Genomic DNA, 55,082 nt, shown 5'->3' with positions numbered 1-55,082 from the left:
CCTCTTCGATCATTCCCTTCCGGGCACCCCCTGCGGACCCCCCTGCGGCCCCCTCGAAGGACCCACGTAGGGTGTGGTTATCATATGAGCGCTGCCTAGCTCGAAAGATGGACCGGACCTGTGACTGTCAACGACGACTCGTTCACCAACTGGAAGAACCGCGAGGAGATCGCGGAGTCCATGATCCCGCTCATCGGGAAGCTGCACCGCGAGCAGGACGTGACCGTCCTGCTGCACAGCCGCTCCCTGGTGAACAAGTCGGTGGTCAGCATCCTCAAGACGCACCGCTTCGCCCGGCAGATCGCCGGCCAGGAGCTGTCCGTCACCGAGACGATGCCCTTCCTGAAGGCCCTCACCGCCCTGGACCTCGGCCCCTCCCAGATCGACCTGGGCATGCTCGCCACCCTCTACCAGGCCGACGAACGCGGCCTGAGCGTCGAGGAGTTCACCGCCGAGGCGGTCGCCGGTGCCACCGGCGCCAACAAGATCGACCGGCGTGAGCCGCGCGATGTCGTGCTGTACGGCTTCGGCCGCATCGGCCGTCTCGTGGCCCGTCTGCTGATCGAGAAGGCCGGCTCCGGCAACGGTCTGCGCCTGCGGGCCATCGTGGTGCGCGGCGGCGGCGCCCAGGACATCGTCAAGCGCGCCTCGCTGCTGCGGCGCGACTCGATCCACGGCCAGTTCCAGGGCACCATCACGGTGGACGAGGAGAACAGCACGATCATCGCCAACGGCAATGCCGTCAAGGTGATCTACGCCGACGACCCGTCGCAGGTGGACTACACCGAGTACGGCATCCGCGACGCCATCCTCATCGACAACACCGGCAAGTGGCGTGACCGCGCGGGCCTTTCCGAGCACCTGCGCCCCGGCATCGAGAAGGTCGTACTGACCGCGCCGGGCAAGGGCGACGTCCCGAACATCGTGCACGGCGTCAACCACGACACCATCAAGCCGGACGAGCAGATCCTGTCCTGCGCCTCCTGCACCACCAACGCGATCGTCCCGCCGCTGAAGGCCATGGACGACGAGTACGGCGTGCTGCGCGGCCATGTGGAGACGGTCCACTCGTTCACCAACGACCAGAACCTGCTGGACAATTATCACAAGGCCGAGCGCCGCGGCCGGTCCGCGCCGCTGAACATGGTGATCACCGAGACCGGTGCCGCCTCGGCCGTGGCGAAGGCGCTGCCCGACCTCAAGGCGCCGATCTCCGGCAGCTCGATCCGCGTCCCGGTGCCGGACGTCTCGATCGCGATCCTCAACCTCCAGCTGGCCCGTGAGACCACCCGCGAGGAGGTCCACGACTACCTGCGCGACGTCTCGCTGACCTCGCCGCTCAAGCGCCAGATCGACTTCACCACGGCGCCCGACGCGGTCTCCAGCGACTTCATCGGCTCGCGCCACGCCTCGATCGTGGACGCCGGCGCGCTGAAGGTCGACGGCGACAACGCGATCCTCTACCTCTGGTACGACAACGAGTTCGGCTACTCGTGCCAGGTCGTCCGGGTCGTGCAGTACGTGTCGGGCGTGGAGTACCCGACGTACCCGGCGACGGCGGTCTGACGCCCCAGCCCCTGGCGCCCTCGCGGCCGCCGACCGGAGCCTTCCGGTCGGCGGCCGTTCGCGTTCCCGGGCGTCCCACACGAGCCTTAATCACCCAGCAGTTTGCCTAAAGGCTTTAGGAAGTCGCATAATCCTTATCGGCAAGAGGGAGGAAGCTGATGGTGCGTGCGGGACTGACCACCGAGCGGCTGGTCCGCGCGGGCGCGGAGCTGGCCGACGAGGTGGGCTTTGAACAGGTGACGGTGTCGGCGCTGGCCCGGCGGTTCGACGTCAAGGTCGCGAGCCTGTACTCGCATCTGAAGAACTCCCAGGACCTCAAGACGCGGATCGCGCTGCTCGCCCTCGCGGAACTGGCCGACCGCGCCGCCGAGGCGCTCGCCGGACGCTCCGGCAAGGACGCGCTCGGCGCCTTCGCGGACGTCTACCGCGACTACGCCCTCGCCCACCCCGGCCGCTACACGGCGGCCCGGTACCCGCTGGACCCCGAGACCGCCGCCGCGAGCGCGGGCCCCCGGCACGCCCAGCTGACCCGGGCGATCCTGCGCGGCTACGACCTGCCCGAACCCGACCAGACCCACGCGGTACGCCTCCTGGGCAGCGTCTTCCACGGCTACGTCAGCCTGGAGACGGCCGGCGGATTCGCGCACAGCGCCCCCGACTCCCAGGAGTCCTGGACGCGGATCGTGGACGCCCTGGACTCCCTGCTGCGCAACTGGCCCACCCGCTGAGCCGACGTCCGCGTACGAACGCCGAGCCGACGTCTCCATACGAAACACAGGCCGCCATCATGCACACCACCGCTCTCACCGCCGACCTCCTGCGCGGCGCCCTCGACCTCGAACGCACCGAGCGGGGACTGCTGCCGCACCGGCTGCCCGCCCGGGCCCGCGCCCAGTGCGCCGACCCGCAGCTCGCCCTGGCCGAGTCCCAGCCCGCCGGTGTACGGCTGGTGTTCCGCACCCGGGCCACCACCGTCGAGCTGGACACCCTGCCGACCAAGCGGGTCTACACCGGCGTTCCGCCGCGCCCCGACGGGGTGTACGACCTGCTGGTGGACGGACGCCCGGCGGGCAGCGCGACCGCGGCCGGGGGCGACGTGCTCACCATCGACATGGCCACGGGGAGCACGCGGTACACGCCGGGTCCGGTCGCCACCGTACGGTTCACCGGGCTGCCGGACACGGCCAAGGACGTGGAGATCTGGCTGCCGCACAACGAGCGGACCGAGCTGGTCGCGCTGCGCACCGACGCCCCGGTGACGGCCGTACCGGACCGGGGCCGCACGGTGTGGCTGCACCACGGCAGTTCGATCAGCCACGGTTCCGACGCCGCGAGCCCCACCACCACATGGCCGGCGCTGGCCGCCGCGCTCGGCGGGGTCGAGCTGATCAATCTGGGCCTCGGCGGCAGCGCGCTGCTCGACCCGTTCACCGCCCGCGCGCTGCGGGACACCCCGGCCGATCTGATCAGCCTCAAGCTCGGCATCAACGTCGTGAACGGCGACCTGATGCGGCTGCGCGCCTTCGGGCCCGCGGTGCACGGCTTCCTGGACACCATCCGCGAGGGGCATCCGGACACCCCGCTGCTCGTCGTCTCCCCGGTGCTGTGCCCGATGCACGAGGACACGCCAGGGCCCACTTCCTGGGACCTCACCGCGCTGGCCGAGGGCCGGCTCGCCTTCCGGGCCTCCGGCGACCCCGCGGAGACGGCGGCGGGCAAGCTCACGCTGGGCGTCGTCCGGGCGGAGCTGGCGCGGATCGTGCGCGAGCGGTCGGCCGAGGACGACCGGCTGTTCCACCTCGACGGCCGCGAGCTGTACGGCGAGGCCGACTTCGCGGAGCTTCCGCTGCCGGACGGTCTGCACCCGGACGCCGCCGCGCATCGCAGGATCGGCGAGCGGTTCGCGACGGTGGCCTTCGGCGGGGGCGGCGCGTTCTCGTCCCGGCGCTGACGGGGGCTGCGCCGCTGAGCTGCGGTGCGTGAGCGCCTGCGGCTACGCCGTGGCCGATCGCGCAGTTCCCCGCGCCCCCAGGGAACTGCCGGACCGTCGGCTCGGAAGTTCCGTCGGCCACGATCCGTCGATACGCGCGGGCACGTCGTGGCCAGTCGCGCAGTTCCCCGCGCCCCTGGGGAACTGCCCGGCCGTCAGCTGCGAAGTCCCGTCGGCCACGATTCGTCGACACCTGCGGGCACGCCGTGGCCGATCGCGCAGTTCCCCGCGCCCCCAGGGAACTGCCCGGCCGTCGGCTGGGAAGTTCCGTCGGCACCTGTAGGCCGGCGCGAGGGCAGAGACGGCGGGCATGGGGGCGGTGGGAGGATGGCGGCATGGTGATGAATCAGCCGTGGACCGGCCTTCACGGGGATCTGGCGGCAGTGAAGGCGTCGGTGTACGACCCGGGCGGTTTCGTCTGCTCGCTGCCCGTGCCCGAGCCGGAGAGCGCCGAGTACGCGGCTTGCGCGTTCACGCTCGACGACCGCTCGGTCCGGTTCCGGGTGGCCAAGACCACCCCGACGAAGGTGGGCCAGTTCGTCACCGTGTGGCAGCGGTCCGAAGAGGGGCCGATCCGGCCCTTCGACGCCGACGACGGAGTGGACCTCTTCGTCATCAGCAGCCGCGACGACGACGGCTTTGGACAGTTCGTGTTCCCGCGCGAGGTGCTGTGCCGGCGCGGCATCGTCTCCCGCGACGGCTCCGGCGGGAAGCGCGGATTCCGCGTCTACCCGCCCTGGGTGACCACGGCCGGCCGGCAGGCCCGCAGCACCCAGGCATGGCAGGTGAACCACTTCCTCGACCTCGGCCAGGACGACCTCGCCGACCTGGCTCTCGCCCGCGCCCTCTACCACCCCTAGGTGCCTTCCGGGCCGTCGGCCGCGACGTTCCGTGCGGGTCACACGAGATGGGCGAAGACCACCAGGTTGTCGGTGTAGTCCTTGGCCGTGTGGTCGTAGTCGCCCGCGCAGGTGATGAGCCGGGCCTCGGGGCGGGACGCGTCGGCGTAGACGCGGTCGCTCGGGAAGTCGTCCTTCGCGAAGGTCTCGGCGCTGTCGACCACGAAGTCCGCGGTCCGTCCGTCGGCGCGCTCCACGGAGAACCGGTCGCCGGTGTCCAGTTGGTCGAGGTTGACGAAGACGGCCGCGGAGACCTTGGTGTCCACATGTCCGGCGATGATGGCGGTGCCCTTCTCACCGGGCGCCGCCCCCTTGGCGTACCAGCCGACGAGATTGGTGTTCGCCGCGGGCGGCGGCTGGAGCTGTCCCGCGGGGTCGAGGGTCAGCTGGGTGAAGGGGGCGTCGACGCCGATCTTCGGGATGACCAGCCGGGTCGGCTCCGACCGGGGCAGCCCTGGGCCCGCCGGGGACCGCCCGGTGGAGCTGGCCCCGGAGGCCGGGGTCGCCCGCGGCGCCGGGAACGATCCGTGATGCCCCCCGAACATGCTGACGGCGAGGAAGAGGATCGCCACCCCCCAGAGCACCAGCCGCCCGCCACGGGCGGCACCTGACGCGTCCGGCTCCGGTTCGGGAGGCTGCGCGGAGGACGGATCCGCTGCCATCGGACATCACCTCACTGGGACACGGCGGTACGGGACGGGTGTCGGCGGCGGGGGTTGCGCCCCCGCGAGGGGCACGCGCCGCCGGCGCTGTCAGCGCGCCGGCGGCGTCCGTGGCCCCGGTCAGGACGCCGGCTGCGCGGCCTTCTTGCGGCGCAGTGCGTACAGGCCGGCCGCGCCCACGCCGAGGACCGCGAGGCCGCCCGTGGTGACACCGGGATCGGCGAGCGCGCCGCCACCGGTGTGCATGCCGCCGCGCGGCTTGCCGCCGCCGCTGTCCGAACCGCCGCCCCAGTCGCTGCCGCTGTCGTCGCCGCCCTTGCCGCGACCGCCGCCACCGCTGTCGTCGTCACCGCCCTTGCCCCGGCCGCCGCTGCCGCCGCCGTCGTCGCTGCCGCCCTTGCCCCCGCCGTCCTCCTTGTAGGACTCGGGGTCGAACCGGATGTCGCCGCTGCTGTCGGTGCGCAGCACGGTGGCGAGCGCTCCGCCACCCGTGTGCATTCCGCCGCGGGGCCGGTCGTGTCCGCGGTCGTTGTCGCCTCCGCTGCCGTTGTCTTGGTCCCGGTCGGAGCCCTTGTCGCGGTCACCGCCGGAGTCACTGCTGTGCGAGGAGTCCCCACGGCCCGAGTCGTGCCCGGCCGGGACCGCGAACGCGGCGCCGGGCGTGGCGAAGGCCAGGGCGGCCGCGGCGGCTGCCGTGGCCAGGAGGGTACGGGCAGAACGCATCGTGTAGTCCTTCCGCCGTGACCGGGCAGCGGACGCCTCATCAGCTGGATGGACCCGGTCTCGACATGAACCACCGTCAGTGAGGCCCCCGGCTCCCACCATCCGAGCCGCCCAGCCGTGTCAACGGCCCACCCGTCTGCCCCAGTGCGCCCGCCCGCGCGCCCCTCGTCCGGTCCAATCCGGGCCCCCGCCGGACCTTGCCGCATTCCGTCGCATTCCGTTGCATCCCGCCACGTCCCGCCGGGAGAAGTTCGTCACCCGCCCTTGTTATGACAGTGGTCATAGCGCAGTCTTGTGCCGGACGGTACGACGGCACACGGCCGAAGTCGGCCGAGGCGGTGGGAGGCGGCAGTGGCGGACGGGATGGCGCGGGCCCTGTGGGAGCGCTACGAACCGGTGCACGACCTCGTGTACTTCGCACCGCAGGCGCACCGCGCCGCGGAGGCGCTCGGGCTGCGCGGCTACTGGATGGGCTACTTCGCGCTGCGGGCCGCCCCGCTCGGCCCGGTCTCCCCCGCCGTCGTGACGAGCAGCTTCTACGTCTTCAACCCCGCCAAGGTGGCCAGGGCGCTGCCGGACGCCTGGGGGTACGCGGCTCCCGCGCGGGTCCTCGCGGCCCGTGAGGAGGCCATGGACGCGGCGATGACCGGGCTGTACGGGCCGGAGGTCACCGGCTCGGCCGAGTTCACCGAGGCCGCCGACCTCGCCTGGGAGGCCGCGGCGGCCGCGGACACCACGGGCCGGGTGCTGGCCGCCGCCAACCAGGCGCTGGAGCGTCCGTCGCGGCCCACGGCCCGGCTGTGGCAGGCGGTGACGACCCTGCGCGAGCACCGGGGCGACGGGCATGTCGCGGTGCTGGTGGGCCAGGGGCTCGGGCCGGTCGAGGCCATGGTGCTCAAGGCGGCCGCCGGCGAGTCGGACGAGGGATTTTTGCGGGAGACCCGCAAGTGGGAGCCGGGCGACTGGACGGCGGCCGGGCAGCGGCTGCGCGAGCGCGGGCTGCTCGCCGAGGACGGCTCGCTCACCGCCTCCGGGGTGGCGGCCCGTGCGGAGGTGGAGGCGCGGACCGACGCGGCGGCCGAGAGCCCCTGGCGCGCCCTCGGCCCGGACCGCACCGCCCGGCTGGCCGCGCTGCTGGATCCGCTGGCCCGCGCGGTGGAGGACTCGGATCTACTGCCGCCCGGCAACCCGGTGGGCCTGCCGCCGCGTTCGACCCCGGTCGGCGACTGACGGTACGGCGGGCGCCTCGTGTGGCCACTTCGCGCACTCACGCCGCCCGGAAGGCGCCGACCCGCGCACAAGGCTCCGCCGAATGGCCGAAAAGCGTCGTATTAACGGTCGAAGTAGCCTCTCCTGACCTGGTGTTGTCGGCCGTACTCTGAAGCCGTGGTCACGCGAGACGAGGATCCTGGACAGGCGGCGGCCCGGCTCACCGGGCGCCGCCCGGTCGATGCGGCGCGGGGGATGTCCGGGTCTCCCGTGGAGGTGCTGCTGGACGACGGCACCCCGGTGATGGTCAAGCACGCCGACGCCCCCGGGGCGGTCCGCGCGGAGGTGGCCGGGCTGGGCTGGCTGGCCGCGGCGGGCGCCGTACGGGTGCCGGCGGTGCTCGGGCACGACGAGCGCTGGATGGTCACCGAGCGGGTGGCGACCGGGAATCCCGATGCGAAGGCGGCACTCCGTTTCGGTCAGGCCCTGGCGGCCCTGCACGCGTCCGGCGCGCCCCGCTTCGGCGCCGCGCCGCCCGGCGGCCCGCGGGACGCGTACATCGGCCTCGCGCCCATGCGCAACGCCGAGGGCACCGAGTGGTCCGGCTGGTACGCCGAGCACCGGGTGCTGCCGTATGTGCGCGGCGCGGTCGAGCGCGGGACGCTGCGAGCGGGCGAGGCGGCGGTGTTCGAGCGGCTCTGCGCGCGACTGCCGGAGCTGGCGGGGCCCGCCGAGCCGCCCGCGCGGCTGCACGGCGACTTGTGGAACGGCAATGTGCTGTGGGGCGCCGACGGCGAGGTGCGGCTCATCGACCCGGCCGCGCACGGCGGACACCGGGAGACCGATCTGGCGATGCTTCAACTCTTCGGCTGCCCCCATCTCGACCGTGTCCTCGCGGGGTACCGGGAGTCGGCGCCGCTCGCCGACGGCTGGCGCGAGCGCGTCGGCGTCCACCAGCTCTTCCCGCTGCTCGTGCACGCGGTGCTGTTCGGACGCGGATACGCGGAGCAGGCACTGTCCGTGGCGCGCGGGGCACTCGCTGTGTGAGCGGGGCGTCCGGCGCCGCGGCGGAACGCACCCGTCCGCGCCATGGTCACGCAGCGTAAGGAAACCAATCACCCGTTCGAATCGTATAAGGACGTGAAAGCCGAACCAGGGAGAGACCATGCAACCGTTCACGCTCAACTACGCGCGCCCGGCTGTGCAGTTGGATGTAACCGTTCCGTACGCGTACGACTCCGGACTGCAGTTGAACGTCCTCCCGGACGGGCGGATCGCCGCGACGGACCACGCGACTCTGCGCGCGCTGGGGACCACGACCTCGACCGCCGGTTCCAAGACGCACTTCGACGACTGAGCCACGGACCCACAGACGATGACCGTGCTCATCCTGACCAGTGAAGAAGACGTGACGGCGGACATGGTGGTCCTCCGCCTCCGCGAGGCCCAGGTGCCCGTCGTCCGGCTCGACCCCGCCGATCTGACCGACGGGGTCGCGCTGTCGGGCGAGTACGCGCACGGCGCCTGCCACGGGCAACTGTCCGTCGGCGGGCGCCTGGTGGACCTGGACGGCCTGCGCTCCATCTGGGTGCGCAGGCCGGGGACGGCGGCCGCGCGCGCCGCCCAGCCGTCCGCCTGGCTGACCGAGGAGTCCGCGCAGGCGCTGTACGGCATGCTCCGCGGTACCGGCGCACGCTGGATGAACCATCCGGACGCCGCCCGCCGCGCCCGGTACAAGCCCTGGCAGCTGCGCCACGCCCAGCGCAGCGGACTGACCGTGCCGGCCACGCTGATCACCACGTTCCCGCAGGCGGCGCGGGAGTTCGCGCAGCGGCATCCGGACCTGGTGGTCAAGCCGGTCTCCGGGGCGCATCCGCAGGAGCCGCCGCGGGCGGTGCCGACCAGCAGGGTCGCGCCGGACGCGGACTTCACGGCGGTGGCCTTCGGGCCGACGCTGCTCCAGCAACGCGTGGTGAAGCAGGCCGACATCCGGCTCACCGCCGTCGGCGACACCCTGCTGGCGGCCCGCAAGCCGGTGGATCCGGACGCCCATCCCGACGACGTGGACGTCCGGTTCGCCCCGTCCGTGTCGCCGTGGCTGCCGGTGGCGGTGCCCACGTGGGTGGCCGAGGGGGTGCTGCGCTATCTCCGGGGAGCTGAACTGGCGTACGGTGCCTTCGACTTCGCGGAGGACGCGGACGGCCTCTGGTGGTTCCTGGAGTGCAACCAGTCCGGCCAGTTCGGGTTCGTGGAGATGGACACCGGGCAGCCGATCGCCGCCACCATCGCCGAATGGCTCGCGGGGGAAGGGCTTTCGGAAGGCGGCTGTACGAACGCGGCCACGGGCGCGGGCTGTTGAGGACGCGGAGACAGGTTCGGAGAGAGGAACGTCATATGCGCATCGGACTGCTGGGAACGGGGCCCTGGGCCCGGGCGGTCTACGCCCCCGCCCTGGCCGGGCACCCCGGCCTGGAGTTCGCCGGGGTGTGGGGCCGGCGCCCCGAGGCCGCCGCCGAACTCGCACAGCGGTACGACGGCACGCCGTACGCCGATGTGGACGCGCTGCTGGCCGATGTGGACGCGGTCGCTGTCGCCCTGCCGCCGTCCGTGCAGGCCCCGTTGGCGGTGCGGGCGGCGCGGGCCGGGCGGCAGCTGCTCCTCGACAAGCCGCTCGCGCTGTCGGTCGCCGACGCGCGTGCGGTGGCCGAGGAGGCGGAGCGGGCCGGGGTGGCGTCGGTGGTGTTCTTCACCGCGCGTTTCCAGAAGGAGCCGCAGGCGTGGATCGAGGAACAGGCCGCGCTCACGGGCTGGTACACGGCGCGGGCGCAGTGGCTGGGGGCGGTGTTCACGACGGACAGCCCCTTCGCGGCCTCTCCGTGGCGTCAGGAGAAGGGCGCGCTGTGGGACCTGGGCCCGCACGCGCTGTCCGTGCTGATGCCGATCCTCGGTGATGTCACCCGGGTGGTGGCGGCGGGCCGCGGCCGGGGAGACACCGTGCACCTGGTCCTGGACCATGCCGCCGGGGCCTCCAGCACGGTCACCCTCAGCCAGTCGGTTCCGCCGGCGGCCGCGGGAACCGAGTACGAACTGCGCGGCGCGTCCGGCGTCACCGTCATGCCCGCCGCCTCCGAGGACGCCGTCGCCGCCCTCACCCGGGCCGCCGACGCCCTCCTGGCCTCCGCCGAGACCGGCCGTCCGCACTCTTGCGACGCGTCCTTCGGCCTCCGGGTCACGGAGATCCTGGCGGCGGCGGAGGCCCGGCTGTCGGCGGACCCGGGGTGACCCCGGGCGCCCCGGCGCGCGCTCCGCTCTCGGTCACCCCGCCCCTCGACGCCGCGAAGATCCAGCGGTTGGCGGCCAGCGCGTCGTTCGGTTCCGGGAGCGGGCCGCGGCCATGGCGGCGGGTGAAGTCGTAGGGGGTGCGGATCGTCACCGTCCAGCCCAGGGAGGCGAGTTCGGCGGCCGAGTCGGGGCGGGGCTCGCCGTCGAAGAGGGCGAGCAGATCGATGCCGATGCGCCGCCGGGTGGTGGTGTAGACGGGGCTGGAGCGCACCTGCGGTGACTCGACGAGATCCTTGATCTCGTACGCCAGGGTGCTGTCCGCCGCGCTGAGCCGGTCGATCGTGGCCACGAGGCGCCGTTCGGCCGCCGCCGGCAGATACAGCAGCAGCCCCTCGGCCAGCCACGCCGTGGGCGCGGCCGGGTCGAAGCCCGCGGAGAGCAGGACATCGGCCCAGTCGTCGCGCAGGTCGGCCGCGAGCGCCCGGCGCTCGGCCGCGGGGGCGGCCCGGAGCCGGTCGAGGACCGTCTGTTTGAAGGCCAGCACCTCCGCCGTGTCCACCTCGTACACCGTGCACCCCGGCGGCCAGTCCAGCCGGTACGCCCGGCAGTCCAGACCCGCGCCGAGGAGCACCACCTGGCGGGCGCCCAGATGTGCCGAGCGCAGCAGATGGTCGTCCAGGACGCGGGTGCGCAGGGCGAAGTACCGGCCGAGCCTGCCCCACAGCGGATCGGCGTCCCCGTCGGGCACCTGCCCCGGGCGTACCGGCCAGCTCGCGGAGGCCGCCGCCGCGCGCACGAAGTGCTCGGCGAACGGGTCCCGGGCCAGCGCGTCGGGGCGATGCGTCTCGATCGCGCGGGCCGCGGCCACCAGCAGGGCGGTGCGGCCCACGCCCCGGGCCACCCCGGCGGTCAGGCCCTGGGCCGTATGCACGACGCCTCCTCGGGCCCGAGGGCCGGCGCGGTCCAGGCCGCCGGGTCGCAGGCGGTGATCGTGCGGGCGCCGTAGACGACGCGCATGAACCGCAGGACGTCGTCGTACGGCAGATGCAGGGACGTGGTGCAGTCCGTCAGGACGGTCACATGGAAGCCCTTCTGGAACGCGGTGCGGGCGGTGGTGTCCACGCACACGTCGGCGTACACCCCGGCGAGGACCAGGTGGCCGACGCCGCGCGCACCGAGGTGCTCCTCGAAGCCCTCGCCGAGGAAGGCGTCGAAGCGGGCGCGCTTGGTGAAGACGCGCTCGCCGGGGGCCGGGGCGACCCTGTGGAACTCGGCGCCCCAGGAGCCCTCCAGGCACTTCGGCCGCTTGCCGAGGGCGTGGTCCCGCGACCGCCAGGCGGCGCCCTGGTGTTCGGGGTCGCCGGTGAACCGTACGAAGACCACCTCCACGTCGCGCGCGCGGGCGGCGGCCACCGCCCGGACGGTGCCGGCGACGGCCGCGTCCAGGACGGTGGGGTCGCCGCCGAAGCGGGCCAGGGCGGTCGGGCCGGTGCAGAAGTCGTTCTGCATGTCCACGACGACCAGGGCCGTGCGCTCGCCCGTCGGGCCGGTCATGAGCCGCCGGCCAGGGCGGTGTCCGCGGGTGTTCCGGCTCCGGGTGTGCCGAGGGCGTCGAGCAGGGCGTCGGCCACGGCGGTGGTGGAGTGCCGCCCGCCGAGGTCGGGGGTTGATATGCCCCGTTCCTCCAGGATCCGCAGTGCCTTCTCGACGGCCTCCACCGCACCGGCGCAGCCGGCGTGCCCCTCGGCGACGCGCGCGGCCGCGCGGATGGTCGCCACCGGGTTGACGAGGCCCCGGCCCGCGATGTCGTCGGCGGAGCCGTGCACCGTCTGGTACTCGGTGAGTCCGGCGAGCGCGGGGTCCAGGAAGACGTTCTCGGTGCAACGATTCTCCTGCCGGTCGGAGCCGAACCGGTCGAGGAGCATGACATGCATGATGTCGGCCCATTCGTTCCCGGCGATCAGCAGCGTCCGGTCGGGCAGGCCGTGGGTGATGAGGTTGCGGTTGACCGTGTCCGGCTGGAACAGGCCGATCTCCACGCCGAGTTCCGCCGCGAGTTCGCTCACCCAGGCGTCCAGCGCGCCGTCCAGGAGATGGAACTTGTACGCCATGACGATGCGGCCGATCCGCCCGTCCGGCCACTCCTTGCGGGCCCGGCGCAGGGCGTAGCGGACCACGCTCGCGGTGATGTCCCGGCCGAAGGTCATCGTGCGGGTGACCTCGCCGGGCGTGTGCGCGTTCTCCCCGGTGTAGAACCCCTGCGCCTGGTCGCGCACCAGCAGCAGGGAGTGGCCGTCGGCGCCGAGGAGGTCCACCTTGACGGCGCGCAGCCGCTCGCGGACGAGGTAAAGGGACTGGGCGTTGACGGCGGTCCGGAAGATCGCCGTCGTGCCCCGCTCGGCGCGAGTACGGCAGAACCGTTCGTAGTGGTCCGCGTCCGCGGCGGTCAGCTCGCGGATCCGGGCGATGTCGCCCTCGCCGCGCAGCGAGTGGTAGGAGTGGTAGAGCCGCGGGGAGCGCTCGATCGTCACGGTGCCCGGGTGCCCGGCGGTCAGCGCGCCGAGCACCCTCTCGAAGACATCCGCGAGTTCGGGTCCGGTGCCCCGGCCCACGGCCAGTCCGATGACAGGGGCGTTCGGGTCGTGGGTCACTGGACGGTGTCCGTGGTGAGGTGGTCGCCGGGGATGCCGGACTTCTCGGGGCGGTAGTAGTCGCGGATGCCGTCGGCCCAGGTGACCACGGGGACGCGGTCGCCGTGGACCGGCTCGAAGGCGTCGAACAGGGCCTCGATGTTGGGGCGTTGGAAGCCGATGGCGGTCATCAGGGCGACGAAGTGGGGGCGTTCGACATAGCCGTCCCCGTCCGGGTCGCCCATCGTGGCGAGGGCCTCGGCGAACTCGTTGACGGTGACGTCGAATCGCTGGGGGTCGAGCACGATGGCGTTGAACTCCTCGGGGCTGACCTGTCCGTCGCCGTCGGCGTCCAGCTCGGTGCGCAGGGTGTCCCAGTAGCCCTGGAAGGCCTTGAGCATCCGGTGCTTCGCGCCGTCCGCGGCCTCGGGCACGGCCTCGACCACCCGCCTGCCCATCAGCTCGAAGTCCCCGGGGTCCAGGACGCCGTTGCCGTTGGCGTCGAACAGTGAGAAGACGAGTTCGACCCGGTTGTTCGCCTCGGTGGTGGCCATGGTGTTTTCCCCTCCGGTCATACGGTGCTCAAGAACGACCGCCGTCCCCGTGGGCCCGGCGGCGGCTCCACTATCGGCTCGCCGACGGCCCCCGGTGAGAAAAAGACGCCCAAGTGCCCCCGAAGGAAGGAATTTCCCCGCCGGGGGCATGAACTCCCCGATCTTGGAAAGCGCCGCGCCCACAGCCGCCTCGACCCACCTCATTCCCCGACCCGCCCGGCCCCGCCGTCCTCCTCGAACGGCTCGTCGCTCCACCGGAACCACGCCCGGTCCCCCTCGATGTGCAGCAGGAACTCGGCGACCGGTCCCTCCGGGGAGGTGAGGGTGATCCGGCGCCGTATCTCCTCGTACACGAGATCGGCCCCTTCCCAGTCCTCCTCGTCCATCAGCACGAGTTCCCTGGCGAAAAGATCGCGTACGGCGGCGAACCCGGAGGCGGGGGTGAACGCGCCGTGCAGCCAGGGGAATCCGGCCTCGTCGAGCACGATCTCGCCGACCGGCTCCTCGCCCGACCGCACCCGCCACACCTGGCCCTCGAACCCCATGCCCCCTCCTCCGTCTCGCCGCCGATCACCGCGCGGTCAGCATGTCACCCGGCACTGACAGCGCCGTCGGCCCAGAAGTTCACCCGCTCCCGTATGACCGGATAGCCCGCCCCGGTGAAGTGCGCGGCCATCGGGAAGTTGGACTGGTCGGTGGCGGCGCCGATGAACTCGGCGCCCTCCGCGGCCAGGAAGTGGGTGCACTCGGCGAGGAGGTCGTAGGCGTAGCCGTGACCGCGGTGCTCGGGCACGACGCCGATGAAGCCGACGCAGGGGCCCGAGGGGTTGCGGACGGGGATGTGGATGCCGACCGGGTCGCCGGCGCGGGTGCGGGCGATCTGCCACCAGGAGCGCGGAGAGGGCATCCAGTGGAAGATGTCCAGCTCCTCCTGGGCGGCCTGTTCGACGCCGCCCTGCGCGATGGCCCGGCGGGCGTGCGCGTCGAGGGTGACGGAGTGGATGCGGCGCAGCAGGTCGAGGAAGACGGCGTCGTCCGGTTCCGGGGTGAAGACCAGGCGGCCGGGGCGCTCGGGCAGGCCGCAGTCCGGGGTCCAGCGGTAGATGAAGCGCTCCACCAGAGGCGCGTAACCGGCCAGCCGCGCGGCCGCGGCGCGGATCTCGGCGGCGGCCCGCAGCCCGGGGTCGTCGCGCCAGCCGCCGGGCAGGTCGAGTTCGAGCTCGTCGGGGCGCCAGGGCGCGGTCCGCAGCAGTTCGGCGCCGGCCGCCTCCTCGCCCTCGGCCACGTCCAGCCAGTTGATCAGCAGCGGTTCGGTGTCCTCGGCCCGCCCCCACCAGGCGGCGCGGGCCACGGTGCGGCCGTCGCGCAGGGCGATGCGCTGCCACTCGGGACGGAAGGTGGTCCGCCGGTGCTTCTCGGCGAGGGCCAGCGGGTCGGGCATGGTATGGAACAGGTGCGCACTGTTCGCGTCGAGCGTGCGCATGACCAGATCGGTCAAGGATTCCTCCGGGATACGTGCCGCGAAGGACCTCGCGGCGGGGACGCGCTCCCGGTCAGACCTTGCACACCCGTGCGACGGGGAGGGGGGAGCGCATGATGACTGTGGTCATGACACTCGCCTCCTTCGTCCGTCTCGGGTGTGCGGTCGACACGCTAACCGGACCGCCCGGCCGGCGTCCATCGGATTTCCGTACCGCCTCCGGTGAGCGTCACCGGCGCACGGGACGCGACCGACGGGCCCTCTTCCCGGGGGCGGCGTAGCGTGGGCTTGTGCGATCGGTGCGCGAATGGTCGTCGCGTGGGAGCCAGGAGGATCGCGGCTGGTTGCGGGGCGCGCCGCCGCCGTGGTGGATCCGGCTGCTGCCGGTACTGCTGCTGGTGGCGGTGACCGTCGCCTCGACCGTCACCCCGCACGCCGCCGACCTGGGTTTCCTGCTCGGCGCGATCCCGCCGCTGGCCGTCCTGTCGTACGGCCCGCTGGTCACCGCCCTGCTCGGCGTCCTGGTGGTCGTGGCCCTGAATGTGCCCGAGACCCATCTGAACCGGCCCGGCAACACCGATCTGCTGACCATCGTCTTCGTCGCCCTGCTCAGCGTGTTCGTGTCGTTCGTGCGCAGCCGCCGCGACGCCCAGCTCCAGGTGGAGCGCACGATCGGCGAGGCCGTGCAGCAGGCGGTGATGCCGCCGCTGCCCGAGCGGGTCGGGGGCATCGGCTGCACCGGCTTCTACCGGGCCGCGGAGAACGGCACGCTGGTGGGCGGGGACTTCTTCGACGTGCGCGAAGGTCCGTACGGTGTGCGGGCGGTGATGGGCGATGTGCGCGGGCACGGGCTGACGGCGGTCTCGACCGTGGTCTCCCTGCTGGGCGCGTTCCGGGAGGCGGTCCTGGACCAGCAGGACCTGGAGTCGGTGGCCGCCCGGATGGACCGGCGGCTGGCGACGGACGCGGCGGGCACACCGGACGGGGAGCTGTTCGCGACGGCGGTGCTGCTGGAGTTCCCGGCCGGTGCGCGCACGATGCGGGTGGTGGCCTGCGGTCATCCGGCGCCGGTCCTGCTGCGCGAGGGCGACGCGCGGGAGGTCACGGTGACGCCGGGCACCCCGCTGGGGATCGGCCTGGTGGGGGCCGATCCGCCGAAGGAGGTCACGGTGCCGCTGGAGCCGGGCGACAGGCTGCTGCTGGCCTCCGACGGCGTCTGGGAGGCACGGGACCGCTCGGGGGTCTTCTACCCCCTGCCGGACCGGCTGGCCGCCCTCGCGGACACCCGTGACGGCGAACTGCCCACCGCCGTGTGGGCCGATCTCGCGCGGCTGCGCTACGAGGTCCGCGACGACGCCACGATGCTGGTCCTGGCCCCGGCCCCGGGCGACCGGCCCGCCTGACCGTCGCGAGCGGCCCGCGTCCCACGCGGGAACGGACCGGGTCCGAGGACTTCGGCGGCCCACGCCCCGCAGGGCCCTGACCGCCCCGCGCCCCCGCAGGACCCCGGTCAGCCCACGTCCCACAGGAACCGGTGGGTGTGGATGCCGAAGTACGGGAAGGACCGGATCTCGCGGACGCCCTCGATCGGGCGGACCACGTCGTTGACGAGGTCCAGCAGGGCCTTCGGGCCGGACGCGACCACCTCGGCGAAGAGGTCGAAGCCGCCGGAGGTGAGCACCGAGTACACGACCTCGGGCCGCTCGGCCAGGGCGTCGGCGACGGCGCGCGGATCGCCGTCCACGCCGATCCCGAGCAGGGCCATGGCCTGGCCGCCCATCGCCATCGGGTCGGTGACGCCGACCACTTGCACGGCCCGGGAGTCCAGCAGCCGCTGCAGCCGCTGCCGGGCCGCCGAGGCGGACAGGCCCACCTTGGGCCCGAGGTCGGCATAGGCGATACGGCCGTCGGTCTGGAGCTCGCGCAGGATGGCCCGGTCGATGTCGTCCATGGCGGTCATCATGCCCTTCCCCTCATCCGGCCAGTTCGGCGAGGGCGGCGGCGAACACCTCGGTGTGCCGGTCGACGTCCCGCTCGGTGGTGTCGGGGCACATCAGGGCCATGTTGTGGAACGGGGTGAGCAGGATGCCCCGGTTGGCGAGATACAGGTGCAGGAAGTCCTCCAGCGCGGCGTCGGCGGCCGCCGCGGACTCGGTGCCGGTGCGCGGCGCGGGCGCGGTGAAGCGGTACTCGGTCCGCGCCCCGAGCCGGCTCACCGACCAGGGCAGGGCGTGCGCCTCGACACCGGCGCGCACGCCCGCCTCGAAGCGTTCGCACAGCTTGCCCATCCGGTCGAACGCCGCGTCGGTGAGGACGTGTTCGAGGGTGGCGCGGGTGGCCGCGACCGACAGGGCGTTGCCGGCGAGGGTGCCGCCGACGCCGCCCATGTCGACGAGGTCGAGGTCGCCGCGGGCCAGCAGCCGGTCGGCCAGCTCCGCGGAGAGGCCGTAGGCACCGGCCGGGATGCCGCCGCCGATCGCCTTGCCGATGGTGAGCATGTCCGGTGCCAGGTCCCAGGCGCCGGTGCAGCCGCCGGGCCCCGCGGAGAAGGTGTGCGTCTCATCGTTGATCAGCAGCGTGCCGTAGCGCCTGGTCAGCTCGCGGACTCCGGCGAGGTAGCCGGGCTCGGGCAGCACGATGCCGATGTTGGTGAGGGCGGGTTCCATGAGGACCGCGGCCACGTCGCCGTGGGCGAGTTCGCGCTCCAGCGCTGCGAGGTCGTTGAACTCGGCGACCCTGCTGGTGAGGGTCACCTCGCAGGGCGCGCCGACGTTCCCGGGGCGCGCGCTGCCCTCGCCGTCCGGTCCGGCGACGATCAGCGACTCGTCCACACTGCCGTGGTAGCAGTAGCTGTTGAAGAGGATCTTGGGCCGTCCGGTGACGGCACGGGCGAGCCGGATCGCCCAGCGGTTGGCGTCGGTCGCGGTGAGCGAGAAGCTCCAGCGGGCCAGGCCGAAGCGCCGGGTCAGCTCGGCGCCGACCCACTCGGCGTCCTCGGTGGGCAGCATGGCGGTGGCCCCGCCCAGTTCGGCGAAGCGCCGCTGGACCGCCTCGGTGACCGCCGCGGGCGAATGGCCCGCCATCGCGCCGGTGTCGCCGAGGCAGAAGTCGATGTACTCGTGCCCGTCCACATCGCTGACCCGGGCGCCGCGCGCCCCGGCCAGATATCGGGGGAACGCTCCGGCCGTCTTGTTCATCCAGGTCATCGGCACCCGCCCGAAGAGATGGTCGGCCCCGGCGTACGCGGCGCGCGAGCGCGGGTTACGACGCTCGGCCTCGGCGCTCTCGCGGGCCAGGAGGGTGCGCAGACGGGTGCGGTCCATGGAAAACCTCGCTGGAGTCGGACGACGGAACGAGGTGAGGTTACGACTGTAATCGCGCTCTTCTCAAGAGTTCGCGCGCGAATCGATCGTAGAAGCACGTGAATCACGTGCCTCACCGCATCGCCACCCTCGAAGGGGTGACGCCTCCCCCCTGGGCCGGCTGACGAACCGGCACGCGGAGTTCGAACGCGTCGACAGAAACGCCAGGCCGCGCCACCCCTTCCGCCGCATAGAAATATCTACGAGCATGCATATGCCGGGTTGCTGTGCGGACGCACCGAGTGCCCGAGAACGCGGAGCAGTGCATGACGAACACGATGTGGATGCGGGGCGTGGAGTGGCTGGCGGCAGCGGCGGCCGACCCGCGCGCGTGCAAGTGGGAGTGGGACCACGGGGAGGGGATCGCACTGCTGGAGGCAGGGCGCTTCTGGGACGTGCTCAGCGTCCCCGAGCGGCTGGGGCTGCTCACCCTCGACCTGCTGTGGCGGCCCGCGCTGCCGGTGCCGGGCCCGACCCTGGTGGACCTCACGGCCGGCCGGGTCGGCTTCTTCCTGCCGCCGGACCCGGACGGGGGCTGGGTCGGCGCGGGGCTGCGCTGTGCGACCAGGGGCTCCTGGGTCGCCGTACCCCCGCCCTACCGGCCCGCCCGCTCCCTGGAGTGGCTGGTACCGCCCGACGGCACCGGCACCCTGCACTCCCCCGGCACCCTGGAGGACGCGCTGCGGCAGGCCAACGGCACCCTGACGGTCCTCGCCGCGCCACCGAGCGGCCAGCGGGAGCCCTGACCGGACCGGGGAGGTGCGGTACGGCGCCTCAGGACCGCTCGGGCTCCGGCTCGGGCCGGTCGGTGCGCAGGGCGAGGCCCGCGAGGTCGGCCAGACCGGCGAGCGAGGTCCAGCGCACCTCGGGCGCGGTGGGCACCGCCCGCCCCCGCGCCCGCCATTCGGCGACCAGCCGGTCGTAGATGGGCTCCCGGGTCCCCGGCAGCCGGACCCCTTCGACTCGCTCCATCCGATCCCCCACGGCATCCGGTCCACCAAGCGGCTCCTGCCGGGGCAACGCCCCTCGGCCGCCGGTGGTACGCCGGGCTCACCGGGTCGGGTGACGGCATCGCTCGAACGGGGTCCTCCGTCCGTCGGACGAACAGGAGAACCCACCGGTCCGGTCCGGGCGAAGCCCCGCCGCGCGGAAGAAGCACGGGAGACGCGGAAGAAGCACGGGAGACGAGAAGCGCGGGGGGAAAGAAGCGGGGGAAAAGAAGCGCGAGGGAAAAGAAGGGCGGGGCCCCGACCGGCCCCCCGTCCCGGTCGTGCCCCGCTGGAAGTGAACTTACGTGCGACGCCCGGTCCGTACCAGCGCACCGGTGCCCGGCGCCACGCGCGTAGCACTCACCGGTGCACAGCCCCGTCCGCTTGGTCCCGGTTCGCCGGGTCGAGGGCGGGGACGGGGAGTTCACCGGTGACGAGGTGGGCGAGGACGACCTCGTACAGATCGGTGCCCCCGGCCAGCAACCGGCGCTCCAGGACGGGTTCGGCGGCCCGCACATGCTCCCGTACGGTCTGGGCGTGCACCCCCCGCGCCACCGCGGCGGGCCCGGCGTTGGCGTCGGCGGCCAGCCAGGCGCGCAGGGTGCCGCGCAGATCACGGCCGTCGGCGTCCAGGCGCCCGAGCAGGCCCTCGGCCCAGGAGCGCAGCGCGTCCCCGCCGAGCAGGTCCGCGAACCCCGCCGGTGCGGCGGGGGCGTTGCCCTCGGTGTCGTACGGGCCGTGCGCCGCCTCGGTGTTGAGCGCGATGTGCGCGACCGCGCGCACGGCCAGGGCGGAGAAGTCGGCGCCGAGCAGCGCGGCGACCCGGTCCATGCGGGCGCGCACCGTGTTGCGGCTGACGCCCAGCACCTTGGCCGTGCTGACCGCGGTGAACTCCAGGCCCAGCCGGGTGGTGGCGAGCAGTTCGGCGCGCACGTGGTACGGCAGCGTGTCGAGCGGGCGCAGCACGGCGGCCGACCAGGCGTGCAGCGCGGCCGGGTCCATCAGACGGGCGGGGCGGGTGCGTTCGGCGTAGACGGCGGTCCGCTCCGGGCTGAAGCGGGCCACGGCGAGGGCGGTGACGGCCTGTCCGTAGGCGGTGGCGGTCAGGGCGAGGCGCTGGCGGGGGCTGCCGCCGAGGTAGGTGCCGGGCCGTACGGCGACCAGGGAGCGCAGCCGTTCCTCCACCTCGGTGGCCGGCCCGAGCACGATGACGTGTTCGTCCACCGCCGGGCAGCGCACCACGAGGGCGCCGCCGCTGGTGGCCGCACCGCACTCGTCGGCGAGCCGGTCGCGTTCGGCGGCGGTGCCCTCGATGACGTACACCCGGGCGGTGTCCCTCTCCAGCAGTCCGGGCCACAGCCCCGCGGCGACCCGGCGGGCGGAGACGATGTCCTCCACCATCAGCAGTTGCAGGATGGCGAGGCGCAGATCGGCGGTGGCCCGTCGCAGCCGGTATCCGGCATGCGTCAACTCGCGCTCGCGCAGCAGGAGTTCGAGCACGCCCGCGGTGTGCCCGAGGATGTCGGTGGTGTGCCGGTCGAAGGGCTCGGGGCGGGCGACGGCCAGTACCGCGGAGGCGGCCGGGTGGGGGCCCGGGTGCCGTATCCCGACCAGGCGCACATGCCGGGTGCCGTCCTCCAGCGCGGCGGCGGAGACCCGGCCCGCGGCCACGTCGGCGACGACGGCGGGGTCCAGCGCGGGCCGCTCCCCGGCTTCGGCGAGGAGGTGGCCACGCGCGTCCTGGAGGCGTACCGCGGATCCGGTGCTGCGGGCGAGCCAGGCGACCAGCCGGTTCAGATCGCGTCCCGCGGGGCGCAGCTGGTCGAGCAGCTCGCGCGCCCAGGCGCCCTCGGTCCCGTACGACGGCCGGGACACCGGCTCCTCCTCCGCTCGGCGGGCCACGTGTCCCTCTCCTGTCTTCCCTGTCGGCCGATGTTCGCAGCGGGACGTTACCCGACGGTTCACCTGGGCGTCCCGCTCGGCCGGACATGGCTCCGCCGGCGGCCCGGGGGGGTGGGGCCGCCGACGGAGGCAACGCCTCCGGGGCCGGGGGGAGGGCTCCGGATGGCTCATGGTCCGGGTGCCCCCGCGTCCCGGGGATACACCAGGGGATTCTCCCGGGGTGTATCGGGGGATTCCCGGGGATTGCGGGGCGCCCGCGGACCGAGGTACGTGCCGTGCTCGCGGGTCCGGGCGGCAGGCGGCGCCCCCTGCCGCCCGCGTCGCTCCCGGGGACGGCATAAGCTCGGCGAATGGCGAAGTACTTCGATGTGCACCCCGAGAACCCGCAGGCCCGCAGCATCGCCCAGATCGCGGACGCGGTGCGGTCGGGGGCGCTGATCGCATACCCGACCGATTCCTGCTACGCGCTCGGCTGCCGGCTGGGCAGCAAGGACGGGGTGGACCGGATCCGGGCCATCCGCCGGCTGGACGACCGCCATCACTTCACGCTGATGTGCCGGGACTTCGCGCAGCTCGGGCAGTTCGTACGGGTGGACAACGATGTGTTCCGGGCCGTGAAGGCGTCCACCCCCGGCAGCTACACCTTCATCCTCCCGGCCACCCGCGAGGTCCCGCGCAAGCTGATGCACCCGAAGAAGAAGACCGTGGGGGTGCGCATCCCGGACCATGTGGTCACCCAGGCGCTGCTGGCCGAGCTGGGCGAGCCGCTGCTGTCCAGCACGCTGCTGCTGCCGGACGAGGAGGAGCCGATGACCCAGGGCTGGGAGATCAAGGACCGCCTCGACCATGTGGTGGACGCGGTGGTCGACTCCGGGGACTGCGGCACCGAGCCGACCACCGTGGTCGACTTCTCCAGCGGCGAGGCGGAGATCGTCCGGCGGGGCGCGGGCGACACGGCACGGTTCGAGTGACGGCGCGGGGCGGTTCGGCGGACCGCCCGCGAGGGTCCCGATCCTGCGTGGCAGCATGAGATCCGCCCGCCGTCCCTTTCCCCCAGGAGGCCGTCATCATGACCGACGTACAGGGAGCATCCGTCGACATCCCGACCGAGGACGGCACCGCCGACGCCTACCTCGCCCATCCCGCGGACGGCGAGCCGCATCCGGGGGTCCTGCTCTACCAGGACGCCTACGGACTGCGCCCCCAGCTGCGGTCGATGGCCGACCGGCTGGCGTCCGCCGGGTACACGGTCCTGGTGCCCAACGTCTTCTACCGGCACGGCACCACCCCGCTCGGCGAGCTGCCGGAGTTCATCGACCCGGCGGCCGACCCGGGCCTCTGGGGGCGCATCGGCCCGGTGATGGGCTCCCTCACCCCCGAGCAGTCCCGGCGGGACGCGGACGCCTATCTGGGCTTTCTCGCGGACAATCCGTTCGTCACCGACGGTCCGGTCGCGCTGACCGGCTACTGCATGGGCGCCCGGCTCGCCCTGCGCACGGCCGCCACGCACCCCGACCGGGTGGCCGCGGCGGCCGGCTTCCACGGCGGCAAGCTGGTCACGGACGCCCCGGACAGCCCGCACCGCGGTGCCGGGGACATCACCGCCGAGCTGTACTTCGGCTTCGCCGACCAGGACGCCTCCATGCCGGCCGAGCGGATCCGGGAGCTGGAGCAGGCCCTGGCCGCGGCCGGGGTGCGCCACACCTGCGAGGTGTATCCGGGCGCGCAGCACGGCTACACCCAGGCCGACACCCCCGCGTACGACCGGGAGGCCGACGAGCGCCACTGGGCGGCGCTGCTGGCCCTGCTCGGCCGCGCCTTCTGAACCACCGGCCCACGGCGCCCGCCCCGCGAGGGGCGCCGGGCGGGTGCGGGGCGGCCTGCGGGTGACGGGAAGTCACGCCGGAATCGTTGACACGGGTACGACTTCGGCACCAGTCTGAGAGCGCTCTCAGACAGGTACGGACCAGAGATCGGAGGTCCGTACGACCCCGACCCCCACACGGAGGTGGAGAGTGCCGCACACTCGAACCCGACGCGCGCTGCCGTTAGTCGCCGCCGCCGCCCTCGTCGGCGGAGCGCTCGCCCTCGGCGTCCCCCAACACGCCAGGGCGGCCGTACCGGACACCATCGCGCTGACCATCACCAACAACTCGGGCCGCACCCAGCCCGTCTACCTCTACGACCTCGGCACCCAGCTGTCCTCCGGGCAGCAGGGCTGGGCGGACGCGAACGGCGCCTTCCACGCCTGGCCGGCGGGCGGCAATCCGCCGACTCCCGCGCCGGACGCGGCGATTCCAGGACCGGCCGCCGGGCAGTCGACCACGATCCGCATCCCGAAGTTCTCCGGCCGGATCTACTTCTCCTACGGCCAGAAGCTCGTCTTCAAGCTGACCACCGGCGGTCTGGTGCAGCCGGCCGTGCAGAACCCGTCCGACCCCAACCACGACATCCTCTTCAACTGGTCCGAGTACACGCTCAACGACTCCGGGCTGTGGCTCAACAGCACGCAGGTGGACATGTTCTCGGCGCCGTACTCCGTCGGGGTGCGCCGTGCCGACGGGAGCGTCAGCACCACCGGGCAGCTCAAGCAGGGCGGCTGGTCGGGATTCTTCGACGCCCTGCGCGGACAGTCCGGCGGCTGGTCCGGGCTGATCCAGACGGGCTCCGACGGCTCGGTGCTGCGCGCGCTGTCGCCGCTGTACGGAGTGGAGACCGGCGCGCTGCCCGCGAGCGCGATGGACGACTATGTGAACCGGGTCTGGCAGAAGTACGCGTCGTCGACGCTGACCGTCACGCCGTTCGCCGATCAGCCGGACAAGAAGTTCTACGGCCGGGTCTCGGGTGACGTCATGAACTTCACCGACACCTCCGGCGCGGTCGTCACCAGCTTCCAGAAGCCGGACGCGGACAGCGTGTTCGGCTGCCACAAGCTGCTCGACGCGCCCAACGACGCCGTGCGCGGGCCCATCTCCCGCACCCTGTGCGCCGGGTTCAACCGCTCGACGCTGCTGGTGAGTTCGCAGGCGCCGGACAACACGCCCGGTGACTTCTACCAGGACGCGGTGACCAACCAGTACGCGAAGGCGGTGCACGCGCGGATGTCCGACGGCAAGGCCTACGCGTTCGCCTTCGACGACGTCGGCAACCAGGAGTCGCTGGTCAACGACGGCGATCCACAGCAGGCGTACCTCACCCTGGGCCCGCTGGACTGACCGCACGAGAAGGTCCCGCTCCCCGGCGAGGGAGCGGGACCTTCGGTTCGGACGGTGCGTTCAGCCGGTGCGGGTGATCAGCTGGTGGTCAGGGACGTGTCGTCCACGACGAAGCTGGTCTGCAGCGAGGAGTCCTCGACGCCGTTGAACTTCAGGGTGACCGTCTGGCCCGCCAGCGAGGACAGGTCGAAGGTCTTCTGGACGTAGCCCGAGGCCTTGTTCAGGTTCGAGTACGAGGCCAGGGTGGTCGAACCGGCGGTGACCGTCAGCTTGTCGTACGCGGTGCTGGTGGTGGTCTCGGCGGAGTCGATGTGCAGGTAGAAGGACAGGGTCGCCTTGCAGCCCGCGGGGATCGTCACCGACTGGGACAGGGAGTCGGTGTGCGAGGTGCCGTAGCCGTCCATCCACGCCTTGTACGAGCCGCCGTGCGCGGCCTCACCGGTGTCGTTGGTGATGACACCGCTGCTCGCGGTCCAGCCGGTGTTGCCCGACTCGAAGCCCGGGTTGGCCAGCAGCTGGGTCGAGGTGCAACCGCCGCCGCCACCGCTGGTGCTGACGGCCCAGGAGAAGGTCGCGGTACCGGTCGCGCCGGTGGAGTCCTTCACCGTGACGGTGGTGCTGTAGCTGCCGGCCGCGGACGGCGTACCGGAGATCACACCGGTGGAGCTGTTGATCGACAGACCGGTCGGCAGGCCGGAGGCGCTGTAGGTCAGGGAGCCGCTGTTGGTGCTGCTCGCCTGGACCTGGAGGCTGACCGCCGTGCCCACGGTGGAGGACTGGCTGCCCGGGTTGGTGACCGTCACGCCGTTGCTCGGCGGGGTGATGTGGCTGCCGACGTTGATGCCCGCGAAGGCGTTGCCGACACCCGCGTACTGCGCGGAGTTGGTGCCGTAGAGCGCGGCGGCCGCGTTGAGCGCCGCGGTGCGGGCACCGGCGTAGTTGGTGCTGGACGTCATGTACGACGTGAGCGCCTTGTACCAGATCTGGAGGGCGGCGTCCCGGCCGATGCCGGTGACGGCGACACCGTCGGAGGTCGGGCTGTTGTAGGTCACACCGTTGATGACCTTGCTGCCGCTGCCCTCGGAGAGCAGGTAGAACATGTGGTTCGCCGGACCCGAGGAGTAGTGCACATCGAGGTTGCCGACGCCCGAGTACCAGCTGTCCGCCGAACCGCCGTCCTTGCTCGGCTTGTCCATGTAGCGCAGCGGGGTGCCGTCACCGTTGATATTGATCTTCTCGCCGATGAGGTAGTCACCGGGATCCGAGCTGTTGTTCGCGTAGAACTCCACGCCCGTGCCGAAGATGTCGGAGGTGGCCTCGTTCAGGCCGCCCGACTCGCCGGAGTAGTCGAGGCCCGCGGTGTTGGAGGTGACACCGTGGCTCATCTCGTGACCGGCGACGTCCAGCGCGGTCAGCGGGTCGTTGTTCCCGGAGCCGTCGCCGTACGTCATGCAGAAGCAGCTGTCGTCCCAGAACGCGTTCACGTACGAGTTGCCGTAGTGCGTCCGGGAGTAGGCGCCGACACCGTCGTTCTTGATGCCGCTGCGCCCGAACGTGTTCTTGTAGAAGTCCCACGTCTCCTGTGCGCCGTAGGCGGCGTCCGCGCCGGCCGTGGCGGCGTTGGAGTTGGTGCCGTCGCCCCAGGTGTCGCTGCTCTGCGAGAACAGGGTGCCGGTGCCGGAGGAGCCGTGGTTCAGGTTGTACGTCTTGTGACCGCCGCGCGTGCCGTCGGTCAGGTTGTACGACGAGCCCGACTGGGTCGAGGTCAGCGAGACCTGGCCGCTGTAGCGGGTGTTGCCGACGCCGGTCTCGATGCCCTGGTACCGGTACAGCTCCTTGCCGGTGGTGGCATCGGTGATGACGTGCAGCTTGCTCGGCGTGCCGTCGTCCTGGAAGCCGCCGATCACGGTCTCCCAGGCGAGCTTCGGGGTGCCGCTGCCGGCCCAGATCACCTTGCGGGCGCTGTCCGCGGCGGGCTTCGCGGCGTCCAGGGCCTTGGCGGCCTTCAGCGCCTTGCCCTCGGCCGCGGCCTTGGTGTAGGTCGCCGTGGTCGAGGAGACCTGGATCTTGTTCTTGTTGTTGTACGTGGCGCTCACGGTGCCGGCCGCCAGCGAGGCGGGCGGGGTGTGCACGATCAGGTCGCCGCCGAGGACGGGCAGACCGTCGTAGGTGCGCTCGTAGCGGGTGTGCAGCGTGCCGTCGGCGTCCTTGGTGACGTCCTTGACGACCAGCTTCTCCTTGGCGCCGAGGCCGAGGGTGCGGGCGGTGTCGGTCGTCTTGTCCTGGGCGCTCTGGATCAGGGCCTTGTGCTGGGCCGGGCTGAGCTTGGCCTCAAGGGCGCCGACGCGCAGGGGGCTGAGGTGGTGCGCGGCGGGCGCGGCCGTCGCCGGGCCGGCCTGCATACCGACGGCGAAGAGGGCCGCGGTGGAGAGCAGCGCGGCTCCGACCGTGGCCCGCTTGGAGAAACGTCCCTGGGGCAGACGTCCGTGAGAAAGGGGTCTGTGGGGTCTCACTCTTACTCCTCCTGCATAGGCCGCCGGGTCGCGGCCTGTGAGAGACCGGACAGCCGGGTCTGCTGTCCGGTGGGTGGTGCTGTGCGGAAGACCGTGATCCGTGGTGCGCTCGTGGGGGATCAGCGTGCGCTGGGAGAATGACAGTCTTGAACCGTCCATGTCACCAGCGCGGGAACCAATCGAGGGTTTTCCCTATGACGTCGCTGTGCGCTCCCCCAGCGGCCAATTCACGTTCATGAAACAACTGTTGGGGCGCCTGTGACGGCAGGGACCACCCTGGGAAGATCGTCTTCATGACGGTCGACACGGTAGGAGCGATCTTCGAGCGGGCGGGCTGCACGGGCACGCTGCTCGTCCAACCTCTGCACGGGGAAGGGGAATTCGGGGTGGATGCCGATCAACTCGTGGTACCCGCCTCGGTGATGAAGATGCTGGTCGCACTGGCGGCGGAGACCTGGTTCGCCGAGGGCCGGCTGGATCCGCGGGAGCGGGTGGTGCTGGGCGGCGCGGAGCGCACACCCGGTACGGTCGGGGTGTCGCTGTTCGAGGACGAGGTCGCGCTGTCCTTGCGGGACATGGTCGTCCTGATGCTGACCATCAGCGACAACCCGTGCACGGACGCGCTGATGAACCGGCTCGGGGTGGACACCCTGAACGCGACGGCCGCGCGACTCGGGCTGCGGAACACGGTCGTCCGGTCCGATCTGCGCACCATGCTGGACTCCATCGGCCAGGACCTCGGCCGCGCGGGCTGGGCGGACCTCGTCGACTGGTCGGGCCGTGCCTCGGCGGCCGAATCGGCGGACGCCGACGAGAAGTTGCCGGGGGTGCGCGCGCTGACCCCCGGCGCGGGCACCCGTACGACAGCGCGCGACATGGTGCGGCTGCTGCGGCTCATCTGGAGCGGGCAGGCGGGGCCGGAGGCGGCCTGCGCGCGGGTGCGGGCGGTCATGGGCCGCCAGCTCACCCGGCACCGGATCGCGAGCGGGTTCCGGACGCCCGTGCGGGTGGCGGCCAAGAGCGGTGGGCTCGCCGGGATCGTACGCAATGAGGTCGGCGTCGTCTCGTATCCGGACGGCCGTCAGTACGCCGCCGCGGTCTTCACCAGATCGCGGCCGGGCGCGGACGACGCCGCGATCAATGCCGCGATCGGCGCCGCGACCGCGCACGCCGTCGCCTCGTTGCACCGCGAGACGGCCTGAAATCCCCTTCACCCGACAGCTCATGTTCACTCGACAGCCCACGGGAGGGCTCATGACACACATCAGCGAACCGACGCACCGGCTGGTGCCCACCGAGGCGGGGCGGATCCATCTCGTGGAGCAGGGCAGCGGGCCGCTGGTGCTGCTGGTGCACGGCTTCCCGGAGTCCTGGTACTCCTGGCGCCATCAGCTGCCGGCCCTCGCGGCGGCCGGGTACCGGGCGGTGGCCATCGATGTCCGCGGCTACGGCCGGTCCTCCAAGCCGGCCGCGACGGACGCGTACCGGCTGACCGAACTCGTGGCGGACAACGTCTCGGTGGTGCACGCGCTCGGCGAGGAGTCGGCGGTGGTCGTCGGCCACGACTGGGGTTCCGCCATCGCCTCGGGCTCGGGCCTGCTCCGTCCCGAGGTCTTCCGGGCGGTGGGCATGCTCAGCGTGCCGTACACCCCGCGCGGAAAGTCCCGGCCGACCGAGGTCTTCGCCCATATGGGCGGCGGGAAGGACGAGTTCTACATCTCCTACTTCCAGGAGCCGGGCCGTGCCGAGGCCGAGATCGAGCCCGATGTACGCGGCTGGCTCGCGGCCTTCTACCGGGCCCTGTCCGCCGGGACCATGCCCGGACCCGGCGACCCCGTCCCATACGTGGTCAGCCCCGGCGGCACCCTGCGCGACCGGTGCCCCGACGGGCCGCTGCCCGGGTGGCTCGGCGAGGCCGAACTCGACTTCTACGCAGGCGAGTTCGAGCGGACCGGGCTGACCGGAGCGCTCAACCGCTACCGGAACATGGACCGCGACTGGGCGGACCTCGCCGCCCATGAGGGCGCCCCCCTCACCCAGCCGTCCCTGTTCATCGGCGGCGCCCTGGACGCCACCATGTCCTGGCTGTCCGACGCCATCAAGGCGTTCCCCCGCACCCTGCCGGGCCTGGTCTCCTCGCAGTTGCTCGACGACTGCGGCCACTGGATCCAGCAGGAGCGCCCCGAGGAGACCAACCGCCTGCTCCTCGACTGGCTGGCAAAGCTGCCCGCCTGAGGCCCGAAGCCCGGTCTCCCGCCGCTGGTCGGCGCGTTGTTACGGTGCTCCGCGTGTCTGACTCCTCACGCGATACCGCACAGGGCGCCGGCTGGGGCTCGGCCGAGCCGGGTGCCTACAAGCAGTTGCTGCCACCCCACGTCCAGAAGGTGTCCTGGCTGAACCCCAGAACGCTGTGGGCGGCCCGCAACGGCGTGCTGGCCTCCTGGTTCGGCGACCCCACCGGCCGTACCCGCGGCCGGTGGGCGGCCCGGCGGCAGTCCGCCGGGGCGCCCGCCGACAAGGTGTTCCGGCGGGAGGTGCCGGACCGGTTCTCCTTCATGGTCATCGGCGACACCGGCGAGGGCGGCGAGTCCCAGTACGCCGCCGTGCCCGGGTTCCTGAAGACCGGTCAGGGCACCGAGTTCGCGGTGATCACCAGCGATGTCATCTACCCGGTGGGCAGCGCCGACGACTACGAGAACAAGTTCTTCCGGCCGTACCGGGACTACCCGGCGCCGATCTACGCGATACCCGGAAACCACGACTGGTACGAGGACCTCGGCGCCTTCATGCGGGTCTTCTGCGCCGACACCCCGCCGCTGGATCCCGCGCCCAGGCCCCGCCCGCTCGGCCGGGCCTGGTGGCAGGCGCTGCTGTGGCACCGGCCGCGCCCGACGGACGGTCAACACCTGGACGAGGCGCGGAAGTTGCGGTCGGCGCCCGAGCAGCAGGCCGAACAGCCGGGCCCCTACTGGGCGTTGGACGCCGGGCCGGTGCGCCTGATCGGTATCGACACCGGACTGCTGGGCACCCTCGACGCCGAACAGGGCGCCTGGCTGCGCGAGGTGTCCAAGGGCCCGCGCCCGAAGATCCTGATCACCGGGTCACCGCTGTACGTCGACGGCGAGCACCACCCGTGCCCCATCGACGGCGGCGGCACCGTGGACGACATCGTCCGGGCCCCGGAGCACCACTATGTGGCCGCGATCGGCGGTGACATCCACAACTACCAGCGCTATCCGGTCCAGGTGGACGGCCGCACCCTCCAGTACATCGTCGCGGGCGGCGGTGGGGCGTTCATGCACGCCACCCACACCATCCCGCGGGTGTCGATCGGCGGGGTCACCGAACGCGACTTCCGCTGCTACCCGCTGCGCGGCGACTCGCTCGCCTTCTACAGTCACCTCTACGCCCGCCGGCTGCGCCTGCCCCGCCTCGGGCTCAGCGAGTCGGAGGCCACGGCCGTGATCGCCGAACGCCTCGGCATCGAACCCGGCCGCGCCCCCGGTCCCGACACCCGGGTCACCCGGCGCACCCGTCTGGTCGCGAGCCTGCTGGGCGCCGGCGGCCGCCCCGACCGCACCGCACGCATCCGGCTGCCGGTGCGCAAGATGTACACCCAGCTGTTCTCGCCGTCCTCCGTCACCTACACCCCGCCCTTCTTCAAGTCCTTCCTGCGCCTGGACGTCGGCGCGCAGGAGATCCGCGTCCGCTGCTTCGCCGCGACCGGCAACCGGCCGCAGGAACTGGACCCGCCGCTGGAGGACGAGGTCGTCATCCCGCTGCAGTGACCCCTGAAGGGAACCTTTTGAAGCGAACCCTTTGAAGCGACCCCGCCGGACGGTCCGGGCCCCGCGCCGAAATCCGATCACACAGTTGTCACACTCGGCTGCCACACTCGATGGCGAACCGCAGTACGACCGCTGGAGGAGCCCGTGCCGTCCACCCCACGCCCCCTGCGCAAGCTGGGCTTCCTCACCATCGGCCTGTTCGACCCTGCGGACCCGGCCCGGGGACACGAGTCCACGCTGGAGATCATCGAACTGGGCGAGCGGCTCGGCTTCGACAGCGCCTGGGTCCGCCACCGCCATCTCCAGTACGGCATCTCGTCCCCGGTCGCGGTCCTCGCCGCCGCCTCCCAGCGCACCCGCCGCATCGAACTGGGCACCGCGGTCATACCGCTCGGCTGGGAGAACCCGCTGCGCCTCGCCGAGGACCTGGCGACCGTCGACCTGCTGTCCGGCGGCCGGCTGAACCCGGGGCTCAGCGTGGGCCCGCCGATGCACTACGACCAGGTGAAGGACGCCCTGTACCCGGACACCGGCGACAGCGAGGACTTCGGCCACGGACGGGTGCGGCGGCTCCTTGACCTCGTGCGCGGCAAGCCCGCCAGCGATTTCAGCGGGGTCGAGGGCTTCGAGGTGTTCAGCGATGTGGTGCAGCCGCACTCCCCCGGGCTCGGCGGCCGGCTGTGGTACGGCGGCGGCAGCCTCGGCTCCGCGCGCTGGGCGGGCGAGCACGGGATGAACTTCCTGACCAGCAGCGTCGTCAAGGCGGCGGCCCCGGGCGAGGAGCCGTACGACTTCGCGGAGATACAGCGGTCCCTCATCCGGGAGTTCCGGGCGCACCACCCCGACGGCGCGGCGGCCCGGGTCTCGCAGGGCCTGGTGGTGATACCCACCGACTCGGCGAGTCCCGAACAGCGCGGCCGGTACGCCGAGTTCGCCGCCAAGAGGCTGCCGCGCACCACCGCCCCGCAGGGCCCGGCGCGGCTGCTGTTCGCGCCGGACCTGGTCGGCACCTCGGCGGAACTGGCCGAGCGGCTGCGGGCCGACCCGGCGTTCCGCGAGGTGGACGAGGTGGCCTTCGCGCTGCCGTTCACCTTCGCGCACGAGGACTATGTGCAGATCCTGACCGACATGGCGACGAAGCTCGGTCCGGCGCTCGGCTGGCAGCCTGCGCTCTGACCGTCGTACCGGCTGCTACCAGCGGCCCGCCTCGGTGCCCGTCACCGGGGTGGAGGGCCTGCCGTCCACCCCGACCGGCACCTCGCCGTGCAGCATCACCCGGTGCATGATCCGGGGCGCGTCCAGCCGGGTGTGGTCGCTGGGGGCCAGATGGATGGTGGCCCGGTTGTCCCAGAAGGCGACGCTGCCGGGCGCCCAGCGGAAGCGGACCGTGTACTCGGGGCGGACCGCCTGGTCGAGGAGCATCTGGAGCAGGGCGGCGCTCTCCGGGCGGGAGACGCCGGTGATCTGCTCGATGTAGTAGCCGTTGACGAACAGCACCCGCTCCCCGGTCTCCGGGTGCACCCGCACCAGGGGGTGCTCGCAGGCCACCTGGTGGTCCAGGAGGTGGCGCAGATAGGCGTCGTCGCCGGGGCGTGGCTGGTAGCCGACGCCGAGCCGGTGCTCGGCGCGCAGCCCGTCCACGAAGGCGCGCACCGGCGCGGACAGGCCCGCGTAGGCGGCCGCCAGATTGGCCCAGGTGGTGTCGCCGCCGTAGGGCGGGACGGACTCGGCGCGCAGAATGGTCGCGGCGGGCGGGTCGACGCGGGCGCCGTGGTCGCAGTGCCAGCCGCGCAGCAGATGGGGGCGGCGGCGGGCGAGCCACTCCTCGTGGTCCATGCCGTAGCGGCCGCCCAGTTCCAGCCGGTCGGCGGTGGTCTCCACCTCGGGGAAGTCCGGGGGCGAGGCGCCGCCGCGGCGGCCGAGGAGCACCGGTTCGCCGAAGCGGCGGGCGAAGGCGACCTGCCCGGCGTGGTCCAGGCGCTGGTCCCGGAAGAACACCACCTTCCAGCGCAGCACGGCCCGCCGGATCAGGTCGGCCACCGCGTCGTCGAGGGGTGCGGCGAGGTCCACGCCGGTGATCTCGGCGCCGATGTGCCCGGCGACCGGCCGCACCTCCGCGCCCCCGGCCCGCATGTCCACACCGGTGGCCGGATCCGGCCATTCCCGCTGCCGCTCCTGCTGCCGCGCGGCGGCCCTGTCCGTCGTCATGCGCGCGCTCCGCTGCTCGTCCGTACCGGCCCCGGGGCCCGTGCCGTCCACCGGCCACGTCGCGCCCGTCCGGTTGATCACCACTCACCCTATCCATGAGGCTGGTGGCACGACACTGTCGAGCGGAAGGTCTCCCCGTGAACGGCATACCGGTGCACACGCTCAACGACGGAACGACGATCCCCGCCCTCGGCCTCGGCACCTGGCCGCTGGACGACACCGCGGCCGAGCGGGCCGTACGCGAGGCGCTCGGCCTCGGCTACCGGCTGGTGGACACCGCGGTGAACTACCGCAACGAGACCGGCGTGGGCCGTGCCCTCGCGGACGCCGGGGTGCCCCGCGAGGAACTGGTGGTGACGACCAAGCTGCCGGGCCGCCACCACGGCTACCAGGAGACCCTGGCCTCCTTCGAGGAGTCCCGGCGGCGACTCGGCGTGGAGTACGTGGACCTGTACCTGATCCACTGGCCGAACCCCCGGGTCGGCAAGTACGTCGATTCCTGGAAGGCGATGATCAAGCTCCGGGAGGACGGTCTGATCCGCTCGATCGGCGTCTCCAACTTCACCCCGGAGCACATCGTGCGCCTGGAGAAGGAGACCGGTGTGCTGCCGTCGGTGAACCAGATCGAGCTGCACCCGCTGTTCCCGCAGGAGGAACTGCGCGCCTTCCATGCGGACCAGGGCATTCTCACCGAGAGCTGGAGCCCGCTGGGCCGGGGCGGCCATCTGCTGGGCGATGCGCGGGTCGGCCGGATCGCCGACGAGCACGGGGTGAGCCCCGGGCAGGTGCTGCTGCGCTGGCACGTCCAGCTGGGCGCGCTGCCCATCCCGAAGTCCGCCGACCCCGAGCGGCAGCGCGCCAACCTGGACGTCTTCGGCTTCGAGCTGGACTCGGACCAGATGGCCGCGATCGCCCGGCACGCCCCGACCCGGCTCGGCGGCGACCCGGAGACGCACGAGGAGTTCTGAGACCGGTGTGAGCGGGGTACCCGGGGCCCGGTGAGGCCGACGCACGGAAGGAGCCGCAGGTGGCAGCGGAGGACCGGCTGCGGACGTACCGCGGCAGGCGCGACTTCGAGCGGACCCGGGAACCCTCGGCCGACGGGCGGGAACGTGTGAGCGAAGGCCGGGAACCCTCGGCCGGACAGGACGCCGGGAGCGGGGGCGACGGGCGGCCGCGGTTCGTGGTGCAGATCCACGACGCCCGCCGGATGCACTTCGACTTCCGGCTCCAGGTGGGCGACGTCCTGAAGTCCTGGTCCGTGCCGAGGGGCCCGTCCGCCGACCCCGGCGACAAGCGGCTCGCCGTGCCGACGGAGGACCATCCGCTGGCGTACGAGGACTTCGAGGGCGTGATCCCGAAGGGCGAGTACGGCGGCGGCACGGTGATCGTGTGGGACCGGGGGACGTACGAGCCGCTGAGCCATGACCGGCAGGGACGGCCGGTGGACTTCGCCGAGTCGCTCAAGCGCGGACACGCCACGTTCCGGCTGCACGGCACCAAGCTGCGCGGCGAGTACGCCCTGACACGTTTCCGGGGCCGGGACGGGGAGGACCACTGGCTGCTGGTGCGCAAGGGCGCGGCGCACAAGGCCGGGCACGGGTCCCCCGACCCCCGGCGGGCCCGTTCGGTGCGCACCGGGCGCACCCTCGCCCAGGTCGCGGCGGACGGCGGCGCGTGCTGACCGGACACGGGCGGACCTGGCGAGCGCCGACCGGGCAAGCGCCGGCCGAGCAAGTGTCGACCGGGCGGGCACCGACAATCCGGATTCCCCGATTCCGGCCCCAACAGATGTGCGAGGAGCCTATGTTCGCGCCGACATCCCTCGCTCCCCTGGAGGCATCCCCATGCGCACAGCACCGCGCGCCGCCGCCCTGCTCGGCGCCGTGACCGCCGCCACCGTACTTACCTGCCTGCCCGCGGGGGCGACCCCGGCGGGCCCCGGGGTGACGGCCCGCACGATCAGTGAACGAACCGTCGGGAACACCGACTACACCCTGCGGGAGATCACCGTCCCGCCCGGCCAGAGCACCGGCTGGCACTACCACGACGGCCCCCTGTACGGCGTGGTGCGCCAGGGCACCCTGAGCCACTTCGACTCCGCCTGTGGCCCGGACGGGGTGTACCGGGCGGGCGCGCCGATACAGGAGCCGGCCGGGCCGGGGAACGTGCACATAGGCCGCAACCTCGGGGACACCCCGGTGGTGCTCGATGTGCTGTACGTGCTGCCGCACGGCTCCCCGTTCTCGGAGGACGCGCCGAACCCGGGCTGCGCCTTCCAGTAGGGGGCGATCAGGCGTCGGGGAGCGGCTGTTCGGCCCAGATGGTCTTGCCCGCGGCCGTCTGCCTGCTCCCCCAGCGCTGGGTGAGCTGCGCGACCAGCAGCAGTCCCCGGCCGCCCTCGTCGTAGGCGTGCGCCCGGCGCAGATGCGGGGAGGTGGAACTGGTGTCGGAGACCTCGCAGATGAGGGCGCGGTCGCGGATCAGCCGTAGCTGGATGGGGGGTTCGCCGTAGCGGATGGCGTTGGTGACGAGTTCGCTGACGACGAGTTCGGTGACGAACGCGGTCTCCTCCAGCCCCCAGGCGGCCAGTTGCTCACCTGCGGCCTGCCGGACGACGGCGACCTGGGCGGGGTGGGCGGGGACGTCCCAGGTGGCGACCCGGTCGGCGCCGAGGGCCCGGGTGCGCACCAGCAGCAGGGCCACGTCGTCGCCGGGCTGGTCGGGCAGTACGGCCTTGAGGACGCCGTCGGCGAGGGCGTCGAGGGAGTCGGCGGGGGCCCCGACGGCGCGGCGCAGCTCGTCGTCGGCGCCGTCCGGGTTCCCGGCGCGGTGGGCGACCAGGCCGTCGGTGAACAGGGCCACCACGGAGCCCTCGGGCAGCTCCAGCTCCGTTGCCTCGAAGGGCAGTCCGCCGATGCCGAGGGGCGGCCCCGCGGTGAGGGGCACGAGCTCGGCGCCGTCGCCGCCGGGCAGGACCAGGAACGGGGCCGGATGGCCGGCGGTGGCGAGCGTGAGCCGGCGCGAGACGGGGTCGTAGACGGCGTACACGCAGGTGGCACCGATCTCGGCGACCTCCTCGCGGCCGTTCTCGGCGGCCAGATGGGTCACCAGATCGTCGAGGTGGGTGAGGAGTTCGTCGGGCGGCAGGTCCACGTCGGCGAGGGTGCGCACGGCGGTGCGCAGCCGCCCCATGGTGGCCGAGGAGCTGATGCCATGGCCCACCACATCGCCGACGACCAGTCCGACCCGGCCCCCGGAGAGCGGGATGACATCGAACCAGTCGCCGCCGATCCCGGCCTGGGAGCCGCACGGCAGATAGCGGTGGGCCACGTCGAGCGCGGCCTGTCCGGGCAGTCCGCTCGGCAGCAGGCTGTGCTGGAGGGCGAGGGCGGTGCTGCGTTCGCGGGCGAAGCGGCGGGCGTTGTCGATGCAGACGGCGGCGCGGCTGGCCAGCTCCTCGGCGAAGACGGCGTCGTCGGGGCCGTAGTCCTCCGGATGCGCCAGCCGCACGCAGACCGCGACGCCCAGGGTGGTGCCGCGGGCGCGCAGCGGTACGGCGATCATGGAGTGCACGCCCTCCCGGAAGGGGGCGCCCTGGGGCGCGCGCTCATTGCGGTCCGCGAGCCAGGCCCGGAATCCCGGCTCGCCCGCCTGGCTGAGGATCGCGTGGCCCTCGCGCAGCGCGCAGGCCGGCGGCGCGGGGGGCCGGTAGATCTGGGTCTCGCCGACCCGGACGGCCACCCCGGGGCTGCCGGGCCGGGTGGATTTGTAGGCGACGCGGTGCAGCTCGACGTCGTCGGCGGCGACCATCGGGGGCTCGTCGGCGCCGAGCACCCAGTCGAGCAGGTCGACGGTGGCGAAGTCGGCGTAGCGCGGGACGAGGATCTCGATCAGTTCCTCGGCGGTGCGCACCACGTCGAGGGTGGTGCCGATGTGGGCGGCGGCCTCGTTGAGCAGGGCGAGCCGGCGTCTGGCCCAGTACTGCTCGTTGCTGTCGTAGGCGGCCAGGGCGACCGCGGTCTGCGTACCCGAGGCGTCGCGCAGCGGCCACATCTCCAGGCTCCAGAAGTGCTCTCGGTTCAGCGCGGGCGCGGCGGCGAAGCTCTCGTAGCGCACCGGCAGACCGGTCTCGGCGACCTCGCGCAGATGGCGCAGGAAGCCCCGGTTGGACTCGGTGTCGGCCACGGTGTCGAGGAAGAACCGGCCGGTCAGCCCCTCCTCGGGGACGCCGATGACCTTGCAGGCGGCGTCGTTCAGGCGGAGATAGCGCTGCTGGAGGTCGAAGACGGACATCGACATGGACGCCTGCTCGAAAGCCTGTGCGGCGAGCGTGACGCCGGGCGGTTCGGCCGTCACGGCATAGCCCGCGGGCCGTCCGTCGCCGCTGTCGAGGGGGCAGGCGGTGACGGCGAGGTCGAGGCGGTGGCCGTCGTGGTGCCGCAGGGCGACGGTGCCGTGCTGTGTCCCCGTCGGCGCGGCGAGGGCTTCCGCGGGAAGTTCCGCGGCGAGCAGCTCCGCCGCGGGGCGGCCCACGACCTCCCCGGCCGGGTGGCCCGTGAGCAGCCGCGCACCCTCGCTCCACCCGGTCACCCAGCCCCGAGTGTCGATGATCGCCACGGCGGCGACACGGTCCATAAGGCCCAGAATGATCCGATTGTCGCGGCTCCTCAAGCGCGGGGGCCGCGGGCCGGGTCATGCCCGGTGGGCGCGCAGGGCGGCGAGGGCCTTGTCGGCGTGGGTGTTCATGCGCAGCTCGCTGCGGACGATCTCCAGTACGGTGCGGTCCTCGGCGATGACGAAGGTGACGCGCTTGGTGGGGGCGAGGGTGAAGCCTCGCTTGACCCCGAACCGCTCGCGGACCGTGCCGTCGGCGTCGGACAGGAGCGGCATGCCGAGCGTGTGCCGTCCTGCGAACTCCCGCTGCTTGTCGACGTCGTCGCCGCTGATGCCCACCGGCCGGGCGCCGAGCGCGGCGAACTCGGCGGCGAGGTCGCGGAAGTGGCAGGCCTCGGCGGTGCAGCCCGGGGTGAGGGCGGCGGGGTAGAAGAAGAGGACCACGGGTCCGTCGGCGAGCAGTTCGCCGAGGCTCTTGACGGTCCCGGACTCGTCGGGGAGGGCGAAGTCCGCCGCCTTGTCCCCGACCTCGACGCGCTCGCTCATGACCGGTTCCTCCTCTGGTGGCCTGCCGCCGGATATTACTGGACGGTAAGCCGCCGGGTGGCCCGTTCGCGGGACTACGTCTCCGGCCCCTCCGGCTCCTCCGGTTTCTCCCGCTCCTCCGGCTTCTCCCGCTCCTGCGGCCCGGCCACCGCCACCGCGCCCGGCTCGCCCTCCGTCTCGGCGGAGTACGCGAGGAAGTCGTCCACCATCCGATGGAACAGCGTGGCCAGCTGCCGCAGTTCCTCGGGCCGCCAGCCGGACAGGGCCAGCTGCATCTCCCCTGCCCCGGCCTCCCGGATCCGGCCGACGGCCAGGCGGCCCGCTTCGGTGAGCCGGATCCGCTGGGCGCGCCCGTCGTCGGGGTCGGGCACCCGGGTGACGTACCCCGCCCGCTGGAGCTGCTGCACGGTCCGGGTCACATGCGAGGCCTCGACCCCGAGCCGGTGCGCCACCTCCCCCGGCCGCATCGGCACGCAGTCCGCGATCTGCCGCAGCAGCGCCACCGCGGCCCGGTCCAGCGGCACGTCGGCCAGGGCCCGCAGCCGGTCGTGATGCCGGGTGCGGGTGCCGAGGTAGGTGATGCGGGTGAGGGCCCGCTCGATCTCGGCGACCTCCGGGGAGGTCGCGTTCGGGCCGGACGGCGAGGGCGCGGGCATGCCTCCGAGTCTACGCGGACATTGCACGACTCAACCTTTTCGTCCCAGTGGCGTGAGAGGCACGGACCGAGTCGCTCCGGTACGTCCGCCCGGCTCCGCGCCTCCCGCGAGATCAGGCCGGCGGCCCGCGCCCCGGGACGTCCCACGCCGTCCCAGGGGACAGCGAAACGGCATGGTGAGGGGTTCGCACGGCAAGGCTGGGCGGCGTGATCACGGTTCGTGGTCACGAGATCGACAGCCGGAGGTTTCCATGATCCGTCGGGCCCTCAAGAGCGTTCTGCCGGCCGCGGCCGCGGTGCTCGCCCTGCTCCCCGCGACGGCCGGTGCCGCCGCGGCGAGCACCGTCACCGCCCACCCGGTGGCCGCCGTCGCCGCCCCGCAACACCCCGTCCACACCCAGCCATACCACACCGGCCGGGTCGCCACCCGCGGCATCCGGCTCAACGTCCGCTCCGGCCCGGGCACCGGCTACCGGGTGGTCGGCAGCCGGCACACCAACCGGCTCATCTCGGTCAGCTGCAAGACCTACGGCTCCCGGGTGCAGGGCAACCACGTCTGGTACCGGCTCCCCCAGCACCGGGGCTACGTCTCCGCCCACTACGTGACCACCGGCCGGTACGTCCCCTGGTGCTGACGGGCGTCCGCCGCATCACCCACTGACCGCCGAGGGCCTGTCCGGGAGCCGCGTCCCGAACAGGCCTTCGGCATGAGGGCGCTTGACCCGGCCCATACCTCGTCCGGTGTTGCAGCGGCCGTCCGGCAGGGAAACCATCCCGGCATCAGGGGCGAAACGCCCATAGGGGAATGGGAGTCGAGGAACGCACGATGCGGCACCCCCAAGGATCGACCGCGCCGGACGAGTCGCTGGTGGTGACACTGCGCGAGCTGAAGGACCGTACAGGTCTGAGCCTGGCGGCGCTGGCCGCGCGCACCCCGTACAGCAAGTCCGCCTGGCACCGCTATCTTTCGGGCGGCAAGCGGCCGCCGCGGCCCGCGGTGGAGGCCCTGTGCCGGCTGGCCGAGGCCGACGCCGCGGCCGTACTGGCACTGTGGGAGGCGGCCGACGAGCCCGCGCCCCTGGAACCGCCCGAGGAGAGCCCCGGCGGCCGCCGCTCGTCCTGGCTCCCGCTGTGGATCCCGGTGTCGGTGCTCGCCCTGTTCGGCGCGGCCGCGGCGGTCGCCGCGGCCGTGGCCCTGTCCGGACGTCCGGGGTCCGCGCCGGTGGCCCAGCCCCTGAGCGAGGTGCCGCGCTGTCACGGGTCCTCCTGCCGGGGCGAGTTGCCCGACGCCTCGGTGTGCGCCCGGGACGCGCAGACCAGGAGCAGGGTCGCCGACCGCGCCTATGCCGTACGGCTGCGCTACTCGCCGTCCTGCCGCACCGCCTGGTCGGAGGTGCGGGTGCGCGGCCGGCTGGCCCGGGAGGTGTCGGTGCGCGCGGGCGACGACATCCTCTCCGCGAGCTATCCGGCCGACGATGTGACCGGCGTCAACAGTCCGATGCTGTCGGTGGGTTCGCCCCGGGGCGTGGAGGCGTGTGCCGAGGTGGGCGGGAGGGTGGCGTGCACGGGCCTGGACGCGGACGGACCGCCGGGACCGATGGACTGACACATGGGCCGGGCGGCGGCCCGGCGGGGCACCCCGTTCAGGGGAACCGGGGGCCGAAGGCGCGTGCCGGGGCCCGCATCGGTCGACATCTTCTGCCGTGACCGCCACCGCACTGCCGTTCATCGCGCCGATGCTCGCCACCCCCGGCTCGCTGCCGCCCGCCGCGCAGGACGCGCGCTGGGCGTACGAGACCAAGCAGGACGGGCAGCGGGTGATGGCCTATCTGCCCGGGGACGGCTCCCTGGTGCTGCGCGCCCGTTCCGGCGAGGTGATCACCGGGGCGTATCCCGAACTGGCGCCGCTGGGCGGCGCGCTGGGTGCCGCTCCGGCGGTCCTCGACGGCGAGGTGCTGGCCCTGGACCCGGACGGCCGGGCCGACTTCCAGCTCCTGCAGAGCCGGATGGGCCTCGCCCACGCGCCCGCGCGGGCCGCGCGCCGGGCCGCACAGGTGCCGGTGCATCTGGTGCTGTTCGACGTGCCGTATCTGGCTCAGCCGCTGTTGCGGGAGCCGTACGTACGACGCCGGGCCCGGCTGCTGGAGCTGGGGCTGTCCGGGCCGTACTGGTCGACGCCCGGCGCGGTGACCGGGCACGGCGCCCAGGCGCTCGCGGCCACCCGGGAGCACGGGCTTGAGGGCCTGGTGTGCAAGCGGCTCGACTCGGTGTACGAGCCCGGGGTGCGCTCGCGCGCCTGGATCAAGATCCGCAACATGCGGGCCGAGGACGTGATCGTGGGCGGCTGGCTGCCGGGCAAGGGGCGGCTCGCGGGACTGCCCGGCGCGGTGCTGGTGGGCCAGCGGGACCCGGCCGGGCGGCTGCGGTACGTCGGCGGGGTGGGCACCGGCTGGAGCGAGGCTGAGCGGACCCGGCTCGCGGAGCTGCTCGCGGACGCGGCGAGCGGGCGCTGCCCCTTCGAGCCGGCGCCCCGCGTCCCGGGCGCGCGCTGGGTGCTGCCCCGGCTGGTCGGCGAGGTCGGCTACAGCACCCGTACCCGGACCGGGCTGCTGCGTCAGCCGTCCTGGCTGAGGCTGCGTCCCGATCTTTCCCCGCAGGACTCGGCGGCGGACCTGCCCCGGGACCCGGCATGAGGTACGGGGGTCTATCGTGTGCGCATGCCGGTTCCCGAACTGATCCGAATCGTCTCCCGTGACTCGCCCATGGCCCTGGCCCAAGTGGAGCGGGTCCGCGCCGAGTTGGCCGCCCTGCACCCGGGGGTGCGCACCGAGGTCGTCCCCGTGAAGACCACCGGCGACAAGTGGCTCGGCGATCTGGCCCAGGTCGAGGGCAAGGGGGCGTTCACCAAGGAGGTGGACGCGGCCCTGCTGGCCGGGGCGGCGGATCTCGCGGTGCACTGTGTGAAGGACGTGCCCGCCGACCGGCCGCTGCCCGCCGGTACGGTGTTCGCCGCGTTCCTGAAGCGGGACGACATCCGTGACGCGCTGGTGCACCCGGGCGGCCTCACTCTGGACGAGCTGCCGGCCGGTACCCGGATCGGCACCTCCGCGGTGCGCAAGATCGCCCAACTGGCCGCCACCCACCCGCATCTGGAGTGCGTGCCGTTCCGCGGCAACGCCAACCGCAGGCTCCGGAAGCTGGCCGACGGCGAGGCGGACGCGCTGCTGCTCGCGGTGGCCGGTCTTGAGCGCATCGGGCGCACCGATGTGATCAGCGAGGTGCTGTCCCCGGAGACGATGATGCCGCCGATCGGCGCGGGCATCCTCGCCCTGCAGTGCCGGGAGGACGACACCGAGCTGATCGACGCGGTCAGCGGGCTCGGCGACCCGGACACCCACCGGGAGGCGACGGCCGAGCGGATGTTCCTGCATGTGCTCCAGGGCCACTGCAACAGCCCGATCTCCGGGTACGCGCGGGTGGACGCCAGCGGTGAACTCTCCCTGCGGGCCTGTGTGTTCACGCCCGACGGCAAGACCCGGCTGAACGCCCACGAGTGGGCGGGCCGACTCGATCCGGCCACGCTCGGCACCTCGGTGGCGGTGGCGCTGCTGCGGCAGGGCGCACGGGAGATCATCGACGGCATCCCGCACTGAGCGGGGCCGGGGGGCGGCCGGGGCTCAGGCGGTGCCGGGCTCCGTCTGCTCCTTGAGGAAGGCGCTGACCTGGTGGGCGAGGTCGCCCTGTGCGGAGCCCATGGGGGCGGTCGGCGCGGTGGCCTCCTGGACGCCGGTGCCGCCCGCCCACAGCCGGCGCTCGGTCCACTCCTCGTCCACCCGCAGCTGCACCTGGATGTCCACATGGGTGAGCGCGGCCTCGGGGGCGGCGGCGTAGAGCACGGCGGTGGCCCGGCGCAGCGGATAGACGTCGAAGCCCTCGATGAACTGCGAGTTGCGCCAGTCGATGAAGGCGCCCTCGCCGTCCGGTCCGACCCGGACGTCGAGTTGGCCGTCCTCCAGGTGGATACCGAAGTGCCGTGTGCCGCGGTTCTCGATCGTCACCCGGACACTGAAGTACGTCAGACCGGCCGCGGCGTCGTCGCGTCCGCGCGGGGGTTCGGCGGCCTCCAGGCGGTGGACGCGGACCCGCAGACCGGCATGCTCCTCGTACTCCTGCCAGTCACCGACCACGTTCGGCTCGTACACAGTGCCCCTCTCGACCCCCGAGTGTCTATCTGTGGGCTCAGCGCACTGTCAAATGAGCGGAATGCACCGTGGCCAGGGGGTTCGCCCGCTTTGATCGTTGATCAAGCGCTGCCCAGGAAGAATCCCCCCGAGCCCGGTTCGGGCGGGCCACGGTGCGTGCCGCACATCACGTTCCCGGCAAGATCACCGGGCCAGCCGGCCGAGCAGTGAGGAGGCCGCGGTGATGCCGAGCGCGGCGGCGATCGCCAGCACCCCGAAGTCGGCGCCGAGATGCGAGGGCGTGCCGAGCAGCAGCCCGCGCAGCGCGTCGACCTGATAGCTCAGCGGGTTGACCTTGCTGACGGCCTGGAGCCAGCCCGGCATCACGGAGACGGGGTACAGGGCGTTGGAGCCGAAGAAGAGCGGCATGGTGATCGCCTGCCCGAATCCCATCAGCCGGTCGCGGCTGAGCACGATGCCCGCGATGGTCATCGAGAGGCAGGAGAAGAACACCGAGGCGAGGATCACCGCGAGGGCGACACCGAGCAGCTTCAGCGGGTTCCAGGTGAGGGCGACACCGAGCAGCGCCGCGATCACGATCACGACGATCGCCTGCACCAGCGACTTCACCCCGGCCGCGAACGCCTTGCCGGTGATCAGCGCCGAGCGCGGGGTCGGGGTGACGAGCAGCTTGTTCAGGATGCCCGCGTCCCGCTCCCAGATGATCTGGATGCCGTAGAAGATCGCGATGAACATGGCGGACTGGGCGATGATGCCGGGCGCCATGTAGTCGATGTACGGGATCCCGCCGGTGGGTATCGCCCGGATCCGGGTGAAGGTCTGACCGAAGATCAGCAGCCACAGGGCGGGCTGGACGGCGCGGGTGTACAGCTCGGTGCGGTCATGGCGCAGCTTCTGGAGCTCCACGGTGCACATGGCGAGCACCCGGGCGGGCAGCAGCCGCCAGCCGGCGCGCGGCACCGGAGGGGTGAGCAGCAGCGCGGTGTCCTTGCCGAGGGTGCGGTCAGCCGACGCGGCGTGCGGTGCGGCGGGTGCTTCGGACTTCACGGAAACCTCCTCCGGTGTTGTCGTCGAGGCCACTGCCGGCGATGTCGCGGAAGACGTCCTCCAGCGTGGGCAGGGTGTCGGTGCCCTTGCGTTCGGCGAGGCCCCGGCGCAGTTCCTCCGGGGTGCCGAGCGCGCGGATACGGCCGCGGTGCATCAGGCCGACCCGGTCGCAGTACTGGTCGGCCTCGTCCATGTAGTGGGTGGTGACGAGGACGGTCATGCCGGTCGCCTCGCGTACGGCGTTGATGTGCTCCCACACGCCGGTGCGGGCGATCGGGTCGAGGCCGATGGTCGGCTCGTCCAGGATCAGTAGCCGGGGGGCACTGACCAGGGCCTGGGCGAGTTCGAGGCGGCGGATCATGCCGCCGGAGTAGGTGCCTGCGAGCCGTCCGGCGGCGTCGGAGAGGTCGACGGCGGAGAGCGCCAGGTCGACGCGTGCGGCGCGTTCCCGGCGCGGCACGTCGAACACCCGGGCGAACAGGGCGACGTTCTCGCGCCCGGTGAGCCCGCCGTCGGCGGACAGCTGCTGCGGGACGTAGCCGAGCATGCGGCGCACTCCCATGCGCTCCTTGGCGGCGTCGTGCCCGAAGACGCGGACCATGCCGGCGGGGACCGGAAGCAGGGTGGTGATGCAGCGGATGGCGGTGGTCTTGCCGGCGCCGTTCGGTCCGAGCAGCCCGAAGACCTCGCCCTCGTGGACGCCGAGGTCGAGGTCGTCCACGGCCTTGGTCTCGCCGAAGGCGTAGCTGAGCCCGGTGCAGCTGACGGCCTCGGCGCGGGCGGCGGCCGCCCCGTCCGTGGCGGTGGCTGTCGCGGCCTGGGTGGCGGACGTGTCCGCCGGGTCGGTCGTCATGATGGCGTGCCCTCCGTCCAGGGTCCCCCGGGGGCGGCTCCCGCCCCGGCCGGCGCGCTCACGGGCGCCGCCGGGTCCTCGTCCGCCTCGGGGTCCTCGTGCAGCAGGTCGGCGAGCCTGCGCAGGGCCGGGAGGGCCGCGCGCAGGGCGTCGTGGTCGGCGCCGTCGAGGCGGGCCAGACGGCCGCCGACCAGCTCGGCACGGCGGCGGTGCCAGTCCTCCAGGCGCTTCTCGGCGGCCCCGGTCAGCCGCAGCCGCGCGGCCCGCCGGTCGGCCGGGTCGGTCTCCCGGACCAGGTACTCGTCCCGCACGAGCTGATTGACCAGCGTCGAGACGGAATTGCTCGCCAGGTGCAGTTCCTTGGCCGCCTCCGAGACACCGATTCCCGGGCGGGACTCGACCAGCCGCAGCAGCTCCACCTCGGCACCGCGCAGCCGGGGCCCGGTCAGGCCGCCCCGCAGCCGGCGCCGGATCAGCCGCTGGATGCCGACGAGCGCGTCGGTCAGCTCCGCCGGGAAGGTCTCGGGCGCCCCGGGCGGCGCGTCGCCGCCGGGCCGGCGTATCGCTTCGTCTTCCACGTCTGAAGATTACCTCTGCTACAGAGCTATCACCCCTCGGGCAGCCCCAAGATGCGGTCAAGACCGCCATACCGTTTTTCCGGTTATCAGGTGAATTGTTTTGTGATGTCCGAGAGCGGGAAAACGCACATATGTGCTTCGGACAGGAGGCACTTCCGTGGGAGCCGGCCCCAGCGCGGCCTGCCGCCCCCGAGTCCTTTCCCGTGACCGAGCGCGCGCTTCTCCCACGGTGTCTGTCCAACCGGCACCGGCGAGAGAGGTGCGCGCGATGCGTGTCACTGGCAGCACCAGCACCAAGCCCAGATCCCACCCCCATCCTCATGACGACGCGCCCGACACGGGCCGGTCCTTCGCGCGGCTCGCGGAGCTGCCCGACGGCCCCGAGCGCCGGGCGCTGCGGGACGAACTGGTACGGCTGTGGCTGCCCATGGCCGAGCGGATCGCCGTACGGTTCCGCGGCCGTGGGGAGTCCCTGGAGGACCTGTACCAGGTGGCCGCGCTGGGTCTGGTGAAGGCCGTCGACCACTACGACCCCGAGCGCGGCCGTGCCTTCGAGGCGTACGCGGTGCCCACCATCACCGGTGAGATCAAGCGGCACTTCCGGGACCACATGTGGACGCTGCATGTGCCCCGCCGGGTCCAGGATCTGCGCAACCGGGTCCGTACGGCCGTCAAGGAGCTGTCCCAGACCACGCCGGGCCGGCCGCCCACGGTGGCCGAGATAGCCGAGTACACCCGGCTCGACGAGGACGAGGTGCGCACCGGGATGGAGGCACTGGAGTGCTTCTCCGCGCTGTCCCTTGACGCCGAGGTGGCGGGCACCGACGGCTACGCCCTCGGGGACTCGCTGGGCGGCCCCGACCCCGGGTACGACCTCGTGGTGGACCGGGCGGCCGTCAAGCCCTGCCTCGCGGCGCTGCCGGAACGCGAGCGGACCATTCTCTACCTGCGGTTCTTCCGGGGGATGACACAGAACCGGATCGCACAGCAGCTGGGGATCTCGCAGATGCATGTGTCGCGGCTGCTCAGCGGGTGCTTCGACCGGCTGCGGGAGGAACTGCTGGCGGAGACGCGGTGAGATCCAGCTTCAGCCGGAGCCCGGCCGGTCCCGGGCGGGCTCCGGCTCGCGACCGGGGACCTGGGCGGGTCCGTACCGGTCCAGGGCCTCCTCAAGCTCCGCGCTGATCTCGGGCGGCAGCTCGCCGCGACGGCCCCAGATGAGGACCAGCTCGGCGACGTTGCGCAGCCTGATGTTGGTGTGCTGGGAGACGTCCCGCAGCACCTGCCAGCCCTGTTCCGGGGTGACCCGGCCGAGGGCCACCACCATGCCGATCGCCTGGTCCACGACGGCGTGCGAGGCCATGGCCTGCTTCAGCTGGTCGATCTCGGCCTGCAGCGCGGCGATCCGCTCCGGCTCGCTCTCTCCCATCCCCCCATCCTGCGCAGCGGCCTGCCCCCCTGCCACCGGGGGTACTCGACAGGCGCCGCACCCGCTTCCGGTTGGACACTGGAGCCAGAGCGGTGACCCCCGGCCCCGAGAGCAGGACGTTACCGAACATGAACCGAGAAACCCCTGTCAGCGACGGAGCGAACGGCACCGGGCACGGGCCGCGCACGCGTGCGGTCCTCTCCACGCACTCCGTCTTCGGCGCGCCGTGCTGGGTGAGCCTGACCAGCCGCGACCTCCAGGCCACCCAGGACTTCTACACGGCCGTGCTGGGCTGGCGCTGGCGGGGCGCGAAGCTCGGTGAGCACTTCCGGGTCGCGCTGGCGGACGGGGTGCCGGTCGCCGGGATCGCCGCGGTGGCCTCGATGTGGCAGATGGCGGTGGCCTGGACGCCGTACTTCGCGGTGCCGGACGCGGATGTCGCGGTGGCGCGGGCCCGGGAGCGGGGCGGTACGGCGGCGGTCGGACCGCTCTCCTTCCCGCCCGGCCGGGCCGCGCTGCTCGCCGACCGCGACGGGGCGACGTTCGGGATCTGGCAGGGCGAGCTGGTCTCCAACTGGGAGGCATGGCGGCGGGCGGCACCCACGTTCATCCGGCTGCACACCCGCAACGCCTTCGACTCCGCGATGTTCTACGGCGAGATCCTCGACTGGGCGTCGGGGAAGCCGGGGTGCTGCGAGGTCGAGTACGACGGCGACGAGGTCGTGCTGCGCAGCCAGGGGGACGCGGTGGCCCGGATCGACTCGGGCGCGGTGGAGGCCGCCCCGGACCCCTCCGTACGGCCGCACTGGCAGGTCCACTTCGCGGTGGCGGACGTAACCGGCTGCGCCCGGGCGGCGGAGAAGCACGGGGGCAGCGTCCTGAAGGAGAACGACGCGGAGGCGATCCTCCGGGACGCCGACGGCGCCCAGTTCACGGTGATGTCGCGGCGCGTGCGCTGAGCTTCAGCTTCCCTGATCCGCCGCCCGCGAGGGACGGGTCAGCAGGATGAGGCTCCTGGCCTCAACCCGCAGCCGCGTTCCCGCCTTCCGCTCGCGCTCGTCCGGGACGCCCTCCGCGTCCGCGGTGTCGACGAGTGTCGTCCAGCGCTCCCCGAACGTCTCGTCGGGCAGCCGGAAGTCCACCGGCTCCCAGTACCCGTTGAGCAGGAGCAGGAAGGAGTCGTCGGTCAACCTCCTGCCGTACGGGTCGCGTTCGGCGATCGCGTCGCCGTTGAGGAAGACGCCGACGGAGTGCGCGTCGTCGCGCTGCCAGTCCCGCCCGGACATCTCGCGGGCGTCGGGCCGCAGCCACATGAGGTCCGGCAGCGGCTGCGTGGCGTTCGTCGCGGTCTCGCCGCGGAAGAAGCGGCGCCGGCGCAGCACGGGGTGCGCGGCGCGCAGCGCGATGAGGCTGCGGGTGAAGTCCGCCAGGTTCCGCTGCTCGTGGTCGAGTTCCCAGTCCACCCAGGAGATCTCGTTGTCCTGGCAGTACGCGTTGTTGTTGCCGCGCTGGGTGCGCCCGAGCTCGTCCCCGTGGCAGAGCATGGGGATGCCCTGCGAGAGCAGCAGGGTGGCAAGGAGGTTGCGCTGCTGGCGCCCGCGCAGTTCGAGCACGGCGGGATCGGTGCTGTCGCCCTCCGCCCCGCAGTTCCAGGACCGGTTGTGGCTCTCCCCGTCCCGGTTGTCCTCCCCGTTGGCCTCGTTGTGCTTGTCGTTGTACGACACCAGGTCCCGCAGTGTGAACCCGTCGTGCGCGGTGACGAAGTTGACGCTCGCCCGCGGCCGGCGCCTGCTGTGCTGGTACAGGTCGGAGGAGCCGGTCAGCCGGGACGCGAACTCGCCCAGCGAGCCGGGCTCGGCACGCCAGAAGTCCCGTACGGCGTCCCGGTATCTGCCGTTCCACTCCGACCACAGCGGCGGGAAGTTGCCGACCTGGTAGCCGCCCTCCCCCACGTCCCAGGGCTCGGCGATCAGCTTGACGCGGCTGATCACCGGGTCCTGCTGGATCAGGTCGAAGAACGCGGAGAGCCGGTCCACCTCGTGGAACTGCCGGGCCAGGGTGGCCGCGAGGTCGAAGCGGAAGCCGTCGACATGCATCTCGGTGACCCAGTAGCGCAGCGAGTCCATGATCAGCTGGAGTACGTACGGGTGCCGCATCAGCAGGCTGTTGCCGGTGCCCGTGGTGTCGTAGTAATGCGCCCAGTCCCCGTCCACCAGACGGTAGTAGGAGGCGTTGTCGATGCCCCGGAAGGACAGGGTGGGGCCGAACTCGCTGCCCTCGGCGGTGTGGTTGTAGACCACGTCGAGGATGACTTCGAGGCCGGCCGCGTGCAGCGCCTTCACCATGGCCTTGAACTCGTTGACCTGCTGGCCCCGGGTGCCGAAGGCGGCGTAGGAGTTGTGCGGCGCGAAGAAGCCGATGGTGTTGTAGCCCCAGTAGTTGGACAGGCCCCGGTCCTGGAGCACCCCGTCCTGGACGAACTGGTGCACCGGCATCAGCTCGACCGCCGTCACCCCGAGCGCGGTCAGATGCTCGATGACGGCGGGATGGGCGAGCCCCGCGTAGCTGCCGCGCAGCCGTTCGGGGACGTCCGGATGGGTGCGGGTCAGTCCGCGCACATGGGCCTCGTAGATCACGGAGTCCGCGTACGCGGTGCGCGGCGGCCGGTCGTCGCCCCAGTCGAAGTACGGGTCGGTGACCACGCCCAGCATGGAGTGCCCGGCGCTGTCGGCGGGGGCCGGGCCGTCCGGTGAACGCTCGTACAGGGAGGCGTGGTTGTCGATCTGGCCGTCCACGGCGCGCGCGTACGGGTCGAGCAGCAGCTTCCGCGGGTTGCAGCGGTGGCCGAGCGAGGGCTGCCAGGGGCCGTGCACCCGGTAGCCGTAGCGCTGACCGGGCGCGACGCCGGGCAGGTAGGCGTGCCAGACGAAGCCGTCGACCTCGTGCAGCCGGACGGAGGTCTCCTTGCCGGTGTCGTCCACGAGGATCAGGTCGACCCGCTCGGCGACCTCGCTGAACAGCGCGAAGTTGGTGCCCGCTCCGTCGAAGGAGGCGCCCAACGGGTAGGGCTGCCCGCTCCAGACGGGCAGCCCTTTCCTGGTGGTGCGGGCGCTCACCGGCTGCCCTCCAGGCTGTCACCGGCGGGTGCGGGCGCGGCCAGGACGGCCACCTGATGCCGCCGCGGCTCCTTCAGGCCGGTGCTCAGGAACGGCTCCGGCGGCAGCGGCACCAGTGGCACCCGTTCGCCGGCGCGGGCGCGCTGCGAGAACCAGATGATCTTGGCTCCGGTCTCGGCGGCGCAGCAGCCCCAGCCGTCGCTCATGGCGGCGATGTCCGCGAGGCAGGCGCGCAGATCCTGGTCCGGGCGCAGTTCGGGGTCCTCGTCACCGAAGGCGGTGATGAGGTGCTGGCCGTTCCACCACATCTCGATGGAGGTGTGCTTGTCGCGGCCGTGCTGGTCGATCGCCCGCAGCAGCAGTTCGGCGCCGCGGCAGACGGGGGCCACGAGATTGTCGAGGTCCCAGTGGCGGAGGTGGGCGGCCAGGATGCGGCTGACCTGTCCCACCCGGTCCGGGCTGACTTCCACGTCGAGGTGGTAGTAGCAGGGCACTGCGGTCTTCATCGTCGCTTGCTCCTCACCGGCGAAGCTCTCGCTCCCCTCGCCCTGTCCGGGAGGGATCCCGGACACACAGCGTGAGCGGTGATCGCTTCTGAGTCATCTCCAACGGTGCGGGCGCTACGCCATTCGTGCAACACGAGCACACACCGTTCCAAGTGGTTGAAGCTCCAACAAGACGCTGCGTCCACGCGCGTGCACCATGAGTGAAAGCCTCGATCGCCGTAACGGTGCCGTGCCCACCCCTGCGCGGACGCCACCCGACCGTCGGGAACGCGCCCAGTCGAGAGCGTGGAGGGTGAACAGGGCCATGCTGCTACCCGCCAAGGCCGAAGTGGCCCGGCAGTTGCGGCGTTACCGGGCGTGGGAGCGCGTGATGCTCGCCTCGCCGTACGACCGCACGGTCCGGGCCACGTTCGAGGACTCGGGGTACACCTTGTGCGTTCTGATGGGCAAACGCTGTGCCCGCGAGGCGGCGGACGCGGCGGAGCGGTATCTGCGCACGAGTCAGGTCGGCTATCTGCGCGAGCAGGACGGACGGCCGATGTCGCGCCGTTCGGTGCGAAGGGCGCCGGCTTCGGAGCGGCGTTCCACGGCGCCGAGCTCCTGAGCTGGCACCGTACAAGGCGTTCCCTTCGGGGACCGGCAGGGGCCGGCCCCGCTCTCGGATCGCGAAGCCGGGCCGGTGCCCGGCTTCGCGCACGGCGGAGGTGATTACATGCGCAGGACCCCGGCCATCGGCCGTGTACCGGTACGTGACGTCCGGCCGGCCGTGGAGTGCGGCAGGCGCCCGGCGAAGGCGGTGACCGGGGAGACCTTCCAGGTCACCGCGACCGTGTTCCGGGAGGGGCACGATGCCGTCGGTGCCAATGTGGTCCTGCGCGATCCCAGGGGCCGGCGCGGCCCCTGGACCCCGATGCGCGAGGTGTCTCCCGGCAGCGATGTGTGGGGCGCCGAGATCACCCCGGACCTGACGGGCCGCTGGACCTTCCGGGTGGAGGCGTGGAGTCATCCGCTGGCGACCTGGCGGCACACCGCCTCGGTGAAGGTGCCGGCCGGGATCGACACCGGGCTGGTCCTGGAGGAGGGCGCCGAGCTGTACGAGCGCGCCGCCGCCGGGGTGCCCAGGGGCCCGGAGCGCGAGCTGGTGGCCGCCGCCGCCCGCGCCCTCGGCGACGACTCCCTCTCGGTCCACGAGCGCTTCAGGCCCGCGCTCTCCCCCCGGGTCCGGGAGGTCCTGGACCGTTACCCGCTGCGGGAGTTGGTCACCGCCTCGGACCCGATGCCGCTGCTCGTGGAGCGGGAGCGCGCCCTGTACGGCTCCTGGTACGAGTTCTTCCCGCGCAGCGAGGGGACGGCCGAGAGGCCGCACGGCACGTTCCGGACGGCGGCCCGCCGTCTGAAGCCGATCGCGGAGATGGGCTTCGACGTCGTCTATCTGCCGCCGATCCACCCGATCGGCGCCACCTTCCGCAAGGGCCCGAACAACTCCCTCACCGCCGGTCCCGACGACGTCGGGGTGCCCTGGGCGATCGGCTCCCCCGAGGGCGGCCACGACGCCGTCCACCCGGATCTCGGCACCATCGAGGACTTCGACCACTTCGTGGGCGAGGCAGGGAAGTTGGGCCTGGAGATCGCCCTGGACTTCGCCCTCCAGTGCTCCCCGGACCACCCCTGGGTGCACAAGTACCCGGAGTGGTTCCACCACCGCCCGGACGGGACGATCGCCTACGCGGAGAACCCGCCGAAGAAGTACCAGGACATCTATCCGATCGCCTTCGACGCCGACATGGACGGGCTGATCGCGGAGACGGTCCGGGTGCTGCGGCACTGGATGGACCACGGGGTGCGGATCTTCCGCGTCGACAACCCGCACACCAAGCCGGTGGTGTTCTGGGAGCGGGTCATCGCCGAGATCAACCAGAAGGACCCGGACGTGATCTTCCTGGCGGAGGCGTTCACCCGCCCCGCCATGATGCAGGCCCTGGCGCAGATCGGCTTCCAGCAGTCGTACACCTACTTCACCTGGCGCGAGACGAAGCAGGAAATCACCGAGTACCTGGGCGAGTTGTCGGGTGAGGCGGCCGCCTATATGCGGCCCAACTTCTTCGCGAACACCCCCGACATCCTGCCCGGCCACCTCCAGCACGGCGGCCGTCCCGCCTTCGAGGTCCGTGCCGTGCTCGCCGCCACCCTCTCCCCCGCCTGGGGCATCTACAGCGGCTACGAACTGTGCGAGAACACCCCGCTGCGCCAGGACGGCGAGGAGTACCGCGATTCCGAGAAGTACCAACTCCGGCCCCGGGACTGGGAGTCGGCCGAGCGTGAGGGCCGTACGATCGCGCCGCTCCTCACCCGGCTGAACGCCGTCCGCCGCGCACACCCGGCGCTACAGCGCCTGCGCAACCTCCGCTTCCATCGGACCGACAACGACGCCGTGCTCGCCTACAGCAAGAGCACGGGGACGGACACGGTCATCGTGGTCGTCAATCTCGACCCGCATCACGCCCAGGAGGCCACGGTCTCGTTGGACATGCCGCAACTCGGCCTGGACTGGGACGCCGAACTGCCCGTACACGACGAGCTGTCGGGCGAGGCGTACCACTGGGGCAGGACCAACTTCGTGCGCCTCACGCCGGGCCGCGCGCCGGCGCATGTGCTCCATGTCCAGCGATCGACGCACCGGAACGGAGGGCCCGCAGCGTCATGACCGTGAACGAACCCGTACTGGACACCTTCGAGGACACCCCTGCCCGGGACCGGGACCCGCAGTGGTTCAAGCGTGCCGTCTTCTACGAGGTCCTGGTCCGCTCCTTCCAGGACAGCAACGGCGACGGCGTCGGCGATCTCAAGGGCCTGACCGCCAAGCTCGACTATCTCCAGTGGCTCGGCGTGGACTGCCTGTGGCTGCCGCCCTTCTTCAAGTCGCCCTTGCGGGACGGCGGTTACGACGTCGCCGACTACACCGCGGTGCTGCCGGAGTTCGGTGACCTCGCCGACTTCGTGGAGTTCGTGGACGCGGCCCACCAGCGCGGCATGCGCGTGATCATCGACTTCGTCATGAACCACACCAGCGACCAGCACCCGTGGTTCCAGGAGTCGCGCAAGGACCCCGACGGCCCCTACGGGGACTACTACGTCTGGGCCGACGACGACAAGCGGTACGAGGACGCGCGGATCATCTTCGTGGACACGGAGGCGTCCAACTGGACGTACGACCCCGTGCGGGGCCAGTACTACTTCCACCGCTTCTTCTCGCACCAGCCGGACCTCAACTACGAGAACCCGGTGGTGCAGGAGGAGATCCTGGCCGCCCTGAAGTTCTGGCTGGATCTCGGCATCGACGGCTACCGCCTCGACGCGGTCCCCTACCTCTACGCGCAGGAGGGCACCAACTGCGAGAACCTGCCGGCCACGCACCAGTTCCTGAAGCGGGTGCGCCGGGAGATCGACGCGGGCTACCCGGACACCGTGCTGCTGGCCGAGGCCAACCAGTGGCCCGAGGACGTGGTCGACTACTTCGGCGACTACGAACGCGGCGGCGACGAGGCCCACATGGCGTTCCACTTCCCCGTCATGCCGCGCATCTTCATGGCGGTGCGGCGCGAGTCCCGCCACCCCGTCTCCGAGATCCTCGCCAAGACCCCGGCCATCCCGTCCGGTTGCCAGTGGGGGATCTTCCTGCGCAACCACGACGAGCTGACCCTGGAGATGGTCACCGACGAAGAGCGCGACTACATGTGGGCGGAGTACGCCAAGGACCCCCGGATGCGCGCCAACATCGGCATCCGCCGCCGCCTCGCGCCGCTGCTCGACAACGACCGCAACCAGATCGAGCTGTTCACCGCCCTGCTGCTGTCCCTGCCCGGCTCGCCGATCCTCTACTACGGCGACGAGATCGGCATGGGCGACAACATCTGGCTCGGCGACCGCGACGCCGTCCGCACCCCCATGCAGTGGACCCCCGACCGCAACGCGGGCTTCTCGACGTGCGATCCGGGGCGGCTGTACCTGCCCACGATCATGGACCCGGTCTACGGCTACCAGGTCACCAACGTGGAAGCGGCCATGTCCTCGCCGTCCTCACTGCTGCACTGGACCCGGCGCATGATCGAGATCCGCAAGCAGAACCCCGCCTTCGGACTCGGCTCCTACGACGAACTCCCGTCCTCCAACCCCGCGGTGCTCGCCTTCCTGCGCGAGTACGAGGACGACCTGGTGCTGTGCGTCCACAACTTCTCCCGCTTCGCCCAGCCCACCGAGCTGGACCTGCGGGCCTACGACGGACGCCACCCGGTGGAGCTGATCGGCGGGGTGCGCTTCCCCGCCATCGGTGAACTGCCCTACCTCCTCACCCTCCAGGGGCACGGCTTCTACTGGTTCCGGCTCACCCGAGTCGCATCCCGCATCGGCCGCCGCCGCTGAGCGCACGGCGCCGAGGAAAGGACGCGTCACCATGCCGAAGACCATCACCCTCCGGCCGAGAACCGCGGCCGGAGCCGACGGCCCTCTCGCCTCGCTCGGCGGGCTGCTGCGCGAGTGGCTGCCGCGCCAGCGCTGGTTCGCG

General features: G+C 72.4%; 55 protein-coding genes (1 of these 55 running past the window's edge). 31 read left to right on the top strand and 24 right to left on the bottom strand.

All coding sequences use genetic code 11. The features are described from left to right. The first annotated feature begins 120 nt into the window (after positions 1 to 120). The 4 genes from AB0N90_RS02685 (at position 121) to AB0N90_RS02670 (ending at position 4,416) form a co-directional block, all read left to right on the top strand. A complete protein-coding gene (locus tag AB0N90_RS02685; RefSeq protein WP_361683059.1) occupies positions 121 to 1,566 on the top strand; it encodes a glyceraldehyde-3-phosphate dehydrogenase in 1,446 nt (481 codons plus the stop codon). A 158-nt stretch (positions 1,567 to 1,724) separates the two neighbouring features. Then, positions 1,725 to 2,294, top strand: a complete 570-nt coding sequence (locus AB0N90_RS02680; RefSeq protein ID WP_093681350.1) for a TetR/AcrR family transcriptional regulator — start codon at positions 1,725 to 1,727, stop codon at positions 2,292 to 2,294. A 59-nt stretch (positions 2,295 to 2,353) separates the two neighbouring features. Further along, complete coding sequence (locus AB0N90_RS02675) at positions 2,354 to 3,517, top strand: GDSL-type esterase/lipase family protein (RefSeq protein WP_365192447.1); 1,164 nt, start codon at positions 2,354 to 2,356, stop codon at positions 3,515 to 3,517. 374 nt (positions 3,518 to 3,891) lie between these two features. After that, the gene (locus AB0N90_RS02670) at positions 3,892 to 4,416 is read left to right on the top strand and encodes a MepB family protein (protein ID WP_365192446.1); all 525 of its coding nucleotides are present in this window, start codon (positions 3,892 to 3,894) and stop codon (positions 4,414 to 4,416) included. Between the two features lie 38 nt (positions 4,417 to 4,454). Here AB0N90_RS02670 and AB0N90_RS02665 read toward each other — a convergent pair whose 3' ends face one another. Beyond that, positions 4,455 to 5,117, bottom strand: coding sequence for a class F sortase (locus AB0N90_RS02665; RefSeq protein WP_361683053.1), 663 nt, complete (start codon positions 5,115 to 5,117; stop codon positions 4,455 to 4,457). Positions 5,118 to 5,237: 120 nt separating this feature from the next. After that, positions 5,238 to 5,840 carry a hypothetical protein gene (locus tag AB0N90_RS02660; protein ID WP_361683051.1) on the bottom strand — a complete coding sequence of 201 codons (603 nt, stop codon included), beginning with the start codon at positions 5,838 to 5,840 and terminating at the stop codon, positions 5,238 to 5,240. A gap of 351 nt (positions 5,841 to 6,191) precedes the next feature. Between AB0N90_RS02660 and AB0N90_RS02655 the strand changes: the two genes are divergently transcribed. The 5 genes from AB0N90_RS02655 (at position 6,192) to AB0N90_RS02635 (ending at position 10,331) form a co-directional block, all read left to right on the top strand. Then, positions 6,192 to 7,070, top strand: a complete 879-nt coding sequence (locus AB0N90_RS02655; protein ID WP_365192443.1) for a hypothetical protein — start codon at positions 6,192 to 6,194, stop codon at positions 7,068 to 7,070. A gap of 234 nt (positions 7,071 to 7,304) precedes the next feature. Next, positions 7,305 to 8,096: a fructosamine kinase family protein gene (locus AB0N90_RS02650; RefSeq protein ID WP_365192798.1), complete on the top strand. Its 792-nt coding sequence runs from the start codon at positions 7,305 to 7,307 to the stop codon at positions 8,094 to 8,096. A 118-nt stretch (positions 8,097 to 8,214) separates the two neighbouring features. After that, positions 8,215 to 8,406, top strand: coding sequence for a putative ATP-grasp-modified RiPP (gene tgmA / locus AB0N90_RS02645; protein ID WP_146468184.1), 192 nt, complete (start codon positions 8,215 to 8,217; stop codon positions 8,404 to 8,406). 18 nt (positions 8,407 to 8,424) lie between these two features. Next, a complete protein-coding gene (gene tgmB / locus AB0N90_RS02640) occupies positions 8,425 to 9,408 on the top strand; it encodes an ATP-grasp ribosomal peptide maturase (protein WP_365192442.1) in 984 nt (327 codons plus the stop codon). Between the two features lie 35 nt (positions 9,409 to 9,443). Continuing rightward, positions 9,444 to 10,331 (top strand): Gfo/Idh/MocA family oxidoreductase, encoded by an 888-nt coding sequence (locus AB0N90_RS02635; RefSeq protein WP_365192440.1) that lies wholly within the window; start codon positions 9,444 to 9,446, stop codon positions 10,329 to 10,331. On the opposite strand, the gene AB0N90_RS02630 is transcribed toward AB0N90_RS02635, so the two are convergent. The 6 genes from AB0N90_RS02630 to AB0N90_RS02605 form a co-directional block, all read right to left on the bottom strand. Then, the gene (locus AB0N90_RS02630) at positions 10,279 to 11,262 is read right to left on the bottom strand and encodes an SAM-dependent methyltransferase (RefSeq protein ID WP_365192438.1); all 984 of its coding nucleotides are present in this window, start codon (positions 11,260 to 11,262) and stop codon (positions 10,279 to 10,281) included. The genes AB0N90_RS02635 and AB0N90_RS02630 overlap by 53 nt on opposite strands. Beyond that, entirely contained in the window at positions 11,241 to 11,885 is a 645-nt protein-coding gene (locus AB0N90_RS02625; protein WP_365192437.1) for an isochorismatase family cysteine hydrolase, read from the bottom strand. The genes AB0N90_RS02630 and AB0N90_RS02625 overlap by 22 nt, the downstream gene beginning before the upstream one ends. Beyond that, positions 11,882 to 12,982 carry an isocitrate/isopropylmalate family dehydrogenase gene (locus AB0N90_RS02620; protein ID WP_365192435.1) on the bottom strand — a complete coding sequence of 367 codons (1,101 nt, stop codon included), beginning with the start codon at positions 12,980 to 12,982 and terminating at the stop codon, positions 11,882 to 11,884. Before AB0N90_RS02620 ends, AB0N90_RS02625 begins: the two co-directional genes overlap by 4 nt. After that, positions 12,979 to 13,515 (bottom strand): EF-hand domain-containing protein, encoded by a 537-nt coding sequence (locus AB0N90_RS02615; RefSeq protein WP_365192433.1) that lies wholly within the window; start codon positions 13,513 to 13,515, stop codon positions 12,979 to 12,981. The genes AB0N90_RS02620 and AB0N90_RS02615 overlap by 4 nt, the downstream gene beginning before the upstream one ends. 200 nt (positions 13,516 to 13,715) lie before the next feature. Then, positions 13,716 to 14,060 (bottom strand): hypothetical protein, encoded by a 345-nt coding sequence (locus tag AB0N90_RS02610; RefSeq protein ID WP_365192431.1) that lies wholly within the window; start codon positions 14,058 to 14,060, stop codon positions 13,716 to 13,718. 44 nt (positions 14,061 to 14,104) lie between these two features. Beyond that, positions 14,105 to 15,013 carry a GNAT family N-acetyltransferase gene (locus AB0N90_RS02605; protein WP_365192429.1) on the bottom strand — a complete coding sequence of 303 codons (909 nt, stop codon included), beginning with the start codon at positions 15,011 to 15,013 and terminating at the stop codon, positions 14,105 to 14,107. 326 nt (positions 15,014 to 15,339) lie between these two features. On the opposite strand from AB0N90_RS02605, the gene AB0N90_RS02600 reads away from it, so the two are divergent. Beyond that, entirely contained in the window at positions 15,340 to 16,398 is a 1,059-nt protein-coding gene (locus AB0N90_RS02600) for a PP2C family protein-serine/threonine phosphatase (protein WP_361683031.1), read from the top strand. Between the two features lie 107 nt (positions 16,399 to 16,505). On the opposite strand, the gene AB0N90_RS02595 is transcribed toward AB0N90_RS02600, so the two are convergent. Further along, positions 16,506 to 16,946 carry an Lrp/AsnC family transcriptional regulator gene (locus tag AB0N90_RS02595; protein ID WP_361683029.1) on the bottom strand — a complete coding sequence of 147 codons (441 nt, stop codon included), beginning with the start codon at positions 16,944 to 16,946 and terminating at the stop codon, positions 16,506 to 16,508. Between the two features lie 22 nt (positions 16,947 to 16,968). Then, the gene (locus tag AB0N90_RS02590; protein ID WP_361683027.1) at positions 16,969 to 18,318 is read right to left on the bottom strand and encodes a transaminase; all 1,350 of its coding nucleotides are present in this window, start codon (positions 18,316 to 18,318) and stop codon (positions 16,969 to 16,971) included. A 305-nt stretch (positions 18,319 to 18,623) separates the two neighbouring features. Between AB0N90_RS02590 and AB0N90_RS02585 the strand changes: the two genes are divergently transcribed. Next, positions 18,624 to 19,103, top strand: a complete 480-nt coding sequence (locus tag AB0N90_RS02585; RefSeq protein WP_365192426.1) for a hypothetical protein — start codon at positions 18,624 to 18,626, stop codon at positions 19,101 to 19,103. 28 nt (positions 19,104 to 19,131) lie between these two features. Here the strand turns inward: AB0N90_RS02585 and AB0N90_RS02580 are convergent, their stop codons facing one another. Beyond that, entirely contained in the window at positions 19,132 to 19,329 is a 198-nt protein-coding gene (locus AB0N90_RS02580) for a hypothetical protein (RefSeq protein WP_365192424.1), read from the bottom strand. Between the two features lie 377 nt (positions 19,330 to 19,706). Further along, positions 19,707 to 21,248: a helix-turn-helix domain-containing protein gene (locus AB0N90_RS02575; RefSeq protein ID WP_365192422.1), complete on the bottom strand. Its 1,542-nt coding sequence runs from the start codon at positions 21,246 to 21,248 to the stop codon at positions 19,707 to 19,709. Between the two features lie 350 nt (positions 21,249 to 21,598). On the opposite strand from AB0N90_RS02575, the gene AB0N90_RS02570 reads away from it, so the two are divergent. From AB0N90_RS02570 to AB0N90_RS02560, 3 genes are all read left to right on the top strand, one after another. Continuing rightward, a complete protein-coding gene (locus AB0N90_RS02570; protein WP_365192421.1) occupies positions 21,599 to 22,219 on the top strand; it encodes an L-threonylcarbamoyladenylate synthase in 621 nt (206 codons plus the stop codon). A 98-nt stretch (positions 22,220 to 22,317) separates the two neighbouring features. Then, complete coding sequence (locus AB0N90_RS02565; RefSeq protein ID WP_365192419.1) at positions 22,318 to 23,073, top strand: dienelactone hydrolase family protein; 756 nt, start codon at positions 22,318 to 22,320, stop codon at positions 23,071 to 23,073. A gap of 217 nt (positions 23,074 to 23,290) precedes the next feature. Next, positions 23,291 to 24,463, top strand: coding sequence for a glycoside hydrolase family 64 protein (locus tag AB0N90_RS02560; RefSeq protein WP_361683128.1), 1,173 nt, complete (start codon positions 23,291 to 23,293; stop codon positions 24,461 to 24,463). A 77-nt stretch (positions 24,464 to 24,540) separates the two neighbouring features. Here the strand turns inward: AB0N90_RS02560 and AB0N90_RS02555 are convergent, their stop codons facing one another. Continuing rightward, positions 24,541 to 26,865 (bottom strand): M4 family metallopeptidase, encoded by a 2,325-nt coding sequence (locus tag AB0N90_RS02555; RefSeq protein ID WP_365192797.1) that lies wholly within the window; start codon positions 26,863 to 26,865, stop codon positions 24,541 to 24,543. 404 nt (positions 26,866 to 27,269) lie between these two features. Here AB0N90_RS02555 and AB0N90_RS02550 point away from each other — a divergent pair, with 404 nt between their 5' ends. The 4 genes from AB0N90_RS02550 (at position 27,270) to AB0N90_RS02535 (ending at position 31,940) form a co-directional block, all read left to right on the top strand. Further along, the gene (locus AB0N90_RS02550; protein ID WP_365192417.1) at positions 27,270 to 28,178 is read left to right on the top strand and encodes a serine hydrolase; all 909 of its coding nucleotides are present in this window, start codon (positions 27,270 to 27,272) and stop codon (positions 28,176 to 28,178) included. Between the two features lie 52 nt (positions 28,179 to 28,230). Continuing rightward, entirely contained in the window at positions 28,231 to 29,211 is a 981-nt protein-coding gene (locus tag AB0N90_RS02545; protein WP_365192416.1) for an alpha/beta hydrolase, read from the top strand. A 53-nt stretch (positions 29,212 to 29,264) separates the two neighbouring features. Then, complete coding sequence (locus tag AB0N90_RS02540) at positions 29,265 to 30,764, top strand: metallophosphoesterase (RefSeq protein WP_365192414.1); 1,500 nt, start codon at positions 29,265 to 29,267, stop codon at positions 30,762 to 30,764. A 144-nt stretch (positions 30,765 to 30,908) separates the two neighbouring features. Next, entirely contained in the window at positions 30,909 to 31,940 is a 1,032-nt protein-coding gene (locus AB0N90_RS02535) for an LLM class flavin-dependent oxidoreductase (RefSeq protein ID WP_365192412.1), read from the top strand. Positions 31,941 to 31,955: 15 nt separating this feature from the next. On the opposite strand, the gene AB0N90_RS02530 is transcribed toward AB0N90_RS02535, so the two are convergent. Further along, positions 31,956 to 32,897 (bottom strand): TauD/TfdA family dioxygenase, encoded by a 942-nt coding sequence (locus AB0N90_RS02530; protein WP_365192796.1) that lies wholly within the window; start codon positions 32,895 to 32,897, stop codon positions 31,956 to 31,958. A 212-nt stretch (positions 32,898 to 33,109) separates the two neighbouring features. Here AB0N90_RS02530 and AB0N90_RS02525 point away from each other — a divergent pair, with 212 nt between their 5' ends. The 3 genes from AB0N90_RS02525 (at position 33,110) to AB0N90_RS02515 (ending at position 35,257) form a co-directional block, all read left to right on the top strand. Beyond that, the gene (locus tag AB0N90_RS02525; RefSeq protein WP_365192411.1) at positions 33,110 to 33,940 is read left to right on the top strand and encodes an aldo/keto reductase; all 831 of its coding nucleotides are present in this window, start codon (positions 33,110 to 33,112) and stop codon (positions 33,938 to 33,940) included. Between the two features lie 59 nt (positions 33,941 to 33,999). Beyond that, complete coding sequence (locus AB0N90_RS02520; RefSeq protein WP_365192409.1) at positions 34,000 to 34,656, top strand: DNA polymerase ligase N-terminal domain-containing protein; 657 nt, start codon at positions 34,000 to 34,002, stop codon at positions 34,654 to 34,656. A 163-nt stretch (positions 34,657 to 34,819) separates the two neighbouring features. Continuing rightward, positions 34,820 to 35,257 carry a cupin domain-containing protein gene (locus AB0N90_RS02515; protein WP_365192407.1) on the top strand — a complete coding sequence of 146 codons (438 nt, stop codon included), beginning with the start codon at positions 34,820 to 34,822 and terminating at the stop codon, positions 35,255 to 35,257. Between the two features lie 7 nt (positions 35,258 to 35,264). On the opposite strand, the gene AB0N90_RS02510 is transcribed toward AB0N90_RS02515, so the two are convergent. The 3 genes from AB0N90_RS02510 to AB0N90_RS02500 all read right to left on the bottom strand — a co-directional run bounded on the left by AB0N90_RS02510 (position 35,265) and on the right by AB0N90_RS02500 (position 38,791). Further along, a complete protein-coding gene (locus AB0N90_RS02510; RefSeq protein WP_365192405.1) occupies positions 35,265 to 37,610 on the bottom strand; it encodes a SpoIIE family protein phosphatase in 2,346 nt (781 codons plus the stop codon). Between the two features lie 57 nt (positions 37,611 to 37,667). Beyond that, positions 37,668 to 38,135, bottom strand: a complete 468-nt coding sequence (locus AB0N90_RS02505) for a peroxiredoxin (RefSeq protein ID WP_365192404.1) — start codon at positions 38,133 to 38,135, stop codon at positions 37,668 to 37,670. A gap of 74 nt (positions 38,136 to 38,209) precedes the next feature. Next, entirely contained in the window at positions 38,210 to 38,791 is a 582-nt protein-coding gene (locus tag AB0N90_RS02500) for a MarR family winged helix-turn-helix transcriptional regulator (protein ID WP_365192402.1), read from the bottom strand. A gap of 250 nt (positions 38,792 to 39,041) precedes the next feature. Between AB0N90_RS02500 and AB0N90_RS02495 the strand changes: the two genes are divergently transcribed. The 4 genes from AB0N90_RS02495 (at position 39,042) to hemC (ending at position 42,443) form a co-directional block, all read left to right on the top strand. Then, on the top strand, positions 39,042 to 39,425 hold the full coding sequence (locus AB0N90_RS02495; protein ID WP_365192401.1) for an SH3 domain-containing protein: 384 nt from the start codon (positions 39,042 to 39,044) through the stop codon (positions 39,423 to 39,425). Between the two features lie 191 nt (positions 39,426 to 39,616). Further along, a complete protein-coding gene (locus tag AB0N90_RS02490) occupies positions 39,617 to 40,396 on the top strand; it encodes a DUF2690 domain-containing protein (RefSeq protein WP_365192399.1) in 780 nt (259 codons plus the stop codon). A gap of 130 nt (positions 40,397 to 40,526) precedes the next feature. Beyond that, on the top strand, positions 40,527 to 41,483 hold the full coding sequence (locus AB0N90_RS02485; protein ID WP_365192794.1) for an ATP-dependent DNA ligase: 957 nt from the start codon (positions 40,527 to 40,529) through the stop codon (positions 41,481 to 41,483). Positions 41,484 to 41,501: 18 nt separating this feature from the next. Further along, positions 41,502 to 42,443, top strand: a complete 942-nt coding sequence (gene hemC / locus AB0N90_RS02480; RefSeq protein ID WP_172427395.1) for a hydroxymethylbilane synthase — start codon at positions 41,502 to 41,504, stop codon at positions 42,441 to 42,443. Positions 42,444 to 42,467: 24 nt separating this feature from the next. On the opposite strand, the gene AB0N90_RS02475 is transcribed toward hemC, so the two are convergent. The 4 genes from AB0N90_RS02475 to AB0N90_RS02460 all read right to left on the bottom strand — a co-directional run bounded on the left by AB0N90_RS02475 (position 42,468) and on the right by AB0N90_RS02460 (position 45,455). Further along, complete coding sequence (locus tag AB0N90_RS02475; protein ID WP_361682991.1) at positions 42,468 to 42,992, bottom strand: hypothetical protein; 525 nt, start codon at positions 42,990 to 42,992, stop codon at positions 42,468 to 42,470. A 183-nt stretch (positions 42,993 to 43,175) separates the two neighbouring features. After that, complete coding sequence (locus AB0N90_RS02470) at positions 43,176 to 43,970, bottom strand: ABC transporter permease (protein ID WP_107437019.1); 795 nt, start codon at positions 43,968 to 43,970, stop codon at positions 43,176 to 43,178. A 25-nt stretch (positions 43,971 to 43,995) separates the two neighbouring features. Then, on the bottom strand, positions 43,996 to 44,892 hold the full coding sequence (locus AB0N90_RS02465; protein ID WP_365192397.1) for an ATP-binding cassette domain-containing protein: 897 nt from the start codon (positions 44,890 to 44,892) through the stop codon (positions 43,996 to 43,998). Continuing rightward, positions 44,889 to 45,455: a MarR family transcriptional regulator gene (locus AB0N90_RS02460; protein WP_365192792.1), complete on the bottom strand. Its 567-nt coding sequence runs from the start codon at positions 45,453 to 45,455 to the stop codon at positions 44,889 to 44,891. The genes AB0N90_RS02465 and AB0N90_RS02460 overlap by 4 nt, the downstream gene beginning before the upstream one ends. A 283-nt stretch (positions 45,456 to 45,738) precedes the next feature. On the opposite strand from AB0N90_RS02460, the gene AB0N90_RS02455 reads away from it, so the two are divergent. Beyond that, entirely contained in the window at positions 45,739 to 46,548 is an 810-nt protein-coding gene (locus AB0N90_RS02455) for an RNA polymerase sigma factor SigF (RefSeq protein WP_365192395.1), read from the top strand. Between the two features lie 9 nt (positions 46,549 to 46,557). On the opposite strand, the gene AB0N90_RS02450 is transcribed toward AB0N90_RS02455, so the two are convergent. Continuing rightward, positions 46,558 to 46,899 (bottom strand): ANTAR domain-containing protein, encoded by a 342-nt coding sequence (locus AB0N90_RS02450; RefSeq protein WP_365192394.1) that lies wholly within the window; start codon positions 46,897 to 46,899, stop codon positions 46,558 to 46,560. Between the two features lie 128 nt (positions 46,900 to 47,027). Between AB0N90_RS02450 and AB0N90_RS02445 the strand changes: the two genes are divergently transcribed. Next, positions 47,028 to 47,858, top strand: a complete 831-nt coding sequence (locus AB0N90_RS02445; RefSeq protein ID WP_361682983.1) for a VOC family protein — start codon at positions 47,028 to 47,030, stop codon at positions 47,856 to 47,858. 3 nt (positions 47,859 to 47,861) lie between these two features. On the opposite strand, the gene glgX is transcribed toward AB0N90_RS02445, so the two are convergent. Both glgX and AB0N90_RS02435 read right to left on the bottom strand, forming a co-directional pair. Further along, on the bottom strand, positions 47,862 to 50,015 hold the full coding sequence (glgX, locus tag AB0N90_RS02440) for a glycogen debranching protein GlgX (protein ID WP_365192392.1): 2,154 nt from the start codon (positions 50,013 to 50,015) through the stop codon (positions 47,862 to 47,864). Further along, positions 50,012 to 50,521, bottom strand: a complete 510-nt coding sequence (locus AB0N90_RS02435; RefSeq protein ID WP_365192391.1) for a pep a2 — start codon at positions 50,519 to 50,521, stop codon at positions 50,012 to 50,014. Before AB0N90_RS02435 ends, glgX begins: the two co-directional genes overlap by 4 nt. Positions 50,522 to 50,825: 304 nt before the next feature. On the opposite strand from AB0N90_RS02435, the gene AB0N90_RS02430 reads away from it, so the two are divergent. The 4 genes from AB0N90_RS02430 to AB0N90_RS02415 all read left to right on the top strand — a co-directional run. Then, positions 50,826 to 51,125: a DUF5133 domain-containing protein gene (locus AB0N90_RS02430; protein ID WP_361682977.1), complete on the top strand. Its 300-nt coding sequence runs from the start codon at positions 50,826 to 50,828 to the stop codon at positions 51,123 to 51,125. Positions 51,126 to 51,233: 108 nt separating this feature from the next. After that, entirely contained in the window at positions 51,234 to 53,225 is a 1,992-nt protein-coding gene (locus tag AB0N90_RS02425) for an alpha-1,4-glucan--maltose-1-phosphate maltosyltransferase (protein ID WP_365192389.1), read from the top strand. Continuing rightward, the gene (treS, locus tag AB0N90_RS02420; RefSeq protein WP_361670295.1) at positions 53,222 to 54,940 is read left to right on the top strand and encodes a maltose alpha-D-glucosyltransferase; all 1,719 of its coding nucleotides are present in this window, start codon (positions 53,222 to 53,224) and stop codon (positions 54,938 to 54,940) included. Before AB0N90_RS02425 ends, treS begins: the two co-directional genes overlap by 4 nt. Positions 54,941 to 54,971: 31 nt before the next feature. Then, positions 54,972 to 55,082, top strand: partial view of a maltokinase gene (locus AB0N90_RS02415; RefSeq protein WP_365192387.1) — the 5' end (the start) only. It continues 1,254 nt past the right edge of the window; only the first 111 of its 1,365 coding nucleotides appear in the window; the start codon lies at positions 54,972 to 54,974; the stop codon falls past the right edge of the window.

This window comes from Streptomyces sp. NPDC093018, assembly GCF_040684035.1.
GTDB lineage: Bacteria > Actinomycetota > Actinomycetes > Streptomycetales > Streptomycetaceae > Streptomyces > Streptomyces murinus.
This window is presented reverse-complemented; position numbering and strand designations above follow the sequence as displayed.

What these genes read in the sequence shown, in the direction of transcription:
- AB0N90_RS02680 (WP_093681350.1), top strand. Translation starts at nt 1,725, where the DNA reads ATGGTGCGTGCGGGACTGACCACCGAGCGGCTGGTCCGCGCGGGCGCG.
- AB0N90_RS02675 (WP_365192447.1), top strand. Translation starts at nt 2,354, where the DNA reads ATGCACACCACCGCTCTCACCGCCGACCTCCTGCGCGGCGCCCTCGAC.
- AB0N90_RS02670 (WP_365192446.1), top strand. Translation starts at nt 3,892, where the DNA reads ATGGTGATGAATCAGCCGTGGACCGGCCTTCACGGGGATCTGGCGGCA.
- AB0N90_RS02665 (WP_361683053.1), bottom strand. Translation starts at nt 5,117, where the DNA reads ATGGCAGCGGATCCGTCCTCCGCGCAGCCTCCCGAACCGGAGCCGGAC.
- AB0N90_RS02660 (WP_361683051.1), bottom strand. Translation starts at nt 5,840, where the DNA reads ATGCGTTCTGCCCGTACCCTCCTGGCCACGGCAGCCGCCGCGGCCGCC.
- AB0N90_RS02650 (WP_365192798.1), top strand. Translation starts at nt 7,305, where the DNA reads ATGTCCGGGTCTCCCGTGGAGGTGCTGCTGGACGACGGCACCCCGGTG.
- tgmA (WP_146468184.1), top strand. Translation starts at nt 8,215, where the DNA reads ATGCAACCGTTCACGCTCAACTACGCGCGCCCGGCTGTGCAGTTGGAT.
- tgmB (WP_365192442.1), top strand. Translation starts at nt 8,425, where the DNA reads ATGACCGTGCTCATCCTGACCAGTGAAGAAGACGTGACGGCGGACATG.
- AB0N90_RS02635 (WP_365192440.1), top strand. Translation starts at nt 9,444, where the DNA reads ATGCGCATCGGACTGCTGGGAACGGGGCCCTGGGCCCGGGCGGTCTAC.
- AB0N90_RS02625 (WP_365192437.1), bottom strand. Translation starts at nt 11,885, where the DNA reads ATGACCGGCCCGACGGGCGAGCGCACGGCCCTGGTCGTCGTGGACATG.
- AB0N90_RS02615 (WP_365192433.1), bottom strand. Translation starts at nt 13,515, where the DNA reads ATGGCCACCACCGAGGCGAACAACCGGGTCGAACTCGTCTTCTCACTG.
- AB0N90_RS02610 (WP_365192431.1), bottom strand. Translation starts at nt 14,060, where the DNA reads ATGGGGTTCGAGGGCCAGGTGTGGCGGGTGCGGTCGGGCGAGGAGCCG.
- AB0N90_RS02595 (WP_361683029.1), bottom strand. Translation starts at nt 16,946, where the DNA reads ATGGACGACATCGACCGGGCCATCCTGCGCGAGCTCCAGACCGACGGC.
- AB0N90_RS02590 (WP_361683027.1), bottom strand. Translation starts at nt 18,318, where the DNA reads ATGGACCGCACCCGTCTGCGCACCCTCCTGGCCCGCGAGAGCGCCGAG.
- AB0N90_RS02585 (WP_365192426.1), top strand. Translation starts at nt 18,624, where the DNA reads ATGACGAACACGATGTGGATGCGGGGCGTGGAGTGGCTGGCGGCAGCG.
- AB0N90_RS02580 (WP_365192424.1), bottom strand. Translation starts at nt 19,329, where the DNA reads ATGGAGCGAGTCGAAGGGGTCCGGCTGCCGGGGACCCGGGAGCCCATC.
- AB0N90_RS02570 (WP_365192421.1), top strand. Translation starts at nt 21,599, where the DNA reads ATGGCGAAGTACTTCGATGTGCACCCCGAGAACCCGCAGGCCCGCAGC.
- AB0N90_RS02565 (WP_365192419.1), top strand. Translation starts at nt 22,318, where the DNA reads ATGACCGACGTACAGGGAGCATCCGTCGACATCCCGACCGAGGACGGC.
- AB0N90_RS02555 (WP_365192797.1), bottom strand. Translation starts at nt 26,865, where the DNA reads ATGCAGGCCGGCCCGGCGACGGCCGCGCCCGCCGCGCACCACCTCAGC.
- AB0N90_RS02550 (WP_365192417.1), top strand. Translation starts at nt 27,270, where the DNA reads ATGACGGTCGACACGGTAGGAGCGATCTTCGAGCGGGCGGGCTGCACG.
- AB0N90_RS02545 (WP_365192416.1), top strand. Translation starts at nt 28,231, where the DNA reads ATGACACACATCAGCGAACCGACGCACCGGCTGGTGCCCACCGAGGCG.
- AB0N90_RS02530 (WP_365192796.1), bottom strand. Translation starts at nt 32,897, where the DNA reads ATGCGGGCCGGGGGCGCGGAGGTGCGGCCGGTCGCCGGGCACATCGGC.
- AB0N90_RS02515 (WP_365192407.1), top strand. Translation starts at nt 34,820, where the DNA reads ATGCGCACAGCACCGCGCGCCGCCGCCCTGCTCGGCGCCGTGACCGCC.
- AB0N90_RS02510 (WP_365192405.1), bottom strand. Translation starts at nt 37,610, where the DNA reads ATGGACCGTGTCGCCGCCGTGGCGATCATCGACACTCGGGGCTGGGTG.
- AB0N90_RS02505 (WP_365192404.1), bottom strand. Translation starts at nt 38,135, where the DNA reads ATGAGCGAGCGCGTCGAGGTCGGGGACAAGGCGGCGGACTTCGCCCTC.
- AB0N90_RS02500 (WP_365192402.1), bottom strand. Translation starts at nt 38,791, where the DNA reads ATGCCCGCGCCCTCGCCGTCCGGCCCGAACGCGACCTCCCCGGAGGTC.
- AB0N90_RS02495 (WP_365192401.1), top strand. Translation starts at nt 39,042, where the DNA reads ATGATCCGTCGGGCCCTCAAGAGCGTTCTGCCGGCCGCGGCCGCGGTG.
- AB0N90_RS02490 (WP_365192399.1), top strand. Translation starts at nt 39,617, where the DNA reads ATGCGGCACCCCCAAGGATCGACCGCGCCGGACGAGTCGCTGGTGGTG.
- AB0N90_RS02485 (WP_365192794.1), top strand. Translation starts at nt 40,527, where the DNA reads ATGCTCGCCACCCCCGGCTCGCTGCCGCCCGCCGCGCAGGACGCGCGC.
- AB0N90_RS02465 (WP_365192397.1), bottom strand. Translation starts at nt 44,892, where the DNA reads ATGACGACCGACCCGGCGGACACGTCCGCCACCCAGGCCGCGACAGCC.
- AB0N90_RS02455 (WP_365192395.1), top strand. Translation starts at nt 45,739, where the DNA reads ATGCGTGTCACTGGCAGCACCAGCACCAAGCCCAGATCCCACCCCCAT.
- AB0N90_RS02450 (WP_365192394.1), bottom strand. Translation starts at nt 46,899, where the DNA reads ATGGGAGAGAGCGAGCCGGAGCGGATCGCCGCGCTGCAGGCCGAGATC.
- AB0N90_RS02445 (WP_361682983.1), top strand. Translation starts at nt 47,028, where the DNA reads ATGAACCGAGAAACCCCTGTCAGCGACGGAGCGAACGGCACCGGGCAC.
- AB0N90_RS02435 (WP_365192391.1), bottom strand. Translation starts at nt 50,521, where the DNA reads ATGAAGACCGCAGTGCCCTGCTACTACCACCTCGACGTGGAAGTCAGC.
- AB0N90_RS02430 (WP_361682977.1), top strand. Translation starts at nt 50,826, where the DNA reads ATGCTGCTACCCGCCAAGGCCGAAGTGGCCCGGCAGTTGCGGCGTTAC.
- AB0N90_RS02425 (WP_365192389.1), top strand. Translation starts at nt 51,234, where the DNA reads ATGCGCAGGACCCCGGCCATCGGCCGTGTACCGGTACGTGACGTCCGG.
- treS (WP_361670295.1), top strand. Translation starts at nt 53,222, where the DNA reads ATGACCGTGAACGAACCCGTACTGGACACCTTCGAGGACACCCCTGCC.